General features: G+C 63.1%; 71 protein-coding genes. 42 read left to right on the top strand and 29 right to left on the bottom strand.

Features of this window, described 5'->3' with window-relative positions; all coding sequences use genetic code 11:
• Positions 1 to 2 precede the first annotated feature (2 nt).
• Both ACYQPG_RS30070 and ACYQPG_RS30065 read left to right on the top strand, forming a co-directional pair.
• Complete coding sequence (locus ACYQPG_RS30070; RefSeq protein ID WP_461232565.1) at positions 3 to 170, top strand: hypothetical protein; 168 nt, start codon at positions 3 to 5, stop codon at positions 168 to 170.
• Positions 171 to 682: 512 nt separating this feature from the next.
• The gene (locus ACYQPG_RS30065) at positions 683 to 1,618 is read left to right on the top strand and encodes an alpha/beta hydrolase (RefSeq protein WP_461232616.1); all 936 of its coding nucleotides are present in this window, start codon (positions 683 to 685) and stop codon (positions 1,616 to 1,618) included.
• 104 nt (positions 1,619 to 1,722) lie between these two features.
• Here ACYQPG_RS30065 and ACYQPG_RS30060 read toward each other — a convergent pair whose 3' ends face one another.
• Positions 1,723 to 1,923, bottom strand: coding sequence for a hypothetical protein (locus tag ACYQPG_RS30060; protein ID WP_461232564.1), 201 nt, complete (start codon positions 1,921 to 1,923; stop codon positions 1,723 to 1,725).
• Between the two features lie 388 nt (positions 1,924 to 2,311).
• The gene (locus ACYQPG_RS30055) at positions 2,312 to 2,692 is read right to left on the bottom strand and encodes a response regulator (protein ID WP_461232563.1); all 381 of its coding nucleotides are present in this window, start codon (positions 2,690 to 2,692) and stop codon (positions 2,312 to 2,314) included.
• A gap of 330 nt (positions 2,693 to 3,022) precedes the next feature.
• Between ACYQPG_RS30055 and ACYQPG_RS30050 the strand changes: the two genes are divergently transcribed.
• Entirely contained in the window at positions 3,023 to 3,199 is a 177-nt protein-coding gene (locus ACYQPG_RS30050; RefSeq protein ID WP_461232562.1) for a hypothetical protein, read from the top strand.
• A gap of 259 nt (positions 3,200 to 3,458) precedes the next feature.
• The gene (locus ACYQPG_RS30045; protein ID WP_461232561.1) at positions 3,459 to 4,379 is read left to right on the top strand and encodes a GGDEF domain-containing protein; all 921 of its coding nucleotides are present in this window, start codon (positions 3,459 to 3,461) and stop codon (positions 4,377 to 4,379) included.
• Between the two features lie 73 nt (positions 4,380 to 4,452).
• On the opposite strand, the gene ACYQPG_RS30040 is transcribed toward ACYQPG_RS30045, so the two are convergent.
• Positions 4,453 to 4,773 (bottom strand): hypothetical protein, encoded by a 321-nt coding sequence (locus ACYQPG_RS30040; RefSeq protein ID WP_461232560.1) that lies wholly within the window; start codon positions 4,771 to 4,773, stop codon positions 4,453 to 4,455.
• Positions 4,774 to 5,217: 444 nt separating this feature from the next.
• Between ACYQPG_RS30040 and ACYQPG_RS30035 the strand changes: the two genes are divergently transcribed.
• Both ACYQPG_RS30035 and ACYQPG_RS30030 read left to right on the top strand, forming a co-directional pair.
• A complete protein-coding gene (locus ACYQPG_RS30035; RefSeq protein ID WP_461232559.1) occupies positions 5,218 to 6,270 on the top strand; it encodes a hypothetical protein in 1,053 nt (350 codons plus the stop codon).
• A gap of 198 nt (positions 6,271 to 6,468) precedes the next feature.
• The gene (locus ACYQPG_RS30030; protein WP_461232558.1) at positions 6,469 to 7,263 is read left to right on the top strand and encodes a recombinase family protein; all 795 of its coding nucleotides are present in this window, start codon (positions 6,469 to 6,471) and stop codon (positions 7,261 to 7,263) included.
• A gap of 612 nt (positions 7,264 to 7,875) precedes the next feature.
• Here ACYQPG_RS30030 and ACYQPG_RS30025 read toward each other — a convergent pair.
• A complete protein-coding gene (locus ACYQPG_RS30025; RefSeq protein ID WP_461232557.1) occupies positions 7,876 to 8,337 on the bottom strand; it encodes a hypothetical protein in 462 nt (153 codons plus the stop codon).
• A 130-nt stretch (positions 8,338 to 8,467) separates the two neighbouring features.
• Positions 8,468 to 9,061, bottom strand: a complete 594-nt coding sequence (locus ACYQPG_RS30020; RefSeq protein WP_461232556.1) for a recombinase family protein — start codon at positions 9,059 to 9,061, stop codon at positions 8,468 to 8,470.
• Between the two features lie 299 nt (positions 9,062 to 9,360).
• On the opposite strand from ACYQPG_RS30020, the gene ACYQPG_RS30015 reads away from it, so the two are divergent.
• Together ACYQPG_RS30015 and ACYQPG_RS30010 are read left to right on the top strand one after the other, a co-directional pair.
• The gene (locus tag ACYQPG_RS30015) at positions 9,361 to 9,675 is read left to right on the top strand and encodes an AbrB/MazE/SpoVT family DNA-binding domain-containing protein (protein ID WP_461232555.1); all 315 of its coding nucleotides are present in this window, start codon (positions 9,361 to 9,363) and stop codon (positions 9,673 to 9,675) included.
• On the top strand, positions 9,665 to 10,057 hold the full coding sequence (locus ACYQPG_RS30010; protein ID WP_461232554.1) for a PIN domain-containing protein: 393 nt from the start codon (positions 9,665 to 9,667) through the stop codon (positions 10,055 to 10,057). Before ACYQPG_RS30015 ends, ACYQPG_RS30010 begins: the two co-directional genes overlap by 11 nt.
• Positions 10,058 to 10,342: 285 nt before the next feature.
• Here the strand turns inward: ACYQPG_RS30010 and ACYQPG_RS30005 are convergent, their stop codons facing one another.
• Both ACYQPG_RS30005 and ACYQPG_RS30000 read right to left on the bottom strand, forming a co-directional pair.
• Complete coding sequence (locus ACYQPG_RS30005; protein WP_461231964.1) at positions 10,343 to 11,152, bottom strand: IS5 family transposase; 810 nt, start codon at positions 11,150 to 11,152, stop codon at positions 10,343 to 10,345.
• 353 nt (positions 11,153 to 11,505) lie between these two features.
• Positions 11,506 to 13,476 carry a hybrid sensor histidine kinase/response regulator gene (locus ACYQPG_RS30000; RefSeq protein WP_461232553.1) on the bottom strand — a complete coding sequence of 657 codons (1,971 nt, stop codon included), beginning with the start codon at positions 13,474 to 13,476 and terminating at the stop codon, positions 11,506 to 11,508.
• Positions 13,477 to 13,989: 513 nt separating this feature from the next.
• Here ACYQPG_RS30000 and ACYQPG_RS29995 point away from each other — a divergent pair.
• From ACYQPG_RS29995 to ACYQPG_RS29965, 7 genes are all read left to right on the top strand, one after another.
• Positions 13,990 to 14,295 carry a hypothetical protein gene (locus ACYQPG_RS29995; RefSeq protein WP_461232552.1) on the top strand — a complete coding sequence of 102 codons (306 nt, stop codon included), beginning with the start codon at positions 13,990 to 13,992 and terminating at the stop codon, positions 14,293 to 14,295.
• Positions 14,296 to 14,394: 99 nt separating this feature from the next.
• Positions 14,395 to 15,897: a PAS domain S-box protein gene (locus ACYQPG_RS29990; protein WP_461232551.1), complete on the top strand. Its 1,503-nt coding sequence runs from the start codon at positions 14,395 to 14,397 to the stop codon at positions 15,895 to 15,897.
• Positions 15,898 to 16,259: 362 nt separating this feature from the next.
• Positions 16,260 to 16,520 carry a GlsB/YeaQ/YmgE family stress response membrane protein gene (locus ACYQPG_RS29985; protein ID WP_461232550.1) on the top strand — a complete coding sequence of 87 codons (261 nt, stop codon included), beginning with the start codon at positions 16,260 to 16,262 and terminating at the stop codon, positions 16,518 to 16,520.
• Positions 16,521 to 16,638: 118 nt separating this feature from the next.
• Entirely contained in the window at positions 16,639 to 17,145 is a 507-nt protein-coding gene (locus ACYQPG_RS29980) for a YsnF/AvaK domain-containing protein (RefSeq protein ID WP_461232549.1), read from the top strand.
• Positions 17,142 to 18,050, top strand: a complete 909-nt coding sequence (locus ACYQPG_RS29975) for a YsnF/AvaK domain-containing protein (RefSeq protein WP_461232548.1) — start codon at positions 17,142 to 17,144, stop codon at positions 18,048 to 18,050. Before ACYQPG_RS29980 ends, ACYQPG_RS29975 begins: the two co-directional genes overlap by 4 nt.
• Before the next feature lie 109 nt (positions 18,051 to 18,159).
• On the top strand, positions 18,160 to 18,546 hold the full coding sequence (locus ACYQPG_RS29970; protein WP_461232547.1) for a hypothetical protein: 387 nt from the start codon (positions 18,160 to 18,162) through the stop codon (positions 18,544 to 18,546).
• A 51-nt stretch (positions 18,547 to 18,597) separates the two neighbouring features.
• The gene (locus ACYQPG_RS29965) at positions 18,598 to 19,287 is read left to right on the top strand and encodes a hypothetical protein (protein WP_461232546.1); all 690 of its coding nucleotides are present in this window, start codon (positions 18,598 to 18,600) and stop codon (positions 19,285 to 19,287) included.
• 269 nt (positions 19,288 to 19,556) lie between these two features.
• Here the strand turns inward: ACYQPG_RS29965 and ACYQPG_RS29960 are convergent, their stop codons facing one another.
• On the bottom strand, positions 19,557 to 20,732 hold the full coding sequence (locus tag ACYQPG_RS29960; RefSeq protein WP_461232545.1) for a YihY/virulence factor BrkB family protein: 1,176 nt from the start codon (positions 20,730 to 20,732) through the stop codon (positions 19,557 to 19,559).
• 318 nt (positions 20,733 to 21,050) lie between these two features.
• Between ACYQPG_RS29960 and ACYQPG_RS29955 the strand changes: the two genes are divergently transcribed.
• Together ACYQPG_RS29955 and ACYQPG_RS29950 are read left to right on the top strand one after the other, a co-directional pair.
• Positions 21,051 to 21,482 carry a hypothetical protein gene (locus ACYQPG_RS29955; RefSeq protein ID WP_461232544.1) on the top strand — a complete coding sequence of 144 codons (432 nt, stop codon included), beginning with the start codon at positions 21,051 to 21,053 and terminating at the stop codon, positions 21,480 to 21,482.
• A gap of 125 nt (positions 21,483 to 21,607) precedes the next feature.
• Positions 21,608 to 22,078 (top strand): regulator, encoded by a 471-nt coding sequence (locus tag ACYQPG_RS29950; protein WP_461232543.1) that lies wholly within the window; start codon positions 21,608 to 21,610, stop codon positions 22,076 to 22,078.
• A 186-nt stretch (positions 22,079 to 22,264) separates the two neighbouring features.
• On the opposite strand, the gene ACYQPG_RS29945 is transcribed toward ACYQPG_RS29950, so the two are convergent.
• From ACYQPG_RS29945 to ACYQPG_RS29920, 6 genes are all read right to left on the bottom strand, one after another.
• Positions 22,265 to 22,561, bottom strand: a complete 297-nt coding sequence (locus ACYQPG_RS29945; protein WP_461232615.1) for a hypothetical protein — start codon at positions 22,559 to 22,561, stop codon at positions 22,265 to 22,267.
• Positions 22,562 to 23,281: 720 nt separating this feature from the next.
• Positions 23,282 to 23,509, bottom strand: a complete 228-nt coding sequence (locus ACYQPG_RS29940) for a hypothetical protein (RefSeq protein ID WP_461232614.1) — start codon at positions 23,507 to 23,509, stop codon at positions 23,282 to 23,284.
• Between the two features lie 475 nt (positions 23,510 to 23,984).
• Complete coding sequence (locus ACYQPG_RS29935; RefSeq protein WP_461232613.1) at positions 23,985 to 24,212, bottom strand: hypothetical protein; 228 nt, start codon at positions 24,210 to 24,212, stop codon at positions 23,985 to 23,987.
• A 141-nt stretch (positions 24,213 to 24,353) separates the two neighbouring features.
• On the bottom strand, positions 24,354 to 24,644 hold the full coding sequence (locus ACYQPG_RS29930; protein WP_461232612.1) for a helix-turn-helix transcriptional regulator: 291 nt from the start codon (positions 24,642 to 24,644) through the stop codon (positions 24,354 to 24,356).
• Between the two features lie 19 nt (positions 24,645 to 24,663).
• A complete protein-coding gene (locus ACYQPG_RS29925) occupies positions 24,664 to 25,041 on the bottom strand; it encodes a hypothetical protein (protein ID WP_461232611.1) in 378 nt (125 codons plus the stop codon).
• A 50-nt stretch (positions 25,042 to 25,091) separates the two neighbouring features.
• The gene (locus ACYQPG_RS29920) at positions 25,092 to 25,841 is read right to left on the bottom strand and encodes a hypothetical protein (RefSeq protein WP_461232610.1); all 750 of its coding nucleotides are present in this window, start codon (positions 25,839 to 25,841) and stop codon (positions 25,092 to 25,094) included.
• A 570-nt stretch (positions 25,842 to 26,411) separates the two neighbouring features.
• Between ACYQPG_RS29920 and ACYQPG_RS29915 the strand changes: the two genes are divergently transcribed.
• The 3 genes from ACYQPG_RS29915 (at position 26,412) to ACYQPG_RS29905 (ending at position 27,608) form a co-directional block, all read left to right on the top strand.
• Positions 26,412 to 26,609: a hypothetical protein gene (locus ACYQPG_RS29915; protein ID WP_461232609.1), complete on the top strand. Its 198-nt coding sequence runs from the start codon at positions 26,412 to 26,414 to the stop codon at positions 26,607 to 26,609.
• Between the two features lie 270 nt (positions 26,610 to 26,879).
• Positions 26,880 to 27,134: a hypothetical protein gene (locus ACYQPG_RS29910; RefSeq protein ID WP_461232608.1), complete on the top strand. Its 255-nt coding sequence runs from the start codon at positions 26,880 to 26,882 to the stop codon at positions 27,132 to 27,134.
• Positions 27,135 to 27,368: 234 nt separating this feature from the next.
• Positions 27,369 to 27,608, top strand: coding sequence for a DUF2188 domain-containing protein (locus ACYQPG_RS29905; RefSeq protein WP_461232607.1), 240 nt, complete (start codon positions 27,369 to 27,371; stop codon positions 27,606 to 27,608).
• Between the two features lie 107 nt (positions 27,609 to 27,715).
• Here the strand turns inward: ACYQPG_RS29905 and ACYQPG_RS29900 are convergent, their stop codons facing one another.
• The gene (locus ACYQPG_RS29900) at positions 27,716 to 28,111 is read right to left on the bottom strand and encodes a hypothetical protein (protein WP_461232606.1); all 396 of its coding nucleotides are present in this window, start codon (positions 28,109 to 28,111) and stop codon (positions 27,716 to 27,718) included.
• Positions 28,112 to 28,223: 112 nt separating this feature from the next.
• Between ACYQPG_RS29900 and ACYQPG_RS29895 the strand changes: the two genes are divergently transcribed.
• The 7 genes from ACYQPG_RS29895 to ACYQPG_RS29865 all read left to right on the top strand — a co-directional run bounded on the left by ACYQPG_RS29895 (position 28,224) and on the right by ACYQPG_RS29865 (position 30,672).
• Positions 28,224 to 28,469 (top strand): hypothetical protein, encoded by a 246-nt coding sequence (locus ACYQPG_RS29895; RefSeq protein ID WP_461232605.1) that lies wholly within the window; start codon positions 28,224 to 28,226, stop codon positions 28,467 to 28,469.
• Between the two features lie 220 nt (positions 28,470 to 28,689).
• Positions 28,690 to 28,863 (top strand): hypothetical protein, encoded by a 174-nt coding sequence (locus ACYQPG_RS29890; protein ID WP_461232604.1) that lies wholly within the window; start codon positions 28,690 to 28,692, stop codon positions 28,861 to 28,863.
• Positions 28,860 to 29,114 carry a hypothetical protein gene (locus ACYQPG_RS29885; protein WP_461232603.1) on the top strand — a complete coding sequence of 85 codons (255 nt, stop codon included), beginning with the start codon at positions 28,860 to 28,862 and terminating at the stop codon, positions 29,112 to 29,114. The genes ACYQPG_RS29890 and ACYQPG_RS29885 overlap by 4 nt, the downstream gene beginning before the upstream one ends.
• A 234-nt stretch (positions 29,115 to 29,348) precedes the next feature.
• Positions 29,349 to 29,675: a hypothetical protein gene (locus ACYQPG_RS29880; protein ID WP_461232602.1), complete on the top strand. Its 327-nt coding sequence runs from the start codon at positions 29,349 to 29,351 to the stop codon at positions 29,673 to 29,675.
• Entirely contained in the window at positions 29,672 to 30,070 is a 399-nt protein-coding gene (locus tag ACYQPG_RS29875; RefSeq protein ID WP_461232601.1) for a hypothetical protein, read from the top strand. The genes ACYQPG_RS29880 and ACYQPG_RS29875 overlap by 4 nt, the downstream gene beginning before the upstream one ends.
• Positions 30,067 to 30,324, top strand: coding sequence for a hypothetical protein (locus ACYQPG_RS29870; RefSeq protein ID WP_461232600.1), 258 nt, complete (start codon positions 30,067 to 30,069; stop codon positions 30,322 to 30,324). The genes ACYQPG_RS29875 and ACYQPG_RS29870 overlap by 4 nt, the downstream gene beginning before the upstream one ends.
• A gap of 96 nt (positions 30,325 to 30,420) precedes the next feature.
• Positions 30,421 to 30,672 (top strand): 3',5'-cyclic-nucleotide phosphodiesterase, encoded by a 252-nt coding sequence (locus ACYQPG_RS29865; protein WP_461232599.1) that lies wholly within the window; start codon positions 30,421 to 30,423, stop codon positions 30,670 to 30,672.
• Positions 30,673 to 31,137: 465 nt separating this feature from the next.
• On the opposite strand, the gene ACYQPG_RS29860 is transcribed toward ACYQPG_RS29865, so the two are convergent.
• Positions 31,138 to 31,335: a hypothetical protein gene (locus ACYQPG_RS29860; protein ID WP_461232598.1), complete on the bottom strand. Its 198-nt coding sequence runs from the start codon at positions 31,333 to 31,335 to the stop codon at positions 31,138 to 31,140.
• 453 nt (positions 31,336 to 31,788) lie between these two features.
• On the opposite strand from ACYQPG_RS29860, the gene ACYQPG_RS29855 reads away from it, so the two are divergent.
• Both ACYQPG_RS29855 and ACYQPG_RS29850 read left to right on the top strand, forming a co-directional pair.
• Positions 31,789 to 31,989 (top strand): hypothetical protein, encoded by a 201-nt coding sequence (locus ACYQPG_RS29855; RefSeq protein ID WP_461232597.1) that lies wholly within the window; start codon positions 31,789 to 31,791, stop codon positions 31,987 to 31,989.
• A 1,814-nt stretch (positions 31,990 to 33,803) separates the two neighbouring features.
• Entirely contained in the window at positions 33,804 to 34,151 is a 348-nt protein-coding gene (locus tag ACYQPG_RS29850; protein ID WP_461231258.1) for a DUF6522 family protein, read from the top strand.
• 161 nt (positions 34,152 to 34,312) lie between these two features.
• Here the strand turns inward: ACYQPG_RS29850 and ACYQPG_RS29845 are convergent, their stop codons facing one another.
• Positions 34,313 to 34,570: a hypothetical protein gene (locus ACYQPG_RS29845; protein WP_461231259.1), complete on the bottom strand. Its 258-nt coding sequence runs from the start codon at positions 34,568 to 34,570 to the stop codon at positions 34,313 to 34,315.
• A gap of 111 nt (positions 34,571 to 34,681) precedes the next feature.
• Between ACYQPG_RS29845 and ACYQPG_RS29840 the strand changes: the two genes are divergently transcribed.
• The gene (locus tag ACYQPG_RS29840; RefSeq protein WP_461231260.1) at positions 34,682 to 34,888 is read left to right on the top strand and encodes a hypothetical protein; all 207 of its coding nucleotides are present in this window, start codon (positions 34,682 to 34,684) and stop codon (positions 34,886 to 34,888) included.
• Positions 34,889 to 34,926: 38 nt separating this feature from the next.
• Here ACYQPG_RS29840 and ACYQPG_RS29835 read toward each other — a convergent pair whose 3' ends face one another.
• Positions 34,927 to 35,145, bottom strand: coding sequence for a hypothetical protein (locus ACYQPG_RS29835; RefSeq protein WP_461232596.1), 219 nt, complete (start codon positions 35,143 to 35,145; stop codon positions 34,927 to 34,929).
• Positions 35,146 to 35,299: 154 nt separating this feature from the next.
• Here ACYQPG_RS29835 and ACYQPG_RS29830 point away from each other — a divergent pair, with 154 nt between their 5' ends.
• The gene (locus ACYQPG_RS29830) at positions 35,300 to 35,443 is read left to right on the top strand and encodes a hypothetical protein (protein ID WP_461232595.1); all 144 of its coding nucleotides are present in this window, start codon (positions 35,300 to 35,302) and stop codon (positions 35,441 to 35,443) included.
• Between the two features lie 231 nt (positions 35,444 to 35,674).
• A complete protein-coding gene (locus ACYQPG_RS29825; protein WP_461232594.1) occupies positions 35,675 to 35,935 on the top strand; it encodes a hypothetical protein in 261 nt (86 codons plus the stop codon).
• 589 nt (positions 35,936 to 36,524) lie between these two features.
• Here the strand turns inward: ACYQPG_RS29825 and ACYQPG_RS29820 are convergent.
• Positions 36,525 to 37,250 (bottom strand): sigma-70 family RNA polymerase sigma factor, encoded by a 726-nt coding sequence (locus ACYQPG_RS29820; protein ID WP_461232593.1) that lies wholly within the window; start codon positions 37,248 to 37,250, stop codon positions 36,525 to 36,527.
• Positions 37,251 to 37,546: 296 nt separating this feature from the next.
• Between ACYQPG_RS29820 and ACYQPG_RS29815 the strand changes: the two genes are divergently transcribed.
• Positions 37,547 to 37,795, top strand: a complete 249-nt coding sequence (locus ACYQPG_RS29815) for a hypothetical protein (RefSeq protein WP_461232592.1) — start codon at positions 37,547 to 37,549, stop codon at positions 37,793 to 37,795.
• A gap of 624 nt (positions 37,796 to 38,419) precedes the next feature.
• Here the strand turns inward: ACYQPG_RS29815 and ACYQPG_RS29810 are convergent.
• The 4 genes from ACYQPG_RS29810 to ACYQPG_RS29795 form a co-directional block, all read right to left on the bottom strand.
• Positions 38,420 to 38,731 carry a hypothetical protein gene (locus ACYQPG_RS29810; protein WP_461232591.1) on the bottom strand — a complete coding sequence of 104 codons (312 nt, stop codon included), beginning with the start codon at positions 38,729 to 38,731 and terminating at the stop codon, positions 38,420 to 38,422.
• 40 nt (positions 38,732 to 38,771) lie between these two features.
• Positions 38,772 to 39,332: a chemotaxis protein CheB gene (locus ACYQPG_RS29805; RefSeq protein ID WP_461232590.1), complete on the bottom strand. Its 561-nt coding sequence runs from the start codon at positions 39,330 to 39,332 to the stop codon at positions 38,772 to 38,774.
• Positions 39,333 to 39,417: 85 nt separating this feature from the next.
• Complete coding sequence (locus ACYQPG_RS29800) at positions 39,418 to 39,672, bottom strand: DUF6894 family protein (RefSeq protein WP_461232589.1); 255 nt, start codon at positions 39,670 to 39,672, stop codon at positions 39,418 to 39,420.
• Positions 39,672 to 40,385: a Crp/Fnr family transcriptional regulator gene (locus tag ACYQPG_RS29795; protein WP_461232588.1), complete on the bottom strand. Its 714-nt coding sequence runs from the start codon at positions 40,383 to 40,385 to the stop codon at positions 39,672 to 39,674. The genes ACYQPG_RS29800 and ACYQPG_RS29795 overlap by 1 nt, the downstream gene beginning before the upstream one ends.
• Positions 40,386 to 40,661: 276 nt before the next feature.
• On the opposite strand from ACYQPG_RS29795, the gene ACYQPG_RS29790 reads away from it, so the two are divergent.
• The 3 genes from ACYQPG_RS29790 (at position 40,662) to ACYQPG_RS29780 (ending at position 42,063) form a co-directional block, all read left to right on the top strand.
• Positions 40,662 to 41,405: a Crp/Fnr family transcriptional regulator gene (locus ACYQPG_RS29790; RefSeq protein WP_461232587.1), complete on the top strand. Its 744-nt coding sequence runs from the start codon at positions 40,662 to 40,664 to the stop codon at positions 41,403 to 41,405.
• A gap of 59 nt (positions 41,406 to 41,464) precedes the next feature.
• Positions 41,465 to 41,662 carry a hypothetical protein gene (locus tag ACYQPG_RS29785; RefSeq protein WP_461232586.1) on the top strand — a complete coding sequence of 66 codons (198 nt, stop codon included), beginning with the start codon at positions 41,465 to 41,467 and terminating at the stop codon, positions 41,660 to 41,662.
• Between the two features lie 131 nt (positions 41,663 to 41,793).
• Complete coding sequence (locus ACYQPG_RS29780) at positions 41,794 to 42,063, top strand: DUF6894 family protein (protein ID WP_461232585.1); 270 nt, start codon at positions 41,794 to 41,796, stop codon at positions 42,061 to 42,063.
• A gap of 49 nt (positions 42,064 to 42,112) precedes the next feature.
• Here ACYQPG_RS29780 and ACYQPG_RS29775 read toward each other — a convergent pair whose 3' ends face one another.
• Both ACYQPG_RS29775 and ACYQPG_RS29770 read right to left on the bottom strand, forming a co-directional pair.
• The gene (locus tag ACYQPG_RS29775; RefSeq protein WP_461232584.1) at positions 42,113 to 42,298 is read right to left on the bottom strand and encodes a hypothetical protein; all 186 of its coding nucleotides are present in this window, start codon (positions 42,296 to 42,298) and stop codon (positions 42,113 to 42,115) included.
• A 4-nt stretch (positions 42,299 to 42,302) separates the two neighbouring features.
• Positions 42,303 to 42,494 carry a hypothetical protein gene (locus ACYQPG_RS29770; protein WP_461232583.1) on the bottom strand — a complete coding sequence of 64 codons (192 nt, stop codon included), beginning with the start codon at positions 42,492 to 42,494 and terminating at the stop codon, positions 42,303 to 42,305.
• A 1,792-nt stretch (positions 42,495 to 44,286) separates the two neighbouring features.
• Here ACYQPG_RS29770 and ACYQPG_RS29765 point away from each other — a divergent pair.
• The 4 genes from ACYQPG_RS29765 to ACYQPG_RS29750 all read left to right on the top strand — a co-directional run bounded on the left by ACYQPG_RS29765 (position 44,287) and on the right by ACYQPG_RS29750 (position 46,866).
• Positions 44,287 to 44,439 (top strand): hypothetical protein, encoded by a 153-nt coding sequence (locus ACYQPG_RS29765; RefSeq protein WP_461232582.1) that lies wholly within the window; start codon positions 44,287 to 44,289, stop codon positions 44,437 to 44,439.
• Complete coding sequence (locus ACYQPG_RS29760) at positions 44,436 to 45,104, top strand: recombinase family protein (RefSeq protein WP_461232581.1); 669 nt, start codon at positions 44,436 to 44,438, stop codon at positions 45,102 to 45,104. The genes ACYQPG_RS29765 and ACYQPG_RS29760 overlap by 4 nt, the downstream gene beginning before the upstream one ends.
• A 201-nt stretch (positions 45,105 to 45,305) precedes the next feature.
• The gene (locus ACYQPG_RS29755) at positions 45,306 to 45,992 is read left to right on the top strand and encodes a ParA family protein (RefSeq protein ID WP_461232580.1); all 687 of its coding nucleotides are present in this window, start codon (positions 45,306 to 45,308) and stop codon (positions 45,990 to 45,992) included.
• 526 nt (positions 45,993 to 46,518) lie between these two features.
• Positions 46,519 to 46,866 (top strand): hypothetical protein, encoded by a 348-nt coding sequence (locus ACYQPG_RS29750; protein ID WP_461232579.1) that lies wholly within the window; start codon positions 46,519 to 46,521, stop codon positions 46,864 to 46,866.
• 54 nt (positions 46,867 to 46,920) lie between these two features.
• Here the strand turns inward: ACYQPG_RS29750 and ACYQPG_RS29745 are convergent, their stop codons facing one another.
• Positions 46,921 to 47,145, bottom strand: a complete 225-nt coding sequence (locus ACYQPG_RS29745; protein WP_461232578.1) for a hypothetical protein — start codon at positions 47,143 to 47,145, stop codon at positions 46,921 to 46,923.
• Between the two features lie 290 nt (positions 47,146 to 47,435).
• Positions 47,436 to 47,996, bottom strand: coding sequence for a tellurite resistance TerB family protein (locus ACYQPG_RS29740; RefSeq protein WP_461232577.1), 561 nt, complete (start codon positions 47,994 to 47,996; stop codon positions 47,436 to 47,438).
• A 100-nt stretch (positions 47,997 to 48,096) separates the two neighbouring features.
• Between ACYQPG_RS29740 and ACYQPG_RS29735 the strand changes: the two genes are divergently transcribed.
• A complete protein-coding gene (locus ACYQPG_RS29735) occupies positions 48,097 to 48,414 on the top strand; it encodes a hypothetical protein (protein ID WP_461232576.1) in 318 nt (105 codons plus the stop codon).
• A gap of 20 nt (positions 48,415 to 48,434) precedes the next feature.
• Here the strand turns inward: ACYQPG_RS29735 and ACYQPG_RS29730 are convergent, their stop codons facing one another.
• Together ACYQPG_RS29730 and ctrA are read right to left on the bottom strand one after the other, a co-directional pair.
• Positions 48,435 to 48,953: a Ros/MucR family transcriptional regulator gene (locus ACYQPG_RS29730; RefSeq protein WP_461232575.1), complete on the bottom strand. Its 519-nt coding sequence runs from the start codon at positions 48,951 to 48,953 to the stop codon at positions 48,435 to 48,437.
• Between the two features lie 94 nt (positions 48,954 to 49,047).
• Positions 49,048 to 49,749, bottom strand: coding sequence for a response regulator transcription factor CtrA (gene ctrA / locus ACYQPG_RS29725; RefSeq protein ID WP_461232574.1), 702 nt, complete (start codon positions 49,747 to 49,749; stop codon positions 49,048 to 49,050).
• 778 nt (positions 49,750 to 50,527) lie between these two features.
• On the opposite strand from ctrA, the gene ACYQPG_RS29720 reads away from it, so the two are divergent.
• On the top strand, positions 50,528 to 50,752 hold the full coding sequence (locus ACYQPG_RS29720; protein WP_461232573.1) for a hypothetical protein: 225 nt from the start codon (positions 50,528 to 50,530) through the stop codon (positions 50,750 to 50,752).
• Positions 50,753 to 50,899: the final 147 nt, after the last annotated feature.

Genomic DNA, 50,899 nt, shown 5'->3' with positions numbered 1-50,899 from the left:
CAATGACCGCCCTGCTCATCTCCGCTCTTGTCGCCGCCGTTGCCGCCAACGTCGCACTGGTCACCTTCGTGGCTGACCGTCTGAGCCCGACGAGCAGCTCCCCGGTCACCGCTGGTAGGGTCCTGGCCAGCAACGAGAACCTTCTTGCCGTGACGAAGATCGCCGCCTGATCCCGTTACCTCTTGCTGCTCTGCGAAAAGATTAGCCCCGCCCGGCCATGCGCCTGGCGGGGTTTTCCATGTCCGCCCGCTGCGGAATGGGTCAGAGCTGCTTGACGGTCTTGGATGTATCTCGGTGCCGGTACCAGTCCCAGACCAAGAAGGCAGGGAACGGGAGCATGATGGAGAAGAAGACCCAGTCAAACATCTGAGGCATGGCGTGGCCCTCTCTCAACTGCGCCGCACCCACGGATAGCAGCGCCCCTGTCCGAGCAACCTTGCTCGTCATCGATGGATCCGTTTCGAATACGAACGCGTCCGGCAAGATGTCGGGTCTGTTTCGGTGACGATTGAACGTGGGATGTTCGGCCGCTGCTTTGTCCGCGGTTCACCAATGTCTGCCAAAGGGAACCGCGGCTCACCCGAGTGTGAACGTCGCGATCGGGCCTTATTGCAACGCAGCTTCGACCGCTGCGTTGATGCTGCGTTGCAGCACGCGATTTCAATTGCTGGGAGCGGCGGATATGCGCCGGAGGGTCTTCCTTGTTGGTGTAGCCGGTCTGCTTGCAGTCCGATCAAACGCCAGCTTTGCCAACGCGGCTCCGAGCGATCAGCCGATCGTTCCTCTTTGGCCCAATAATCCACCGGGCGGGGGTGGTCCCTCGGGGCCGGTGATGGTCGATGACCACGGGGCCGTCAGCAACATCGCCGTGCCGAGCTTGGAAGTGTTCGTCCCCGACCGGCCGAACGGTGCAGCGATGCTCGTGGCCGGTGGCGGGGGGTACAAGCGCATTGAGGTCGAGCGGGAAGCCCGTTCGGCTGCCCGATGGCTCGCTGCTCGCGGCATCACCGCTTTCGTGCTCACCTATCGTTTGCCGGGTGAGGGCTGGAACGACGGTCCGCTGGCCCCGTTGCAAGATGCCCAGCGTGCCTTGCGCGTGATCCGAGCGGGGGCACGGCGCTACGGGATCAACCCAGACCGCCTGGGCGGGCTCGGCTTCTCGGCTGGCGGTCATCTCGTGGGTCTCGCTGCCACACGCTCCGCCTTCGCGTCGTACGCACCGATCGATGCCGCGGACGCGCTCTCGGCCCGCCCGGCCGAAGTGGCACTGATTTACCCGGTCATCACGCTGGAACCGCCCTACGACCATACCTCGACGCGAGCGCAACTCGTCGGGCGTCATCCCGGTCCAGCGGCGAGCGCGGAGTGGTCGGTCGAGGATCATGTTCGATCGCACTGTCCGCCGGTCTTCCTTGTGCAAGCGGAAGACGACCAGGTTTCCAACGCGGCGAACAGCCGGATCATGGCGGCGGCGTGCGAGCGCGCGGGGGTGCCGGTGGATCTGCACGTGGTGGCGGACGGCGGACATGGGTTCGGCATGGGTCGCCCCGACACAGCGAGTGCGGCGTGGCCTAACTGGTACGAAGCGTGGCTGAAAGCTAACGGTGCTTTGGGCTAAAGCTTCAATCGGGAACCGGATCGGCTTGATCCCGACGACGACGGTCGCCCAAACAAAAAAGGCCAGCCCGAAGGCTGGCCCTGACGATCTGATTGGGTCCGGGCTTACTCGGCCGCGGTCATCTCGGTCGTGAAATGGCCACACCAATCCTCGGTGGCCACGACTGGCCACAAGCCCTTGGACTCTGGCGTCGGCTGAGTGACCGGCGGGTTGAAGCGGCACAAACCGGCATCAGCCTGCACCTGGGCGCCGTTGCCATGGTGATCGTCAAAGAACTTGCAGCTCTGGCACGTGGCGCTGGCCATCGGTGGCTCCTGTATCTGGTTAGCGGTCCGGGACCGCTGTCACTTACGAATTAGAACAAATCCAATCTGTTGGTCAACCAGCACCACCTGGGGTGGTTCCATCTTCCTCCTCGACGCCCCCGACATGTCCCAACGACGCGGTGATTTGAGCTAGTTAACCCGGACGGATCCTTGCCGTCGGCATCGATCCCGGATGGTCCTTGACCCGCCAGGAAACCCTCAAGCCCTCTCGCGGTGCACGATCAACACACGCAGCACTACCCCGGCCGAGCTTCCCGGCCATCCGAAACGGATTGGTCGCAGCGGTACCTCCACCAAGGCTCGGCCTGGCAATGGCAATCTCCATCCCGTGGCTCTCCCTGGTTCGCTCCCCTGGGGCATGCGAGCCCTAGCGCCGACTGGCTTGCTCAAAAGCTGTGAGGATCTCGGCCGCGAAGTAAGGCTTGGGTACGAACCTACCGTGGTCCGGCACGTCCTCGTCGCTGAGCCAGCACCGCCCGGACGTGATCACCAAGCGGATGTGCGGCCAGTACTCCGCGACGCGATTTGCCAAGCCGAAACCGTTCAAAGACCCCGGCATCTCGATGTCGGTGAACAGCACATCGATGTCGTCGCGGCTCTGCAAAATGATCCAAGCCGCATCGCCGGTGGGTGCTTCGATGACCTGAAATCCAGCGTCTTCGAGCATATCGACCGCCATCATGCGCACGAGGCTCTCGTCCTCCACGATCAACACTGTGAACGGGACGGGCATGTGTGCGTCGGCCATGAAAGACCTAACGGCATCTCGGCCGGACAGTTGCGGCCCTCCTCCTAAAGCGGCATGCGGCCACCGCGCGCGGGCGGGCGGCTCTGGGGGATAGACCGACACTGCCGTGCACGAGTGGCGGCGGCCTCACCATCTCGTTCGACACGGTGATTGAACCCGACAGCTGGGCGGTGATCGACAGTCGCGCAGCCGGGTCGCATCCGACCGAGTCCGATTTCCCCATCGCTTGTGGACCGAACCACCCCGCCGGTCAGCCGACGGCACCTCAGGGTTGCAATAGGTTAATGAACGGTTAAGCTCGCTACTTAAGTACGAACAAAGGGGCGGAGCATGAAACAGTCGGACTCGCATCGCGACATCATGCCAGCGGAGCAGTCGCTCCCTGCCGTTTCAGTCCATCAAGCTCACGAGCCTGAAATCCAGCAGGAGCGGATGCGGCGGCTCCACAACGCACGCGCGAGCCAGCGTGCCGCCCGGCACCACCGGATCAACGGAGTGGCGCTGTGACCATCCTGGATCCGATCACCGGCAAGCTCGTGACGATCGAAATCCCCAAGCCACGCCCCCAGCGTCCGCGATAGTCGCGAGCGGGAGCGTCTCGGTTCGACAAGCGGTGCCCCGGCGTGCTCGCTGGGGATGCCTCCTCATGGGCACCACCGGTAAGTTTTCCGAGCCGAGCCTTCGTTAAGACCTCGTATCTAATATAGCGCCCTGATCAGGGTGTCGCTGCTTGGCCATGCCCCGTCACGAGCGGTCGCAAAGCGGTATGAGCGAACGGGTCAAGACGAATAACCTCGCCGACCGCCTCGATGCATGGTCAGTTTGGACGGCTTGGACGGTGCTCGCGGCTGGTGGCCTGGCGTTGATCAGCGCCGACCACCTCTTCCCGGCCGTGGGTATGGGGCCCCTGTTCATCCCGTTGATTGCACTCGCCGGATGGCGGCTCGGCCTGCGCGCGAGCTGCTTCGTCACCGTCCTTGCGTGTTTGCTGAACATCTTTCCTCACCACGTCCATGAGGTCGGCCTCAACCCGGACGTGGCCATCGCTCGGGGGATTATCCGTTTCAGCGCGTACGGCTTCACCGTCGCGGTCATTCACGCGTTGCGGCGCGCCTACGACCGCGAGCGCGTCCGTGCCACGCACGATACGCTGACGAACGCTCTGAACCGGGCGGCGTTCGAGCGAGAGCTGGAAACCTTGCTCGACGGTCGTGAGCCTGGCGAAAGGGCGGTCGCGCTGGTCATGGTCGATGTGGACGACTTCAAGCGCATCAACGACACGCATGGGCATGGCGCCGGCGACCATGTGCTGCGCGAACTGACAGCGGCCGCAACGAGCGCTCTCCACGAGCGGGGACGCCTCTATCGGCTCGGCGGCGACGAATTTGCTGCTCTGATGCCGATCGCATCCACTGCGGCGGGCCGGCCGGCGATCGAGCGCTTCTACCAGGATCTCTCAGCCGCACTGGGGCGATCGCGGTATCCGACGACGGTCAGCATGGGCGGTCTGGTCTTCCAACCCAACCCATCGTTGGATCGGGCGGCCCTCATGCACGAAGCCGATGGCCACATGTACGCGGGTAAGGCGGCAGGCAAAGGCAGGGTCCGCATCGCGGCGCTCCGGCCGGTAGCTATCGCCAACACCGATCCAGTGCCGACTGGTGCGGAGCTGGTTCCGGCCGTGTGAACCGCTGTGGCACTCATGGAAGCGGCCATACGCTTCGGTCAGCCTTGGCTGCTTTCGTCCTGGCGAACCTCGCTCAATCGGCATTCTCCGAGGTCTGCGACGAACTTGAGCGCATTTCAGCGCTCGTACGACCGGACGCGTCCTTGGGCTCGTTGATCCGGTCCCAATACTCCGGGCGTGGACGAACCTGGAGCGCTGCGATGCTCTCGCCACGGCTCAACCGATCCACCAGCTCCTGCGCACGCTCGCGCGTTGGGCGATACACCGGCATCCAGTCCACGAGGTAGATCGACCACGCCCCGTCCACGAACTCCTCGACCGCCCACGATGGGCAATTCGGGTAATCCGGGTGGGTACGATCCGTAGCGCGGAACTTTGGGCCTGGCGTTGTCATGGGCTCCTGGCGATCGGCGTGAACGTGCGTAGCTGCGCCATTCACGAAGGGTGCTCATCGATCGCGGATGAACGATCCACGGAGTGGCGTGGCCATACATCTTCAAATTGAGAGCCCGGGAATTAAGGGCGGTAGCGCGAAATACCGGGACCTCAGCGGGTGCTGCCCCGATTTCGAATGCACCCTCGACGACCCGTCAGCGCGGGCATCCCTGGTTGCCGATGCGCTGGTTGGATGAATTTGACCCGCACTCAAATGCATGAGGCCTTGGTATTCGCCTATGAAAATGACATTCGTGCATCAAAGTGCTTATTAACCAAGTATCCGCGCCTGTTGCGTTAACCAGATCGTAAGAGAGGTTAATTCTTCGTTGACGCAATGCTCGGCCACGTGCGCAATTACGCATGCGGGGTGTCACCCGCGTGCGTAGCGTCGGGGTTCAGTATGCGTCGGCTTGTGGTGCGGTTGCGCTCGATCAGCCCGGCCCTGGCGCTGGCCCCGATCGTCGCCCTGATGGGTACCGTGCCGGCCAGTGCTCACGTGAAATGGTTCTGCGCCTTCGATGTCGCCGGTCAGCCACGCGGTCTGGACCAAGTGCTGTGCGTCAATTTCGAGTGGCTCACCGGCCTGGCTCTTGTGTGCCTGATGGCCGGCTGCATGACTGAGGGCACCCCGCTCGGTACTGCACTCCTGAACGCCCTGGATCGCGTCACCACCCGGATCCGGACCGACACCGAGCTGCTGGTGCGAGCGACCCTCGGCTTCTTCCTCGTGTCCCTGTGGGGCCTCGGTGGCACCATCCTGACCCCCGAGTTGAAGACCGACGCGGCCTGGATCCCATGGCTGCAGCTGGCCATGGCCACCTGCCTGATCTGGCGTCGGACCATGCCAGTCACCGCCGCCGGCATCGTCTTCCTATTCGGCTTCGGCACGTGGCAGTACGGCCTGTTCCACATGGCCGATTATCCGGTGTTCCTTGGTGTGGCCGCCTACCTGGTGCTCAGCAGCCTCGGCATCACCCCTTTCGGGATCCGACCGCTGGACGTGGTGCGTTACACCGCCGCCGTGACCCTGATGTGGGCGAGCGTCGAGAAGTGGGCCTACCCGGAGTGGACCGCTCCGCTGCTCGTCGCCAAGCCGCAAATGACCATGGGTGCCACACCTGAGCTGTTCATGAAGTCGGCCGGCGTGATCGAATTCACCCTGGCATTCTCGCTGATCTGGACCCCACTGGTCCGCCGCGTGGCGGCGCTGATCCTGACCGGGATCTTCGTGTCGGCGGTGTTCGAATTCGGCAAGATCGACGCGATCGGGCATTCGGGCATCATCGTGGTGCTGCTTGGGATCGCGGCTGATGACGCTCAACGGGCGGTACGCATCCGCGACGTGGCCCTGGCGCCGGCTTGGTACGGAGGCGCCCTGGCGGCCTCACTGGCGCTCTATTACGTCAGCCACGCCGCCCTGTTCGGCGGCTTCAGCGCGCTGCCCGTGATCTGAGGCAGGGTCGAGTCGACGCCCTTCTTTCACTGGAAGCGGAAGCGTCTGCTTAGCACGAGCTCAGCAGCAGATACCGATTTTGAGAAGATCCAGGTTCTGCTGGCTACAAAGGGCTTGAAGGTTCGCGCTTCCCGCGTACCGACCTCTTAGCCCCTCGCATGGCTATGAAGGTCTATAAGCCATCGTATAGCCCCTTACATGTCCCGCTTCCCTCAACCCCCCTCTCAATCCCACCTGCGGCGTGATGATCAACGCCCGCTTAAACCGGCCATCGCCTATACCCGCGTCTCTACCAAGAAACAAAGCGTGGATGGATACGGCCACGAATTTCAAACTGTCACCATTAAGTCCTTCGCACTGCGGCAACGCTACAAGATCCTTGCAGCGTTCAGCGATGACGAGACCGGCATGGGTGAGACGAGCATCGCCGATAGGAAAGGCGTGGCCGACGCCATGCAGCTCTCACGAGAGAAAGACTGGCCCATCCTGGTCGATGAGTTCAGCCGCTTTTCCCGCAACACGCGCACCTTTGAGAACTTAGTGGTGCGCCAACACCTCAAACTTGTCAGCTGCCGCCTCGGGGTGAAGGCCTCCTACGCTGTCATCATGAGCATCGCCGCGCGCGTCGAGCGCGAGGGTGAGCTCATCTCGCAGAACACCAAGCGGGCTCTGCAGAAGCTCAAGGAGCAGGGCGTACTGCTCGGAAACCGTACCAACTTGGACGAAGCCCAGAGGAAAGGTGCCGCAACCACCAAGGCCCGTGCCCTACAGCGGGCACGCGCGTTGGATCCAGTCGTACGAGGGCTCCGCGAGGAGGGACGGACGACCGCGCGTGCGATCGCGGAAGGTTTGAATATGAAAGGTCTGCGCACACCCTTCGGTAAGGCCTGGACAGTCGGCAACGTGCGCCACCTCCTGAAACAGCTCGCCATGCTCCACGTGCCCCAAGAGGAACTTAGGAGCCTTGAAGATCCGGACTGGGGCACCTGGTAAAGGCTCTGGCGGGATGTGGAAGTCCTAGGAAAACCAAATGGCGCCTTGGGCTATACCTTATGGGCTCACCACGGATCCGGCCGCATCCTTGGGAGACGTTCGGTATCTTCACCTCGTTCAAGCGTTGGGTCCTTAGCCCAGGCTACCTTGAGCATGCTTCACCCTAGATCCTGCGGCAGCTGAATTTTAGGTTTGAACAAAGACACCCTCAGAACGCACCCTAAAACTTGAATGCGATTGATGTCGGATGTCCCTTAAATGTCCCGCTGATGTCCCCTCCTTGTCCGCCGAAATCACAATTTTGGCTTGAACCGGACAAAACCGATCTGGACTTATCGACATCGCACGTACGGGAAACGTCAGCAGCGAAAGAAAATACAGCTGATGAGATGTGCAGGAGCTCGGTTTTGCCGAGCGCAAAACAATTTGCATACGATCCCAGCGGCACTCCCCTTGGGCAGCCGCGGGCAAGGCTTCCTGAAGACCCTACAGTTTACGTGATAAGAAACGAAGCTCACGTCGGATCGGCATCGCGGGCCAGTTCTCTATCATGGCTTCATTGGTCGGCGCTGACATGCAGCGTTTTAGAGGCGCCACGGACGGCCATCAGACTCAGGCCCTCGCGAACATGTCGAGCTGTCCCGCTGCCTTACAAGCGCGCCCTCGGACACTGGGGGCGGAAAGAGAGCGCTTCGGGACAGAGAAAACTGGCAGACTGATGCCTGGCTTGCCATAGAGCACTGCGCCAACGATCTGGCAGCCATCACCCCAATGAAACACGTTGGCAGTGTGAGGTCCGGCTCGCAGGATCTCCTGCATCAGCGTCTCGTCCCCGCCCAGGCTCGATACCGTCCCGAGCAGGCAAGCGAGCCCCGCCACCTCGATATCGAGCGCACGAAACTCCGCCGCTCGCTGCCGCCAGACCTGATGCACGGCCCCAGCGCTAGTGTGGGGGAACGGGTTGGGAGCCGATTGTGTCGCGGCGTCGGCGATGAAGGCCGCGATCGCGTGTCGCTCCGCGATGTCGGTAGCTGCCAGCAAGGAAGCGGCGAGCTGACGGCGGCTGATCGGCATCTGGTTCCTGTTCACATGACCCGGCTCTCGCGGACCGTTTGGACACCACTGGCTTAGTCGGAGGGGCCGAGCTTTGGCAGAGCACACAGACCACGCTCGATCCGTGCACGACCTATTGCGGGCAGTGCCGTCACCGGTGCTCGGCTCCACGTATCGCCGCCTCGACCCGTCGGATCGTCGCGCGGCTCACCTTGAGTTCCCGCGCGACCGCCGAGGCACCCTGGCCGTCGCGCAGGAGCTGTTCAGCCAGCTGTCGCCGCTCGGGGGTGAGGCTTGCCGGTCTTCCGATCGCTTTACCCTCAGCCCGTGCCCGAGCGAGGCCCGCCTGAGTGCGTTCGATCAGCAGATCGCGCTCGAATTCGGCGACCGCGTTGATCACCCCCATCGTCAACTTGCCGGTCGAACTGGTGAGATCGACGCCACCGAGCGCCAAGCAATGAACGCGCACGCCGATCTCGGCCAATCGTGCGACCGTACCGCCGACATCCATCGCGTTCCGACCCAACCGGTCGAGCTTGGTCACGACGAGGACATCACCGGTCTCGAGCCGATCGAGCAGGCGGACGAAGCCGCGGCGCTGCGAGGTCGCAACGCTGCCCGACACCGTCTCGGTGATCACGCGCTGCGGCTCCACCTGGAAGCCCGCGGCCGCGATCTCCTGATGCTGATTGTCGGTCGTCTGGCCGAGGGTGGACACACGCAGGTAGGCGAAGGTGCGGGGCATGGCCAAAATCTGGTCGAAAGCGGTGGCCGAAACTAAATGCTGGCCGAAAATACCGCAAGCCTATGTTTCGGCCATATCAGCCACCCCTGGCCGAAACCGTTCGTTTTCGGCCAGGGCGCGAGCGCTATCAGCGGCGCCTTGGATGCATGAAAGCCAAATCCATGCCAATTGCCATGAACCGTAAAAATGGCAGACGGCACTCAAATGCCGTGTTACTCTATCCATGCCTGATCAGAGCTGGACGCCGCTCCGATCAGCCAGGCACATCGCTCCAATCGAGCTGAATGGATGATAAGGCCATGAATGCGACACTCTCCAAGATCGATGCTGGCGGCCGGTTGATCATCCCAGCCCAAGCTCGCAAAGCGCTGCATCTGGAGTACGGCGGCCCGGTCGTGCTGACTTTGGTCGACGGCGAACTCCGAGTCCGATCCGTGGCCGCCGCCATGGCAGAATTGCAAACCCAGACGTCATCTTTCTTGGCTGACGACACCGCTTCGGTGAATGCCTTTCTCACGTCCCGACGCGCAGACGCTGCCAGAGACGAAGGAAAGCCGGCGGACACGCAAGAGCAGGTAGCGGCGTCTACGAAGGGGCTCGATCGTGGCGCGTAGCGTTCTGGATGCCTCGGCTCTGCTCGCCTATCTCCGCCGGGAACCTGGTTGGGAGCATGTGCTACAAGCTTTCACCGGTACCGCCACGATGACCACCGTGAATTTTGGCGAGGTCGCCGGATGGTTGGTCCGCAATGGAGCCGATGAGACTGCCGTGCGAGCATTGCGGAATGGCCTCGTGTTTCCCCTCACGCCCGTCGACGACGATCTTTGTATTCGTGCAGCCTTGTTAGAACCGCTGACCCGGTCGAAAGGGCTCGGGATCGGAGATCGGCTCTGTCTCGCGCTAGCCGCCCGCTCGAACGCTGCCGCGGTCACTGCGGACGCCGCCTGGCAGGAGATCGCAACCGATGTCGGCGTCGAGGTCCAGCTCATCCGCTGAGATTTGCCGATCAAACAAACATGACGTTTGCCCGACATTAGAATTATCGACGCGTTTTACCGACAGTGGTAGTGCTGTTTGGCTAACTCGCACCCCACCTCGCTAGTTCGTCGAGAAAACGATCGAATGCCCGACATTGGCAGCGCATGCAGCTGACGCAGGGCTACAGGTCAGACGCGACGGGTCGGTCAAAGAGCGGTCCGTGGTCTATTTCGTATTGTCTACGTGCTGACGGTCCGGTTTGAATGGTCATCCGGCACTTAGAGCCTGTTTGAGCGTCTTATCTTAAGCCGGATTGTTGAGGGCATTAGCGGCCATGAGGCTGGCGGCGCAGACGAGGCGCCCTGTCGCGACATCAAGGCGACCGGCGCGCTCACGGTGCAGGCCGCCCCAATGGCTGAGCCAGCCGAAGGTTCGCTCCACGACCCAGCGCCGCTCCAGGACGACGAAGCCCTTCTGATCCGGGTCTTTCTCGACGACGCGATGGCGCATGCCGTGGATGTTGCACCATTCCCGGCAGCGTTCGGCCGCGAAGGCGCCGTCGAGGATGGCCAAGCGTAGACTGGACCACTGCTCCTTGCCATCATCAAGGGCTGGTAAGGTATCGCGATCCTGCACGTTGGCCGGCACGACGGCGAGCGCCAGAACATGGCCTTCGGCATCGACCAAGGCCACGCGTTTGCGCCCGACGACCTTCTTGGCGCCATCGTAGCCGCGCGGTCCGCGCACCCCGATGCATTTGACGCTCTGCGTGTCGATGATCGCCAGCCGTGGCTCCGACCGGCGTCCGCAACGCCGCCGCTGATGGCGGGTCAGAGACCGCAGCAGGCTCTCGAACAGGCCCTTGTCGATCCAGCGCCGGAACCAGCCGTAGACCGTGCGCCACGGCGGAAAGCCCGCAGGCAGCGACCGCCATCCTCCGCCCGTCCGCAAGTGCCAAGCTATCCCTGCCAGCGCGTGGCGCGCCGGTGTAGCCTCCGGACAGCCCGGCGGATCCGCGCGCTCCAGGAAACGGGCCACCTCGTCCAAGCCCGCTTGCAGCACCATGTTCTTCAGACGCGCCTCGTGACGCGTCCGATGTCGGTCCGTCCACATCTGCTCTCCACCCCGCCCCGCCAGGCGGAATTTGTGTTGCTACACGAGACAGATGGGGACGGCTGGCAGAGGCGCTCAAACAGGCTCTTAGTGGACCAAGCCGGGGCCGGTGCGGGAAAGGCATACCCAAACTGAACCATACGCATTGGCTGCTAAGGGTGGAAAGCGGACTCTGGTCTTTCGGCGGGAAGCGGACATTCCGCCTCCGACTAAATCTTGTCGGAGAAGCCACTCCTCGACTATCCCAAACCCGAGCGTTCTTCTGGCTTTTCCGTCTTGAGTATATGCCTCTGAAACGAATGTTTCATCGCAGACTTAAGCGGATCGTCTGGTCGATAGGAGACAGGCCGGCCTTATGCCAGCTTGGGGCGAAAAGGTACGACCAAGCCTTCCGGACGCAAGCTCGTTACGAGGGCCCGCGCGAGTTCGGACTGCTCGAACGGCTTGGTCAGTCGCGTGACCGGGACCAAGCCGTTCTCGGGCAGTTCGGCGTAGCCGCTGGCCAGGATGGCGACCATCTCGGGATGCTCGGCCCGGATCGACTCGATCAGTTGCGTCCCGCTCATGCCGGGCATCATCTGGTCCGTGATCACTAGGTCGATGGTGTCCTTCGACCGTCCCAGGATGCGCAGGGCCTGCTCGCCGGAGACCGCCTCGACGACCGTGTGCCCGAGATCCTCAAGCATCGCCGCCGTGTTCATTAGCACCAGGGCATCGTCGTCGACGATCAGGACCGTAACCGGGTCGAGCTGCGTGAGTTCGAGTTCGACCTGCTGATCGGGTCTTATCGTCTTGCTCATGTCAGCCTCGGGCAGCCAGAGCTCCGCCGTCGTGCCCTGGCCCTCGACGCTCTTGAGGATGAGGCGGCCGCCCGATTGCTCGGCGAAGCCATGCGCCATCGAGAGGCCAAGCCCGGTGCCCTTGCCGACGCCCTTGGTGGTGAAGAACGGCTCCGCCGCCTTTGCCAGGGTCTCCGCATTCATGCCTTCGCCGGTGTCGATCACGGACAGGCAGACGTATTTGCCCGGCTTGAGGCCACGAACGTCCTCGACCGAAGCGAATGCCTCGCGGGCGATCAGCGTGATCGTACCTCCTGCCGGGATGGCGTCGCGTGCGTTCACACAGAGGTTGAGCACGGCCAGTTCGAGCTGGTTGGCGTCGGCGAGGACGTGCGGAAGCTGCAATGGAAACTGCATGCTAACCGGTATGTTGGAGCCGATCGAGCGCTGCAGCATGTCCGCCATGCCGCGGATGAGGTCCGGCACGTCGACGGGAGTCGTGGACAGTTCCTGCCGACGTGCGAAGGCAAGCATGCGCTTGGTCAGGGTCGCGCCGCGATCGGCGGCTTCGATCGAGTTGTCAATCAGCTGCCGGAGCTTGGGGTCGGGCGGCAGGCGCTTGCGAGCGAGGTGCAGGTTGCCGAGAACCACCGCAAGCAAGTTGTTGAAGTCGTGGGCGACGCCTCCAGTGAGCTGCCCGATCGCCTCCATCTTCTGGGACTGGATGAAGCGGGCCCGGGTCTCTTCGAGCGTCCGTTGGGCGTCGCGTCGCTCGGTGACGTCGCGCGTGATCTTGGCAAAGCCGATGAGTTCGCCGTGGTCGCCCCGGATTGGGTCGATCACGACGTTGGCCCAAAAGCGCGAGCCGTCCTTGCGGACGCGCCAGCCCTCGGCCTCGAACCGGCCTTCCTTGGCGGCCGTTCCCAGCGCCGTTCCCGGTAGGCCGATCGCCCGATCCTCGTCGGTGTAGAACCGCGAGAAATGCTCGCCGATGATCTCTTCGTCGGAATAACCCTTGAAGCGCTGGGCACCCTTGTTCCAGCTGGTCACCCGGCCGATCGGATCAAGCATGTAGATGGCGTAGTCCTGAACGCCTTGGACGAGCATGCGAAAGCGCTGCTCGCTCTGCTGCAAAGCGGCCTTCGTGGCCCGCTGTTCGGTGAGGTCGCGGGTCACCTTGGCGAAACCGAGCAGCGTGCCGTCCTCGGTGCGGATCGGGTCGATGAGCACGTGCGCCCACATCAGGGAGCCATCCTTGCGGACGCGCCAGCCCTCTTGCTCGAAGCGACCCTCGGTCTGAGCAATCGTCAGAGCCCGCGCCGGAAGGTTAGTCGCCTTGTCCTCGTCCGTGTAGAACCGGGAGAAGTGCTCCCCGATGATCTCTTGGTCGGCGTAGCCCTTGAAGCGCTGCGCGCCCTTGTTCCAGCTTACGACGACACCCGTCGGGTCGAGCATGTAGATCGCGTAGTCGACGATGCCCTCGACGAGGATCTGGTAGCGGTCCTCGCGGGTGAGCTTCGGCGTGGCGGCCTTCTCAATATCCATGGGTCGGTCTAGAGCCCACTTGGGCCGGGTCCCCGGCTTCGAGGAACGCGTGAAGACAAGGGCTGTCGAAACGGCCCGGGGGACGATGTGGCAGCCTTCGCTAGAACCTAGCACGCCCGGCTTGGGCTGTCGTTTCCTTCAATCATGCGATTGCCCGAGCACCGACCTTCATGTTGCACCAACGTGCTCCATTCGTAGGAGGTCCGCTTCTCCGCTTTCTAAACAGCCCGCAAGCGGAAGTTCCCGGCTTCCGCAACGGGTCGAAAGCGGCTGCTGGCTTTTGCACCACGTTCTGTAAGCCACCCTTACGCGAACTCATGCAGAAGGTGGATTTTTGCCTGTCTGCTTTCGAGAGGCGAAGTCAGATAATTGGACGTTGGTGCCAGCAGAGATGACCTACCGTTTCGCGCTACGACAGTTCCTGAAGAGATCCTGGTCAACGTACCGAAGCGGACGTTCATGATCGATTAACCGTTTCAGCGCTGCACTGGCGGTCGTCCTGAGGGGCTAGCTATGCGGCACATCCAAGTCGAACCAGGTCTGCGCCTGCGCTTTGCCGGCCGCGATGAGGCCTTCAACGAAGGGGTCGAGATCGGGTTGCTGTCTGCCAATATGGCGGCAAGCGTCGGCGAGTTTACGGCGACGCTGGCCAGCACGACCCTTACCCAGGCCCGCGCTCTGGCCAGAGGCCTGAACTACCGTGTCCACGTGGTCGAGGATGATGGGACCTGGGCGCGGGTGATGTTCCTGATTGGCAGCCGACGCCCAAAGCTACGGCTGGTCGAGACTGAAGAACCGCAGCGCTTCACGGCGACGTAGCATTCTAGCTTCGTCAGATCGCCCTGACGTTTCCGCACGCCGCCATCCCCCTTCGCACAAGGCATCTTGTCAAGCGTTGCCCTCCGGACGGAGGTGCGCGTGGCAGACATCGCGGTAGACCAAGCTCAACTGCGCCAGATAGTGGCCGGCATGAGCGAGGGGGTAATCCTGATCTGCTCGGATCAGACGATCACCTACGCCAACCCGGCTGCGTTGGCGATGCACGGCGTAGCGGCACTAAACGACCTCGGCGAGACGGTGAGCGAGTACCGCCGCAACTTCAAGGTTCACTACCGTAACCATCATGATATCGGCCCCGTGCAGCACCCGCTCGATCGGGTCCTGGCCGGCGAACGCTTCCACGATGCCGTCGTCGAGGTGCGCCAAGCGCGCAACCCTGAGCGGGTATGGATGCACCGCATCCGCAACATCGTCACCCTGGACGCTGAGGGAAGGCCGAATGCACTCGCGTTGATCCTGCAGGATGTGAGCGACCGCTACGAAGCCGAGGCCCGGTTCGAGGCCATGTTCCGCGCCAATCCTGCCCCGGCCATCATCTGCCGCCTGGCTGATCTGCGCTTCATCCGGGTCAATCAGGGTTTCCTCGACCTGACCGGTTACGCGCGCGACGACGTCCTCGGCCGCTCCTTCAGCCAGATCGATCTGCTCACGGGCGCCGAGCACAGGGTCCAAGCGATCGAGCATCTGCACGCCGGTAAAACCATCCCCCAGATGGAGGCCTGCCTGCACGTCCCAAAGGACGCGGACAAGTACGTGATCGTGGCCGGTCACCCGATCGTCATGCCGGGTGGAGCGACATGCATGCTGTTCACCTTCGCCGATCTTGAAGATCGCTGCAAAGCCGAAGCCGAGTTGCGTGCGAGTGAGGAGCGGTTCACGAAGGCGTTCTCACTCAATCCGATCCCCACGATGCTTCTGAGCGCGGACGAGCACGTCCCATCGAGCGCGAACGAAGCCTTCGAGCAGTTGTTCGGAGCGCCGGAAAACCGGGATGCAGCGGCGACACTCTGGATGGATGGGGAGGAGCGGGAGCGCTTCCGATCAGAGCTCGACCGACACGGCCAAGTCCGCGGCTTCGAGGCTCGGCTGCGCACGCGTGACGGCGAGGAATGCTCCTGCTCACTCACAGCGGTGACGGTGACCATCGATGGTGGTCCGTACGTGCTGTGCGTCGTCCAGGACATCGCCGAACGGAAGCGCAACGAGGCGGAGTTGGTCCAGGCCATCGAGGCGGTGATGGGCGATGCAACCTGGTTCAGTCGCGGTGTGATCGAGAAGCTCGCCCTGTTGCGCAACCCATCCAGGGGCGGCGTCGAACCGATCTCCATCGAGGCACTCACCGCACGTGAGCGGGACATGCTCACCCGCATCTGCGTCGGGGCGACCGATGCCGCGATCGCCGCCGACCTTGGGCTCTCGGCGAACACCGTCCGCAACCACGTGACCCGACTCTACCGCAAGATCGGCGTCAACCGACGCAGCGCCGTCGTGGTCTGGGCGCGCGAGCGCGGGATCGGCGCCGAGCCGCTGCTCGGCAAGCCAAAGACACGCAAATTGGTGCAAAAACACCAAGCTGATTAGTGCAGTGCCACCGCATGTAAATCTGCGGAACTTTGCGTATTCCGCTGCCTTGTTAGGTCATCGGCACGCTCATCACGAGCATCTCGTCCATGAACTCCAGTGTTCAAGCGAGGTGGGGTGAAATGAACCGTGCCAAGAAGCATCTCCCATCCGAGCAAGTTCGGGCTCTGATCAAGCAGGCGATCGGCATCATTACCGGTGATCCACGGATCGTGGCGGAGGCTACGGCCGAGATCGCCGAGATCCAGGACGCTTGTCCCTCCGAGAAGCCGGGGCGAGGCGGTCATCGACGTCACACGAAAGCACCGCCCTCTCGCGGTCCCTAGCACTTCCCCCGCCGCATATGCTCACGGAGACGTTCGATGTCGCTACTCGCCTGGATCGTGCTCGGCCTCGTGGCCGGCTTCATCGGCAGCAAGGTGGTCAACAACACAGGACAGGGTTTGCTCGTCGATATCCTGCTCGGCGTCGTAGGAGCGGTGGTCGGCGGCTTCTTGTTCAACCAGTTCGGTGAGCCCGGCGTCTCGGGGCTGAACCTCTACAGCCTGCTCGTCGCCGTCGTCGGCGCCATCGTCGTGCTGTGGCTCTACCACGCGCTCGTGGGGCGTCGCCGGGTCGTCTGACCCCGCGGATCCACCGATCCCGGATGCCGCTGTGCCTGCCTCGCAGCGCCGACCAGGACGAGCTGACGATGCGTCAGAGATCCAATGCCATCCTGGCTACGCTGACGAGGCACCGGTCATGAGCACGAACGAGCCCGATACGCCCAAGCAACCGCTGCCTGGCTGGCAGGATGAGGCCACAGCGCAGATCACGGCCAGCGAAACGCGAACGATCCCGGTGATCGAGGAGACCGCCCGCATCGAGAAGCGGACCGTCGAGACCGGTCGGGTTCGGGTCAGGACGGAGACCGAGACACAGGATTGCATCCTGCACGAGAGCCTGCGCACCGACAGCGTCGCGGTCACCCGAGAGCCGGTGAACCGGACCCTCGCCGAGGGCGAAGCTGTGCCGGTCACCCGCAGCGAGGGCGGCGTGACGATCATCCCGATCCTGGAAGAGATCCTTGTCGTCGAGAAGCGCCTCGTCCTGAAGGAAGAGGTGCACATCCGCCAGACCTCCGCGGGTGAAGACGTCGAGGTCCCGGTGACGCTGCGCAAGCAGCGCGCCGTGGTCGAACGCGTGAGCCCGGAAGGCCACGCCACCGAGCAGACTGATCCCCCTTCAGCTCAGGAGACAACATCATGACGCAGACGATCACCGCACTGTTCGATCGCCCGGCCGAAGCGCAGGCCGCTCAGGCCAAGCTCATCGCCGCCGGTATCCCGCAATCGGCGATCAAGCTGGTGCAGGGTGCCCAGACGGGACGCACCGGCGGCTCGTACGACTACCACAAGGACGAGGGTGGGTTCTGGGGCTCGCTGAAGGACTTCTTCATGCCCGAGGAGGATCGCTACGCCTACAGCGAGGGTCTGAGCCGCGGCGGTACATTGCTCACCGCGAGCGTCGAACCGGCGCAAACCGAAACGGCCTATGACATCCTGGAGCAGCACGGCTCGATCGATCTCGACCAGCGCGAGAGCACGTGGCGCAAGGAAGGCTGGAGCGGCTACTCAGCTGGCACGACGGGGACGGCGGCCAGCTCGACCACCGGCACGACGGCTACTGGAACAGCAGCCACGGGCGCTGCAGCACTCAAGGGTGCCAGCACGACGACAGGTGAGAAGGACTACATCCCGGTCGTGGAGGAGCGGCTCAACGTCGGCAAGCGCGTGGCCGAGAGCGGCCGGGTGCGGGTTCGCTCCTTCGTGGTCGAAAAGCCGGTCGAGGAGCAGGTAACGCTACGCGACGAGACCGTGCACGTCGATCGGCGCGCGGTCGATCGGCCGGTGACGGCGGCCGACGAGGCATTGTTCGAGACCAAGACCATCGAGGCGACGGAGCTGCGTGAGCAGGCGGTGGTGTCGAAGGATGCCCGCGTCGTCGAGGAGGTCGGCATCCGCAAGGACGCCGGGCAGCGCACCGAGACCGTGACCGACAAGGTCCGCCGGACCGAAGTCGAGGTCGAGGACGAGCGCGGCAACGTCAGCCGCACCGGCACGACCGGCACCACGACGACCGGGACCACGCCCGGCACCCGCAAGCCAATCTAATCCGCCTGAACGGCGCTGCTCGGGGCTTTGATGCCCCGGGCAGCTGTCCCGTACCGTGATCCGAACTCGGATCCACCCCCGCACCGCAATCAGAAAAACAGGCCCCGCCATGTCCCTGAACCGATCGATCCTCGTACTGTTGCCGCTACTCGCGGCGGCGCCCGCGCTGGCGCAGACGACCGTCACCGGCCAGCCGGCAACGGGTGGTGCCTCCAGCGCGACTTCCGGCGGGCAGAACGCCGTGACGCGGCCGAACACCGACCATGCTCGGGACGGTAAGCCCGCGAGCACCGGCACGGTAGCGAACGTCAAGCTGGAGAAGGGTGCCAACAGCTTCACCGAGGGTGAGGCTCGCCGGCGCCTTGAGAAGGCCGGCTACCACGAGGTCAAGGACCTCAAGAAGGACGGTGACGGCATCTGGCACGCTAGCGCGATGCTTGACGGCAAGGCTGCCAACGTCGGCCTCGACTTCAAGGGCAACGTCGCAGTCCAGTAGCCGCCGTCTCACTGTCCTCCCGCTCGACCCTCTCGGAGTGCTCCCATGCCCATGCAAACCCTCTCGGCCCTGTTCGACCGCTACGACGACGCTGCGGCGGCCGTGACCAAGCTGGAGGCGGTCGGCGTTCCGCACTCCGATATCAGCCTCGTCGGCAACAAGACGGAGACGACCGCCGACGGAGCGGGCGATACGGCCGATCATGCCGCCACGGGCGCGGGTACCGGCGCAACGCTCGGCACGATCTTGGGCGGGGGCGCGGGTCTCCTCGCGGGCCTCGGGTTGATGGCGATCCCGGGCGTCGGCCCGGTCGTAGCCGCGGGCTGGCTGGTCGCGACACTCACAGGCGCGGGCATCGGCGCCGCGGCGGGCGGTTTGACCGGCTCATTGACCGGCGCAGGCGTCAGCGAGAGCGATGCGCACGCCTACGCCGAGGGCGTGCGTCGGGGTGGCTCACTGCTGACCGTGAGGGCGGACGAAGCCCACGCCGCCGAAGCTGCGCGCATCCTGGAGGAGCACGGTGCGATCGATCTCGACGACCGCGCGCAGGGTTGGGAAAGCGAGGGCTGGAGCGGCCAGACGACCAGCGAGGAGCGAGGCGACACCTCGACCTTGATCGGCTCAGACGCGGCCGCAGGCTCGGCCGTGCGCGAGAACGATGCGGTCAGCGCTCCCGCGGTCAGCACGGATACGCGGATGTCCGGTGCTCGCCGGGTGCGTGTCTACAATCACCCGGTGTGATCCCCGGGATCCGCTTGTCGGCCCGGCCTCATCATCGACCCGTACAATCAACCCGGCTCCACCGCCACCTCTGGAGCACCGCCCATGGGCCTACTCGATAGCGCCATCGGCAGCGTGGTCGGTGGCGACGCGGCAGCAGCAGGGCGGCGGCGTCAATCCCCTCGTCGGCGTCCTGATGAGCGTTCTCGCCGCGCGGTCCGGGGACGCCAGCTTCGGCGGCCTGCTCGGTAACGCGGGTGGTGGTGTGGGAGGAGCTGGGACGGTAGCGCCTACTCTGCTGCGGCGCCGACGCTGTCGGCCATTTTCGCTCCTCGTGTGCCGAGGGGCTGCGGCTGACCCACCGTCGTGTCTTCAGCCGTCTGATGCTCCATCTCAGCGTTCACCTGAGCACCCAGCAATACGATGATCGTCGAGATCCAAATCCAGGTCATGAACCCGATCGCCGCTCCCAGCGAGCCGTAGGTCTTGTTGTAGCTACCGAAATTGGCGACGTACCACGAGAACAGCAGCGAACCGCCGAGCCACATCACTGCCGCTACGGCACTCCCCCCTGTGACCCAGTGCCAGCGTGGCGCATCCCGGCTTGGACCGTAGCGATAGAGGACCGCCAAGCCGCCGAGCACGGCGAGCAGGAGTACAGGCCAGCGCAGCAGGGCCAGCCACCATGCATCTTTACCGACACCGATGAACTCGAACACGACAGGCAGCACCACGACGGCGCCGAGGGCGAGGATAAGGAACGCCAGTGCGCCCGCCGTGAAGGCGAGGGAGACGAGGTTCAGGACGAAGAAGTTACGCTTCTCGCGTTCGTTGTAGACGAGATTGAGCGCATCGAAGATGTGCTTCATGCCACCGTTGGCACTCCACACAGACAGGGCGACACTGACGAGAAGGCTGAGCCCGAGCGTGGCATCGCCCTTCTCATCTAGCAGCTTGACCTGATCGCCGAGGATGTCGAGCGCGCCCTGAGGCATGATGCCTTGCAGACTGGCGAGTTGGTCATTGATGGTGGAGGCGTCCGCCACGAGCCCGTAGACCGACACCAAGGCGGCGACGGCTGGGAAGATTGCGAGCAGCGCGAAGAAGGTGACGCCGGCCGACACCAGCATGATCCGGTTCTCGCCGATGTCCCGGTAGGTGCGCAGCGCAATGTCCTTCCAGCCCTTAGCCGGGATCTCAGTCGGGCGCGTGGCTTGCCGTCCGCGATTGGCCTGCGCGCGCGCCACCTCGTGGGCGTCACGACCGATGTGAGAGGGAGAGGTCTGGCGTGCCGCTTCATCCCCGCTGCCCGAACCTGCTTTGGGGGTGGTGGATCCCGAACGAACCGTGCGCCGTGGCAAGACCACAATGCCGAGAAGCGCAGTGGTTAACGCTAAGGTCCAGGCGAGGGAGTTTCCCCGTTCAACGGAGCCTGGCTGCGTGCGGTCTGGATGGGGGGACGTCATCTGAAACTTCCGCGCGCCAAGCTGCGCTGTGGCAGCACGCGCGATAACGGCGGATCGCTTCGAACGTTGCAACTAGAAGCTTCAGGGCACAATCCTCTGGGCTATCTGGCGAGATCTGACTACCCCTGGTGCGGATTGAGGCCAGCACTGAAGTGCGCGAAGGGCGTCGGCCTCATGGACCTTGCGGACTACCTTGACCGGCAGATAGAGGCCGCTCGCAAGGAGTGCCGGCAGCTCTACGAGTAGCTTGCCCGAGCGACACCGAACGCTCGCCTAAAGCTACGCTTCCTTCACACCTGGTGGCACAGTGCCGCCGTCATGCCGATCCGGCCCAAGCACCGCTTCTTTTACCCGATCGACTGGCGCGAGCTGTCGATGGCGATCCGGTTCGGCCGAGCGCAGGGCCGTTGTGAGAGCTGCGGGCGGCCGCACGGGCAGATAGTCTACCACCTCGGGGACGGGCGCTGGTGGGACGATGTAGCCGGCCGCTGGCGCAATGGCTGGGGCCGTAGGGTCCGGGTCAGGTCTGGCGTTGATATCCTCGGCCGCGCCCGCCAAACCTATGTCGTCCTGGCAGCCGCTCACCGGGATCACGACACGGCCAACAATGCGGATGCCAACCTCGCGGCTTTCTGCCAGCGCTGCCACATGATCCACGACCGGCCAGAGCATCAGCGAAGGCGTTGGGCCACGCTGTTCCGGCGGAAGGCGATGGGCGATCTTTTCGGTGGTCCGTATTCTCCTAGGTAGCAGCGCTGGATCAGCAGGGTTTGACCCAGCGATGCAGAAGGACCAATGCTCCGTATTTGAGAGAGCTCACAAGCGAAAAACTTCCGCTCATCGCTCACTCCAGAAAATAAAATGGAGGAAATTACGTGGATCTGCATAGCTTCGATCAGAGCAACATCACGTGGCGCACTCTCGATTGGCTTGATCATATCGCCTTCTTCGTCTACAAGGTCGATGAAGAAAACCGGATCGTCGACGTCCTCTTCAAATTCGCAGCTAATCAGCGAGTGATGCTGCACCGGCACCACTGCCCCTACGTCACCCTGGTGATGCAGGGTGAGTTGCGGTTCTACCGTCCGAATGGCGAGCTGAAGGAGATCCGGCCCACCGGCAGCTTCGTCTCTGGCCCCGCTCACGGCGAGCCTCACGAGGAGGGCGGCGGCGATCAGGATGCGATCGTCTTCTTCAGCAACCGCAACATCGACGACGCGCTGTACGAGTTCCTCGACAAGAACGGGAACACGACCCAGGTGCTCGGGATCGCCGACTTCAAGGCGCAGCTTGAGGCCCAGATTACGGACGGAACAGCTGCGAAGGTTGCTGGTCGCCTCGCCTGATTGGAGCAGCCGCGCAGGCTCATAATGCTGCGAGGCTACCGGCAGATCGATTGGCTAGTGCTTAGGTAAAGCCTCGGGCAACTTGTGAACCAGCTAGTCCAACGACCAGAAATCCAACTCCAATTGCGGTTGAGTTCCAGGCCATAGAGAAACCCGCAGGCCTGTTAGCCCGCGGGTTCAGATGTATTAGCAATTGTCGTCGCTGGGCTTCACCGGCTGGCCCTCAGGGGCTTTCTTCTCGCCCTTGTCCGCCATCGTACCCGCTCCGGCATTATTCATCGCCCCGACGGCACCGGGGGACTCTCCTTTAGCGCCAGGCGTCACCTTGGCGGTCGAGCCACCTTCGACATTCGAGCTGGTATCTTTGGTTGTGGGACCGTTAGCGCTGGTGGTCGTGCCGACCTTGCATGGGGCCGCGAAGGACGTCGTCGCTGTCAGCGCGAGGATAACGGCGGCACCAGTCAGCGTAGCAATGCGTGGCATGTTTCCTCCTGATTTGGTTCGGGAGGAAGACGCCGCATCGCAGGATGGTTCCGCGCCATGGATCCCTTGAAGATCAGGGCCGTGAGCCGGCGCCTGCGGTGTCCAGTTCCCCCGCCGCACCGACCCTCACGCGACTGCCCGGCCGAGGCTTCACGGGCGGTCTACGGGGAACTGGCCCGGAGAGCGCCTGTCGTCACGTGCTTGCCCGCCGCACGCCTTGCGGTGTCGCGAACGCCTCGGGCGCGCGGACGGGAAGAGCGAACGCCGTATCAGGAAATGCTGATCCTGTCCCTGATCGGAATGCCTGGCTGGCTCGCGCCAGATCCTCTTTCAGATCGTAGGTCGCGCCACGCTACCCGAGCCTGCGCTCAAGATGGCAGTGCAGGCAGCACGCCAGCTAAATATCTAACCAAGCAACTTGGTCTTGGAAGGGTCACGCTGTCGTAGCAGGATGAGGCATGCAAATTCCCGCGCTGCCTGATCATACCGTAGCCGTAACTGCTTGCCGTAGCGACAAAGATCGCTTCCGGTGGCTGGTGACGACCGAGGGGTTCCACCCCTGTCGATCTACCAGCTCGTATTCATCTGCCGCTATCGCGCTCGCAGCAGGAATATCCCACGCGCACCTATTGGCAGAGCCGCATCCTATTAGGTCGCGGATCAACGAAGGGACTTGGATATCGTAGCCGCTCTTAAACCAATGCGGGTATCGAGGCCGGGTTAATCCCGCGGGGCGCCGACCAAGTCACGAACTCCGAGGCGATCGAAGTGAATGCGCTGCGCCGGGCACCAAGTCCCGGCGCCATCGGTCTCGAACTCGGTCGAGAATTCGCCCTCCGACGCATTGATGGCTTGCTGCAGCTTCTGCTTCCCAAACCGATCCAGCCCTTTGTTGAACAGAGCCTGTTCGATGTCCTGCACTCTCGCGCGATCGACGGCATAAAACATCGGGCACTCGCGCCCGACGACATTGACGCGAACGATCGCGCTGGCGGTTCGGAGGAGATTGAGATGCTGCCGAGACGAGGCTACCCCTGACCGGCTGCCTTGCGCCGCTGCGGCAGTCCCCGCTGTAACCACGAAAGCGAGAGTGAAAAGGGCGCCACGTACCAGCTTGGAATAATGCTCTCGATGACGAGACATTGGGGAAGCACCTGGTGGTACCGCCGAGCGTAAATGCCGGCTTGGCACATACGGAAGGTGGCGTGTGTGTGGGCGCAGGGCCAGGGGGAGGGATCAGGCACCCCTCTTGCAGCCCCTCGTTTGCGCCCTCCCCGGTGCGATCCAGCACAAGATGGTTTGCGATGGTGGTCTCGGCCCGCATGCGGACGGTGAACGACTGGACGGATGAGGGATACCGCGGCCTGCACATCCCGAGATGCACGTCATGCCGAACGATGACGTGGCGGACCTGGGATCAGCTTCAGGCCAAGGGCGCGGAAGAGGTTCTGGTGGTCGCCCAGCGTTTTAATTGTGGGAAATGCGACCAGGTGCCAGCTGGGCTCTCGGTCATAGTGGGCACCGGCCGGTAGCGCGACCGCTCGGCCTCGTCCCGCCACGCATCGCGCTCCGTCCGCATGGCATCGAAGAGTGCGTACATGTTGCCGGCGCCGATCGCGGTCTCGACCAGCATGTCTTGAGAGGCTGCCAATTGCTCGCGTAGCTAGGCATTTTTGGCTGCCAGCGCCAGCAGGAGAGCGGTCACGACATCGCTCATCCAAGCTCCTGCTCTACCTGGGAGCTGGGGCGTGTAGCTGGACCGGCGTCGGGCCAGAATGATGCCCGTGAGTAGCTACAGGATAACCACCCTCTTTTTCGGATCGTCCCAGTCCTTCCACCCGGTGCTTTCCTCCGGGCCGCTCAGCACGTCGAAGGCGGCATCCAGCTTGCGCAGATCGTAGATGGTCCGAGGGCCGATCCGGAACGGCTTGGGCATCTTCCCTTCGTGGATGAGCTTGTCGAACGTGGGGGCGCTGACCCCGACGTAGCGAGCAGCTTCCTGTCGGTTCAACCCGCGTCGGGGCACTACCTCGACCATGACCGGGGCTACGGCATCGGCGTCCTTGGGGCGGCGCTTTGGCATTGCCGGCCTCCCCTCCCTGCTAATTCAACCGCATCGTCCGGCGGACGTCCGAAGGCGCCTCCAGCGTCTTCCGAAAATTATCGACGATCCCCCACGCCATGTCGTCGTCGAACCTGAACCGCATGGGCGGCATCAGCGGCAGCTCCACGGTCAGGACGGCGCGACCCTGGTCGTCGCTGCCGGTGCTGAGCGCCACGGGCTCTGCGTCGATCATCGGCGGCTGCATCAAGGGGTCGCCATCCGGGTCGGCTTTCTGACTTGCGAGGGCCTGAGAGGCCGTGAAGAGCAACGTCTGCGTCCCCTCCTGGTCCATCTCCGCTTCTTGAACTTCGCCGGACTCCTGCCTGACCAGCAGCATGAACCGGCCATCGCGGTACGCCACCTGCGCCTTCACCATCTCGGCCTCCGTTCGTCAAACCGTCCGGCTGCATGATGCCACGGCATGGCTCAGCCCGCTCCACCACCCGCGCTCATTCTCGATCGGCCTGATCGGTTGAGGTCGACCGCTGCCTCCCGGCAGCCTTTCTTTGCTTCCGCGTCCACAATCCTTGTCTGTGGATCTCCCTTATCCGTGGGGTGCAGATTTTTGCACCCTATCCCTCCGAGAAGCGCCGGGGCCGCGGACCGCCCTCCCCGTCGCAGCCACTGCAGCCACTCGCGGCTGATGATGCGCACCACGTTCGGGTCGTTCTTCCGTCCCTGATGGCGGCGCTCCTGGATAGTCAGCAGGCCGTCGCCCTCGGCCAACCGGATCGCGGCCTGTGCCAGCCGCCGACTCACCCCGGCGCGGGCGGCGATGGCGTCGATGCAGAGTCCGCAGGCGCCGTTGCGGGCCACCTCGTCCCCAACGATCCGCAGGACCGAGAGCTGCCCGGTGGTGAACCTATTAACGAGCGCAGGTGGCATCGGGCCCGAGCACGCTAGCCTGCGTCGGCGCTCGATGGCCACGGATCGCTCAGGAGCCCGCTGGAGGCGCTTGGCTGGAAACAGCGTCACACGGCCGAGGGGAATGCCGACGGGCGCCACGGCCTCTCTTATCGCATTCCTGCGGGCATGCAGCGTCTCGGCCAAGCCCTGGGCGTCGGCATCGGCGACGGTCTCGGCGGCGTGGGCCTGCCAGATCTTGCGCGACAGGTCGTCGAGCTGCGCCAGAGTCCGCGCGCCCTCGATCGCCGACCGCATGGTGGCATGAAACATCGAACCCGGTCCCTCACGGGCCGCGGCAGGGTCCAGGCAAAGCCTTCCCGTTGACGGAAACAGGTTCCGTCTTGACACCCCGGGGGGTCTCATGGCTTGTGGGGAGCATTCGAAGGCGGCCCCACCAGGCCTCAGGTTTTTCAGCAGCCTCTTCCTTGCCGGGAAGGGGCTGTTGGCTTTTCAGGGTCTATCTCGCGGCGACGGTCTCCTGAATTGCCGGCTCTCGACTCGCCGAGGCGTGTCAGACCGGAACAGCCCATGTCGTCTGGGCGGCACGGTTAAGTCAACGTTGGGACCCGAGTCGGCAGCTGACGCATTCTCGATGGTGCACCCAGAGTACCATTGAGCATGATCGCACCGACCCAATCGGACATCGGTCGCACGGTCGCCTATCGTGACCGCCCGAACACGGACGCCGAACTGGGCGTCGTAACCTCGTTCGATAGGTTCTTCGTGTTCGTCCGCTATGGCGCTGACGCGCACAGCCGAGCGACCAAGGCCAGTCACCTCGAATGGGCCCGGTTGGCCTCGCCCGGCGCGTCATGCGGTTGGCCACGTTGAGGAGCCATCGTGACCGAATTGGAGAAGGTTGAGCGCGAGATCGCCACCCTGGAGGAGAGCGTCCGGTCATCGACACGCGCACTCGAAGACCCGGACCTGTCCGCGGAAGGGGCAAGGCGCGAACGAGCGAGCATCGAGCTCTACCAGCGGCACCTCGACGACCTGGTCATGAAGCATGACGATCTGCAGGCTCTGATGGGCGACTGAGCGCAGCTGTTCCAGACAAGTCGGCGGGACGCAACGCTTCGTTGACCGCTCAGATGTAGGCCTTCTTCAGCGACCGGGCTCAGCGCCTGAACGCCGGCAGAGCAGTGTGGCCCATCCCCCCGGTGCCATACCTCCTCGTCAGCGTCGTCGCGTGAAGGCCCGCCCCCGTCGACCTGTCGAGGGCGGGCCTTCTGCGTTTACAAGGATCCCGAATTCCTATGGCAGGCCGTCGATCTGGCCCCGCCAAGCTTGCGGGCGTATCAGCCCGGCATGACCAAGCGCATCAAGCTACCCCCGCAGGAGCGGGGCTCCGTCCTATTCGACGTCGTCTTCGAGGACGGCAGCCGCGCCTCGAACCGGCGCGTGCCGATGGAGATCCTGGGCGGCCTGGACGGTGATCAGCCGGCCCGTGATCTCATCGAGCAGCAGGAGGCCGAGATCGCCGAGAAGGCTGGCCGGCCGCCGCGAGTGATCCAGAGCCTGATGCGATCAGCCAAGCCGGAGCCGAAGCCGATCCGGGGGTAACACGCGTCGCTCGCACCTGATCGACGGCCTCCAAATCCTCGACCATCAGCAGGTTGCCGATCGCCTCGTAGGTTGTAAGCCAGCAGATGCCGGACAGAACCAGCCCGGATCCGTCCCTTTTCGGAGACGAAGAAAACGGGGGTGACGGTGTCCACCCGAGGCTCAGACTTGCGTCTCGCAGGAGCGGAAGAGCAGAGTGCCGCGCTCCGCCTCATGTAGAAGCGAGGGTTCGTCATGGCACACGTCACATACCAGGTTGTCGAGCACGACGGAGGTTGGGCCTACAAAGTCGGTGATGTGTTTTCCGAAGCATTCCCAACTCGGAAAGAGGCGCATACGGCCGCAGATCGTGCGGCAGCGGAGCAGCGCGCGCCCGACAATGACACTGTGATCAGCTATGAAGATGAAAAATACCAGTGGCACGACGAGGCCGCTGCGGGGAGTGATCGCCCCCAAACGACTGTAGAGGACTAAGCTTGGCACGTTAATGATCGCGCCTGCATCTTAACAGCTGCTAAATTAAGATACCTGACCAGATACAGGCGCGCCAGCAGACCATGTTGAGATTAAAGATGCCTGCATCAGGCACGTTCCAACAGATCGATCAACAGCGTGCCCGCTGCTGCAAGCACGTTCCCGCGCCCTTTCCACGGTAGGACAACAGGCTCGACCTCCTGCTCTGTCAGCATAACCTCGGGCGCCTCCGCCTCAAGGTCCTGATCATTCCCGCGCATCCAGACCACCTGGCTGCCGGTATGGTTCTCGGGCGCCGCCAGAGACGGCTCAGCGTCGGCGCCGTCCTCAAGGTTGGTATCGTCGTCCATGCGGTCGAGCACGGCGATGATCCGGTCCGCCGCGTCGAGGGCGACCTGGGTCGCCTCCTCCAGGCTGGCACGGAGGGCGCCGCCGGCCAGCGGCTCCAAGGCCACGGCAATCACCGGTTTCGGACGCGGGGTGAAGGTGAGCACGTCGCCCATGATGTCAGGTCTCGGATCGCGGTGAGGGGAAGGCCCGGCAGGCATCGACCGGGGCGGTACGCACGGCTACGGAAGGGGAGGAGCGCCGGTCAGCGCCACGCTCGCTGATCGCGTGTTCGACGCGCAGATGATGGGTCGGACGGTTCCAGCGGACCACGCCGTCGCCTTAGCGAAGGCTGCACGCCTCCTGCAGGATCAGGGCGTAGAGTGGCCGCCGATGCTGACGCACGTGATGCACGAGCTGGCAGACAAGGATGGCCGGTCGGTGCCCAAGCCGGAAGCCGGGCCGCTGGACGGTATCGACATGCACGGTCTGACCAACTTCTTTGCGGGCTTCAGCAAAAAGGATCAGTCGTGACCGCCGGCCTGGAGTTCATCCCGGAGAACGGCGGCGGGGCTGGGGTCCGCGTCCGCAAGGACCTAACGTGACCGCCTCCCCCGAACGACTGTCTGAGGTTTTGCGCCTCTGCACCACTCTCGCGGACCGTGCGCTCGACGCACAGATCATGGGTCGGCTGGTGCCCGTCGAGCAGGCTGCCGCGCTGGCGAGAGACGCGCGCCTACTCTAAGACCACGGCGTGGAGTGGCCGCCTCTGCTGACGCAGGCGCTTCACGAACTAGCAGGAAAGATCGGACGAGGCGTTGCGCACGGCGAGGCGGAGCAGGGCGCCGTGGAAACACTTCCCGACGCCGACCTGCACGGCCTGACGCGTTTTTTTGCCGGCTTCCGCAGCGACAAGGGACAGCAGTGACCTATACCGTCGAGCAACTGGCACCTGGCAGCTACGATGTACTGCTCGATGGCATCGTGATGGCCGGGCTGGTACGCAGTGTCGATCGCGGCGGTCCAAGCGACATGTGGCAGATCGAGTTGCTCGAAGAGATGCCGGCGGCCCAAAGGCCGGCACCGTTCACATCCCAGTGGCGCACCTTCGAGTCGCGACTGGCCGCGCTGGAGTGGCTCGGCATCCAAGAGAGCGATGCAGCTGAGCATGTCAGATGAGTGCGATCATAGGCCGGCTACTGGCAATTGGCGTGGCGGTCGTGCTCGTGAGCGTCGAACGCACGCTTGAGGCTGCGGGTTTGGATTATGCGTTTGAAGACTGTGCCATTGCGGCTGTCACTGCAGCTGCCGTTGTAGTAGTCGCCGATCTCCGGCCATGACTGCGGGTCTAGAATTCATCCCCAAGAACAGCGGCGGGGCCGGGATCCAGTTTCGGGAACGGAAGGATCAGGCGTGACCGTCGAGCCTTCTTCCCACAAACGCCTTTCTGAGGTCCGCCGTCTCACGGAAGCTCTGATCGACCAGGTGCTTGAAGCCCAGATCCTAGGCCGTCCGGTTCCTGAGGCGCAGGGCACGGCGCTGATCAAAGCCGCCTTCTTCCTGCGCGAGTGCAATCTGCCCTGGTGGCCGATGCTTGCCCAGGCGCTGCATGGCTTGGGCCGGGGCACTGACGAGGCGGTGCTAGAGGCGCAAGCCGAGGATGGGGCGCTGAAGGACATCGATCAGCAAGGGCTGACACGCTTTCTCGCCGAGCTTTGGAGAGAGAAGGGCCAGCCATGACCACGGACCTCGACATCGGGCCGGGGTGGGTAACGAGCGAAGAAACGGCGCTCGTACTTCCACAGACTCTGCAATTCGAGGCGCTCGTGTTTCAACGCGATATGCGGGAGTTCGGTGGGCAACTGAAAGAGCCAAGCCAAGTCGCACCCGAGGTACTGGCTGAGCGCTTTTGCAAAAACGCGGTCTCAGTGGCGCGACAGCAATCGCAATATGCGCGGACCCACTACTTGGAAGAGGTACGCACACTAGTTCGAGCGGACTTCAACATCTGCGATATGTCCGATCCTACGCATAGGACGTTCCTTGGCCGCCTGCATACCCTGTTGAGCGAAGCTATCAGCATAGCTAGTCACGCCGAGATCGGTATTCAGCTCCGGGAGCGTAAGGAGCCGTGACACGCATCAGCGATAGCAAGCTGCCGGCACCTCGGCGCCCCAGGGCAATGCCGCACTGGCTGGTGTTCGTGATCAGCGTCCTGGCCCTGAGCGTGCCCGTCGCGGGCCTGCTGTTCATGGTGTGGCTGGCCCTCATGCGGCCGACCGACCTTATCATCAGCATCGTCGAGCTAGCCTACATCGCGGTCGGGACCGTCCTGATCGCCACCGGCGTGGCGTCCTACGTTCATCGAGAGCGACAGGCGCGCTCATGAGCAACAAGACTCAAATCTCGGTTCGGGGCTGGAAGGGATAGAAGACCGAGCCAGGCCGTTAGCGCGTGGACGAACTCCCTTAGCCAGGTATCCAGTATGCGCAGCCTGATCCTTGCCTTCAGCCTCATCGTCGTAGCGATCCCCGTTCTCGCGGCTCCTGATGCATCTGCATCAAAGCGTGGCAACAAGGATCTGAAGACCTACTGTTCGGGCGATGCCGTCACCTTCTGCAGCGGCACTGATCCGGACAGCCCGGAGATGGACGCCTGCTTCAAGACGAACATGGACAAGATCTCGGAGAACTGCCGGCGAGCAATCACGGCCTATAAGGGCGGGGGCGGGAAATAAGAAAGCGAGTCGTGAAGCTCCTCACCGAGCACTTGAAGGTGAAGGGCTACCTGAAGTGAGACTGGCGACGCTCGGGATGGCGCTGGCTGTCTTTGCGGTGGCAGCGGCCTCTGTGAAGTTTCTCAACGATGCCGGCGTCCAAGACGCTCTCGTCCTGGTCATAGCAGCCGGGATCCTTGCCAGTGGCGCGGTGACTCTTCTGAGTTAAGCGACGAGCGATCCCGAGGCGGATCACGACTTTCGTCAGCGGGTAATTCGCATCGCCCGCAAGCAGGATCGCCCTACCATTGTGATCGCCGCCAGGGGCATGTTCGATATCCCGGGCCGCAAGTACGATCGGTTCGGAACTGGCGTGCCGCTGAGAGTTCTTGAGCCGAAGGGGGGCAGCGCGGCGGGATCAAAGCGCTGATCCGTTGCTTCGTGGAAAACGTGCTGAAGGCGAGGCGGCCTTAATCGCCGCGCGACCTAACCGACGTTCTCGTTGCTCGCATCAGCGGTTAGGGGTGTGACCTCACGAGCAATCTGCTCGCCGACCAGTTGCAGCAGCACGCGAGCAGCCAGTTGCATCTCGCTTGTGCCGTGCTTCTTCACTGCCTCATAAGCAGCGATACAGGCGTCCAGCATCGCCTCGGGGCCCGCATCCTCAGTCATCATTCCCGTCATCAGTACGTCGATTGGACGACTATTGCGGCAGCTTGGAAGCATTACAACCGTTGGTTTTACGGGCGCGCCATGCGGTTGAAGATTGCATAACACGGTTGCGGACCGGTACACGGTTTGCAATGCCAGCGTGAATTAACCCTGCCCGTTGTGGTGCTGATGGAGAGCATAGGAATGCCGAACGACCCTCGGCCAACAACCTATGCAACTGAGGTTCAGAAGCAGCTGCAGCGGGTAGCGGCAGCGTTAGAAGTGCCCGTCGAGGCCTTTCAAGGGAAGACAGCTCTTAAGTCTGACGCCGCTGATGCCGCTGAACTGCTCCGCCTCTGGCAAGCGATCCGCGACCCTGGAAATCGGCAGAGCCTCTTGCTCACCGCTCGCGGGTTCATCGAGCGCGAGGCTGATGCATGCCTGGCAGCAGAGTAGGACGGCCTCGGCCTAGTGTAGTAGCCCGCCATGGCTCAGACCCTCACCGGCTGGATCCTGATCACCGCCGTCGTTCTCGCGGGCGCGGGCAGTGGCTACTCAGCCGCGAGGATTGTCACGACGGTCCGGGATGGCAGAGAGATCGAACTACGTGACGTCGTGATGGCCGCAATCTTCGGCGTTCTGCTGATAACCTCGGGGCTGCTGCTTCTCACGGCTGAGGGGACCTGATCGCCGCGATGCTCCCAGCTGACTTAGGAGCCGGTATCCGGCGGCAGCCTATGCGCAGGGCCTTAGCGATCCGGTCCCGCGCCGCCGCCAAGCGATGGCGGCATGGCAGACCACCAAACTGAATGGGCTGTGCTGGTTCGATGCTTCTGTCATAGCACCGCTTCAATTCAGTCTTGGTGCGCGAAAAATTTATCAGGATATTTTTGCAGTCCTCAGCGTCAGAACTTGACCAGCTCGACTTCAAGAACCGCCGAAAGCCAATTTCGAGGTAACGACAATGAATGACGTGAGTTCGGCATCGCTGCTGAAGAGTACCTCATCCACCCGACCATCGCTGGCCCTCGTCGTAGCGTCGGTCATATCCGCCGTGGCGATTTGGGCGCCGATCTATGATATTGCGGGCCGGCTGATCTTGTTCTGGTGAGATCTATCATTTATCTGGTCAGGTTCGTCGCCATGAGAGAAATAAACACCCACTAGATATCCCGATTGATGAGCAACTAGATAAGCAAACACTAATAATACTTGCAACGGCTCGAAACCAACAATCATTACAAATATAATTATCGAGCATAGAAACACTACGATCGACGATATTATGATCGCTCGTGCATTGAAGAGCCATCCGAGTGCGATCCCAGCAATAAATAGCAAAGCTGCGATTATCATGGCGATGCCTGAAAGTTATATAAAGATAATTTTATGCGTACGTTTTCAGCTCTAATTCTGATTTTTCGGTGGGGCGGGATATCGGCGGATGGTATTTTTCCCGCCTTTGAGTTGCATCATATATGGTTTGCAACCGTGGATGTAAATGGCTTCAAAGCCAAAATGCTATCGTTCAATCCGGTTTGATCGATTTTGTTTTTACCAGTCGCGTAGATAGATTTTGAATTGCAGAAACAGCACTTAAACGAAGCTTGGGTGCAAAAAAAGCCCGCGCCGGCGAGCCGGGCGGGTGGAGGTAAGGAGTCTCCTGGTGCGTTACGCCGGGCGACGGGCCAGACCGTATCAGGGCTGCGACCATAGGGATGCCCGCAACGATGACAGATTGGACCGCCTAAACGCTCACTTTGCCTTCGCCATCTGCCGCCCGTGGATCTGCACCACATCGCGGAATGGGCGTCACTCACACCTGCCAGCTGCAAGCCACCATCGCGTGGGCTCATACCGTCGCCTACTGCGCGTTGCGTAGGTAGTGGATAGCTAGGATGGGTCGGAGCAACACGCAGTCGATCAGCGTTCACACGGCGCACATCAGCGGATCAGGAGGCCGCAATGCCAGCGTGGGCGGTTCATCAGTGGCAGGCACGACGTGATGGGATAGGGCGCGCGGTGATCATCTTCGGCGTGTTCGCCAACCTCGTGTGGATCGGCGCCGGAGTGTTCGCGCTCGGCATGGGGATCAACAGCGTCCTCGGGCTCCTGGGGTGACACGATCCGTTTGAGGTGGCTTCCGGTGAGGATCGGCTGTGAGCCTCATCCAAGCCGATACTAAGGGAATAGCCCGGTCCACCAAGCAAGCACGAGCGCGATGAGGCCGACCGCTACCGCGGCGATGAAGCTGGACACCCCGGCGACGGGTTCATGAATGGACTGCCTGCTTGCTCCAGTCAGGGCACCACAATGGGCGCAGATCCTGGCAGATCGGCTGATCTGTCTGCCGCAGGTTCGGCACGTCGAGAACAGCACCGGACCACCCTGCTGTCTAAACAACGAGAGGGAGAGGTAGTGCGCAAGGCAGGGAAATCTGCCCCCTACGTGCGTATGGACTGCTGTTTGCACGGACCTCCACGGATGCGGAGGGCTATCGCGTGCGTCTCGATCTCGACAGGCAGGGTGGCTGGCTGATCAAACCCCCGGAACTCGCTCGCCGGCTCGGTATGACGGAGTGGGCACTGCAAAGGCAGGCCGCTCTGGATCGCATCGATAGCCGTCTTGATCGGGGATATGGCCGCGATAAAGGCCGATCACGGGTGACAATCACCGTCGGCAAGTTCGGCTGGCAGGGCATCTTTGGCCCCGATGGCCAGTTGCTCACCGACTTCCACTGGGAGCCTCAGCCGAGCGCTATGGCCATCAACCGGCGCAGGGTCCGGCAGGACGTCGAGGTCGTCCCAGACCGCGACAAAGAGAGCGCCTCCAACCTGAAGACCGCCTAACCTCTCATTCTGGGATCGTCCTGTAGCTAGCCGTTTAGGCACGGCTAACTGCGCCTCGTCATCCTACATCTCGGCCGCGTAGCGTAATGGCCCCTCGCCGTGAGGAACGGCATGACGCCCCGCCAGCCCGGAAAATATGGGCGGCGGGGCAGCACTGGCCGTCAGGCAAGCGCTTGAGGATGTGGCGAAAGCATGCCGTTGAAGCGCGCCGGCAGGAGGGGGCAGCCGTTGTGCCCCTTGCGATGCGTGAACTTCCGACGGCCGCCCTCGGCGTATGAGCCCGACAGCACCACTGCCCCATGGCAGGATGGGCAGCGCTTCGGCGACATCACGTAGACGCCTTTTGCCTCGGCAACGTTGATCGAACGCCAAGCGCCTTCGATCTTCGCTTCACAGATCTGAGGGTCGGGCGTCGTCATGACTAGGGAAGTGCCATGCCAGTTCCATCGCCGCCAGCCCGGAATTGGCTCGCCTACGGCGGTCGATGCAAACAACTAGCATCGTCGGAATAGGGCTGGCATAGCGTGCCGATGGCCGAGAACGTCCCCCATCCCTACTCCATCGAGGTCTCACCGCTTCCCAAGCCGGAGGGCCATTTCCAATGGGCCATCCGCCGAAGCGGCAAGCTTATCGAACGGTCCGATCGCGCGCACCGCAGCGAGGGGAAAGCGTATGAGAGCGCCATGGAGGCCATTGAGCGGTCTTTGAAGCCGGGAGCTGATGGCGGGCGTCGTTGAGCGCTCGTGCATGCTTTTCGGGCCAAAAGGCCGATCCATCACACCAGCCGTAGCTCCCCCGGCTTGAGCCCGATGCGCTTTACCAATGCACGCGACAGGCTACCGACGATTTCCAGCTTCGACTTAGCCGGGGCGTTCAAAGCCACGGCTTCCAACGCCGCATCCGGCGTTTCCGCTAGCACCGCGTAGACACGTACTGCCTCGCGCTTCTGCGACACGGCCACGAGGTAGGCATGGCGCTTCGGCAGGTGCGGCATCGATCCGGGGTACGAGCAGCGGACCAGCGCGTCACTGGGGAATGCCTGTCTGGGCCACAGATATCTGCATCACAGTCCCGCCGCGATCGGCGCGCCTCCTGAAGACAATGGCGGGGGCGGTCCGCCAAGTATCACGCCGCCAGGAGTCCCCCGCATGCGGAACACCCTGTTGGCCGTGTTGGCCGTCGTCGTCGTCATGGCCGCCCACGCCGTCGCCAAGCTGGTGCTGCTACCGTTCCGGGTGCTGCGCAGCCTGTTTCGGCACAAGACCTCGCCGGTACGGCTCACCACCCACTAGCCCACCTGCACCATCCCGCTTCCGGGGCGGATCGCGTACTTGGGCCAGCTGCGTAGTCACAGCATAGGCCGGCCAACCTGGGGCCGTGCAGCGGGGCCAGGCACGCATGTCTGCCCCACTCACGCAGATGTGGCCGGTGCCCCGAGCCCCCCATTAAGACGTCCGCCCCTACCTCGGCTCCACCGCAGGTGCGGTACGTGTGCCTACACCGGCACGTCAGGATCACCATCCATGAGGAAGTCGCTCGTGATCGCCGTGGCCATGGCCGTGTGCGCGGGCCCCGCGCTCGCCCAGGCCGAACAGCTGGCTCGGGGCTGCGATCAGGATCCCGAGACGACGGGCGCACTGCCCACCGACCCACGCAGCCTCTACATGCCGGGGGAGCGGCCCTTTAGGGTCGACCCAGATCCACCAGAGGTGAGCTGGCAGGACGAGGCGCAGGAGAACTCCGAGCAGCGCAGGCGCGATCTGTTGGATTGTGGGGTGGACTGACGCCCCAGCAGCGCGGGCTCAACTTCGATGCCAGCTCGCATCAGCGCCAACCTGGGACAGTCCCTGGTCCGTCTGGGTGAAGGCTGCTCAACCCTGCCGCGCCACTATGGCTATGGGCTACGTCGCGTACTGGCCCACCGCTGGTGAGATCGGATGCTTCCCCGCCAGCCCGTGATCAGATCGGGCGGCGGGCCCGAGCCGGCTCTCAGGTAAGGGCCTGGGGATGCGGCGCGGGCGTGCCTTTGAAGCGCGCTGGCAGGAGAGGACAACCATCGTGTCCCTTGCGATGGGTGAACTTCCGCTGGCCGCCCTCGGCATATGAGCCCGAGACCATCATTGCCCCGTGGCAGGATGAGCAGCGCTTCGGCGACATCGCGTAGACGCCCTTCGCTTCCGCGAGGTTGATCGAACGCCAGGAGCCTTCGATCTTGGCTTCACAAGTCTGGAGGTCGGGCGAGGGCATCCCGCCGACGTGCCATGCCGAGGCGATCCCCGCTAGCCCTTGAGCGGATAGAGGGAAAGGTCGCGTTGGTTCTTCGCCAGTTGATGGAAAGCGGCTTGCACTTTTCCCTCGACCTGGAGCTCACCGTTACAGGGCTGCAGTGCTCTCGAATATCTCAAGGCGCTCCGCCAGCGTCGTTCGTGCTCGGCTGACGCGGCTCTTCACCGTGCCAATCTGGCAACCGATTACCTCGGCGGCGGCTTCATAGGTCATGCCCTGCGCCGCCACCAGCATGATCGCCTCCCGCTGAGTAGGCGGCAGCTTACCGAGGTAGACCTGGAGTGTACGTAGGTCGGCAGAGTGCTCCTGGGCTGCGGGCGCGATCATCTGCGCCGCGATCTTGCCCTCAGCGTCCTCGACCTCGCGCTTACGCTTGCGGATCTCAGTGTAGAAATGGTTGCGTAGGATCGTGCACAGCCACGCCATGAAGTTGGTGCCCGGCTCAAACCGGCGTTGGTTTGCCCAGGCTTTCATCACCGTCTCCTGCACCAGATCATCCGCACGGTTGGCGTCAACGGCCAACGACGTGGCGAAGGCGCGAAGCCCCGGCAGTGCGGCGATCAGAGCGGTCCGGAACTCCGCAGAGATTGAGGCATCCCAAGCCGTCAGGACATCGCCGAGATCGGCGATGAGCTGCAGAAGCCGGGCTGGCTGCTCCTCAACGAGAACGGCATCGTAGAAGCTGCGGAGTTCACGGCCTAGGTGCTCGCGCGCAAAGGCAGGTATCTCGACATCCGCTGGCCGGGCAGGGCGGCTTTCATCCGCCTCATCGAGCTGAGCCCTAGGAGCCTCACCTTCGTTCGCCAAAACCATGCTGGCCTGCGTCCTTTCGACAAAATCCGCGCGGGTAAACGCGGACCGGGCGGTCTTGCAGCAGCCTCATGAACGCGGCCTAACAGGCCCTTTGCCCGATCATCGAAACACTGCCTTGTGTACACGCAGAGCCACAATCAGCAGTTGACCGCGATCTCGTTATTTACCACCCCAAATTGGCACATAGGTGGGTGGCGGCCTGACGGATATGTGAGCCGAGGCTGCACACTCAGTTAACCTCGTTCAGAGCACAGCCATCGTGAAGCGCCTAAGGCAGCGTCATGGCAGATCGGCTCATGACCCTCGACCTGTTCGATACCCTCGACATCGTCGACGACGACGTAGCGGCCGTCGTGGATGCCTACATGGCTGATCCGAGAGCCGGCTCGGTGGCATTCGGCGATCGCTATCGGATAGATCCAGCGGTGGCTGTGGCCGCGCACCCATTCGCGAACACACTGATCGGCCAGCCCTGGGCCAGCGCGGAGCTTCGTCGAGCTGCCGTCCGGGCCGCTATCATGCTCGCGCAGCCGCAGCGGGTGTAGCCGTCGCGTGCGGTCAGCTAGGCAGCTACGAAGCAATCTGCCCCTATCGCCCGCTCAGCCAATGAGATGTGACTTCTCGAAGCGCCGCATCGCCGTTCGCTTCTGACGCTCCCTCCGAGCCGAAGGACTGAGGCGATTGACGCACGACCACATCGTCCCGCGTGACCGACCAGTCGAACCGGCCCGGCTCCTTCAAGGATGGGGTGACCCGCAGCTTGTGAGGGTTCGGCTTGAAGGTGATCATACTCCGCATGTGGAGGCACCCTGTTCCATCTACGAGTGGAGTGAGCGGCGGGGCCGAGCGACCTCCGGTGTGATCTCGATGGCCTAGCGGCGACGGTGCTGCGGCAGCATGATTGGCTATGCCCGCGCCATCATCCTTCACCTGTGAAGTCCTGTCCGACGGGAAGTGGGTGGCCATGCCGGTCGACGAGGTTCAAGCCCGCCACCGTGATGCAGTTAAACGCTGCCCGGCCTGTGGTGGACGGATAATGATCATGGGCGGCTACACGCCGATGAGGCGCACGTCGCTATCGCACTTTCGCATCCACGATGGCTGCCCACTGACCCCGCAGCACTTCAAGGGGGAGGCAAGGCCCCACCCGGAAGCGATCAGGTAGCTCATCAGCGTTCAACCGCGTCGATATCATCCTCGTAGACGGAGTCGGACTGGCAAGCGTGCCACTGTTTCTTCTCGTCTGCCTGCCCCTTGCGCCCCCAGCAATAGCCGGCCTGAGCCAGACGGCCGCTCAAACGATCGCGCAGCCGACACTGCTCCTGGGCAACAGCTGAGTCCCCCGAGCCTTCGCAGATCCTCGTGGCCTTCGCCTCGGCCGCCAGCAACTCCGGAACAGTTGGAGGCTGCTGCTGCGCGATTGCCCCTCCGGCGCCAGCCACAGAAGCGAAGACGGCGAATACGAAGTGGTGGTAGCGCATCCGCCCACGATAGACGCTGGAGCGCGGGCGTCGAGCCGCTTCAGAAGCTGGCGCAATGTGCAGCCACCCGCTCTGCGAGGCGCTCGGCGGTGAGGGGAGCTTCAGGGTGATCGAGCTTCAGCGCCGCTAAGGGCATTTCGGGAAACTTGGCCTCGTCCAGGTTCTGCACCAAGCCCAGGCCACCGCGCGCCGTGATGGCGAGAATGCCCGCAGCTCCATCGCTGTTCGCCCCGCTGAGCACGACCCCGACGACGCGCTCGCCATAGGTTTCGGCGGCTGAGATGAATAGGGGATCGGCGGCCGGACGCGCGAATTGCACCTTGGCTCCCTGATCCAGCCAAATCGCGCCAGCGCGCAGCCGCATGTGGTGGTCGGGCGGCGCGACGTAGATCCGACCGCGTTCGACGACCTCGCCGTGCTGGGCGAAGGCTGATGGGAGCCTGCCGTGCCAAGCGAGGATGTCGGGGAGGACGCTCTGGTTCGCCCCGATGTGCTGGACGACGAACACGGAGGCGCGGCAGGTAGGCGGCAGCGCAGTGACGATCTGCAGGAGCGGACCGAGGCCACCAGCGGAGGTGGCGATGACAATGATGACGCCCATTTCACGGTGACAATCACCGCGGCAGGTTCCGGTTCGCGGTTGGATCGGGCAGTGAGGTTGAACCGATCCAATACGGATCGCGCGCTCAGTCCCCGTCCTCTAGCTCAGCAACCGTGTCGCTGAACGGCACCGTGAGCACCGGGTGCCCCGCCTCGTCCACGATCTCGAAGGCACAGGTGAACCAGTCCCGCACGATGCTCGTCCGCGTCCGTGCGATTAGATCCCGTGCCGCCTCCAACGCCCGCTCCCGCGCCGCGTCTAAGTTGGGCAACTCATCACCTTCGGGATCGATCGCGAGCTTGTCCCGGCCATAGCGCAGGTTGAGGAAGTAGCGCGGCATCAGGCGCCCTCGATCAGCCGGGCGTATTCGGCTTCGGGCGCGCCGTAGCTGCCGTCGGCCACGGTCTCCAGAAGCTCTCGGTCCAGCACCGTGATCCGCCCGCGCCTTGCCCGGATGCAGCGACCACCTTCCAGGTTCTGCAACGCCAGCGTCACGCCCGAGCGATGCACGCCGAGCATCATCGATAGGAACTCGTGCTTGACCCGCAAATCATCCCCATCCACTCGGTCCTGGCACATCAACAGCCAGCGGGCGAGGCGGGTTTCTATGTTGTAGGTGGCGTTGACGTAGGCCGTCTGGCGCGTCTGCACGAACTCCGCCTGGACGTACCGCAGCAGAAGCCGACGCAGCGAGCGGCTCGTATCGAAAGCCTCGTACAGGACACCCGCGTCGATGCGGTGCCCATCGCCGGACAATTGCATGAACTGGTCGTGCGGGACGCGGTCGCTGCTGGTTAGCACCGGTATTGCGCCGGTCAGACCTTCACGACCGACGATACCGACCTCGACCTTGCCCATCGAGCCCTCAACGGTGATCGATGCGATGCCGCTCTCGATGAAGTGAAGGTGCTTCACTGGCTGATTGGGTGCGATCAGCGACTGCTGCACAGGCAATTCCACGAAGTGCAAGTGCGGTACGAGCCGATCGAAATCATCAACGGCGAGCGCCTTCAGCAGGCGATTACGCATGTTGGATTGCTGGAGTTGAGACACGGCTCTTCCCTGGTCGGGGCAAGAGCACGGTGGCGTCTCCTAGCCGCCTGCGCCTCGGAAAGCGTGCAGACGATGTACGCGAGCTAGTGCTGCGCTTTGGCAGCCGCAATGCCGCCCAGCGCTGGGTGTGATGTCCGGCATAACGGCGAATGCCGGTTATCGCACCGGAAAGCGCGACTGGCTTGCCCACAACTTGGACGGTGTTAGTTGCGGTCCCGACCCAGAACACGATCGACACGGTAAGCCGACTGGCTTGCGAAAGGGGCGCGCCAGATCATGACAGACAGTAGGTTAGACGCCACGGACAATTCGTTCCTGCGCAAGCTGGAGGGGTTCGGGCCGCTTCCGCCGGAGGACAGAGCCGCGCTGCTAATGGTCAGCGTGCACACTCAATCTGTCCCTGCCGGTACGGATCTGGCGCGCGAGGGCGATCCGGCCGAGTGTGTGTTCCTGATCCTGGAGGGCATGGCTTGCCGCTACAAGCTTCGGGCGACCGGCGCCCGGCAGATCATGGCCTACCTCGTGCCGGGCGACATGGGCGACCTCGACGCGGCGCTCTTGAAGGGCCTGGATCACTCGATCGGCACATTGTCGGACTGCAAGGTGGTGCGGATCTCGCCCGAGACGATCCAAGATCTGCTGCAACGTCCGGCAGTCGCATCCGCACTGCGGAAGGCCACGCTGGTGGACGAGGCGACTGCACGGGAATGGCTGGTCAACGTCGGCCGCCGAGAGGCGATCGAGCGGATTGCTCACCTGTTCTGCGAGGTCCTCGCGCGCCTACAGGTGGTCGGCCGGGCGCAGGAGAACGCCTACGCGTGGCCGCTCACGCAGGTAGACTTGGCCGACACCACGGGGCTCACGCCCGTTCATGTGAACCGGACGCTTCGGGAACTCAGGCAGGAGGGGCTGATTGAAATAACAAAGAAGCAGATGAAGATCCTCGACCTGCCGAGGCTCAAGCAGATTGCGGAGTTCCGGTCCAACTATCTGCACCTGGGAGATCGAGCCGCCGCATGAACCTCCGTCTTCAGCCAATCCGTGTCGCCACTGGTAGCCCCGATACAGCGGGACAGTTGGTGCTGAGGGGCGACTTCCTCGTGGCGGTCTTGGTGATGCTCTCAGATGAGCACGATGACGACGTGGGCAAGTGGTTTCTGGAAGCAGGCTTCGGGCGGTTGAGTACCACGACCCCGCCCACGTTCGCGGATCTCGACGCAGCACAGAGTTGGATCTTGGAGCGGCTCACTGTCGCTGAACCGGCCCTGCGAACCTGATGCGCTGTGTGCTGTCAGAAGGTCACGAGGCGAACCCTCTCGCTGCTGGGCAGCATCGTTAAGGGCGAATTAACCATACCGTCCGCCAAGTTGTCGCAGGGGGAACACCGCGACAGCTTTCGGAAATGCACATGCCTCGCTTCTTCATCGACACCGACGACAGCGCCCACGCCATCATTGACGAGGATGGTGCTGAGTATCGGGATCTGGCGAGCGCCGAGGAGATGGCGATGCGCACCCTGCCCGAGATGGCCCAGGCGAGGCACCCTGCGCGCAACTGGCGTGAGATCTCTGCCACGGTGCGGGACGAGGCGGGCGTTATCCGCTTCCGAGCGTCATTGGCGCTTACCGTCGAGCGCGTGCGTCTTGATCGGAACGCACCGGAGAAAGCCGCCGCCTAATCGGCCCGAGGGCTCGATTGCCGAGTGCCCCTCTTCGCCAGGATAACGGCTACTGAACCTGTTCAGCCCGATCCATCAGGCCCAGCCGCAAAGCTAGAACGATGACGGCAGCGTCCGTGAGGGTCTCTCGATCCACCAACCAAAGCGGATAGTCATTGCTCCAGGGCTCAACGATGTAACCGCATGCGCGCAGTGCCTGAACGGCTTCAACCAGCACATCATCAACGACAGCCATACTGCTACGCGGACGCCACGATCATCCGGCGACGCGCCTCAGCAAGGCGCTCGTCGTGCAGATGCTCGGGCATGTCGGCGATCACCTTCTCGACGATCTTGCGCGTTGTTAACTCGTCCAGGCCGAGGCCGCGGGCGAACCCATCGAGCCCCCGCATCATTTGCCTGACCGCAAGCCGATCAACTGGTTCGCTCATCCCTTCATCGGATGCGCCAGCAGGATCGCGGCGTGTACCATTTGTGCTTCCACGCGGCCTTGTCGGCGTCTTAGGACTCGTAGTTGATGTCCGGGTGAACGACTGCTCACGGAAGGGCTAGGCCAACGTGCGGTTGATCTCCGTCTTGGCCGGCTTGAACGCCTCGGCTGACGATCACCGTGCGCTGACGCATGCTGATGACCAGTGCCCGTCAGAGGTGACGAGCCCACGGTCATCGGCACACAGCGCGTCGGGGCGCTGAGGCGGGAGCGGCACAGGACGCCGCTCGTCGCCGGAGCGAGCCCCCTCCCGTTCAGAGCTGCCAAGCCCCAGAGCAGCCACCCTTACCCGATGAGCTGCGTGCTGTGCCCGTGCTGCGAGCAGGGCATGCCTTCTTTGAGTTTGAAGGAGCGCTAGGCGCCTCTGATGCCGGATCATGCGCAAGCGTGCATACCGTGCGTACCGCCGCGCCCGAGCCGTCATGCGTGCGTGGTTTGGCTTAGATCGGACCGCACGAGCGCGCTCCCCTTCGTATTCACGCAAAGCGGCGCTCTGAACCGATGCCGGCCGGCTGGTGGACGTGGAGGGGGCCATCTCGAGTCGCTGCTGGGCTGCGGCCGCCTCGCGCTGCGCTCGCACATGCAACGGCGTGGCGTGGGCGATCTCCGGAGGCGCTGGAGGCGCACCACACCCGGCGCAGATCGAGGCAGAGAGCCGCTTCCAGCTCTTCTCGTCGCGGTCTAGGATGTTCTTGAGGCGAGCCTCGTAGGGCGTCACTTGGTTCTCAGCCTGCCGTCCACCTTGCGTTGCGGTCAGAGAGGCAGCTTGAGCCGCGTCTGCCATGATCAGGCTAGCCGCCATGATCGTGCGCACGAGAACGCGCATAGATGCCCCCGCTAAAACCATGCGGTCCCGGACAAGACCGCTCGGCTCTTACGGCGAGGCTCGTAATACCGTTCCAAACATAATGGCAGTTAGCATTCGAGATGACGTTCAGGACGAGGAGCGCGTTGCCAAGCTGAACTGGATCGGTTCCGGCCTGCGCCTGTACCGCGTCCGCGCGTGAACCCGTCGTGGCGTAAAGGCTCGTTCGCGTATGAGGCGCCGCTTGATGAACTGGTCCGGAAGCCCCGTCTTGCGGATCTGCGGGAGATGCCCCGAGCGGGCGCTATTCAGAGTGTGACCAACGGCCGGCATGATCGTCGTGGAGGGTTTATCGTCTCGCACCGGCAGATCACTGGCAGAAACAGGGACTTCACGGGGTAAATCGACCCACCGTTTAGGCGGTGACTCCTCATGTTCGAGGTCCAGGATCGAAGCGCTCTCGGTTGTACCCATCTGCCAAACGTCGGGGGAAGCGGGTACGTGCTTCGGCAGCAGAGCGGTGTAGACACCGACCCAAAGCGCCACAGCGGCGAAGACTGAACCGGCAAGAACCAGAGGGTTGGTCATCGCGGCAGGAACCGCCGTAGCCCTACTCCGTTCCTGCAAAGTTGCAGCTTTGTAGGCTTATCCGCAAAAGCTACGTGGCTGCCGGGCGGCCATATCATCACGGCTCGCCCGGCCTTGCGCACCTTCCGACCGCGCCGCGGCGGATAATCCTGAAATGGGTGCGAGCTTGGCTGCGGGGTAACTGCTGTGTGTCTCCTGGGTCCTCGTGGGCGGGTGTTTCATCTGGTTGAACGTCCGTTCGACCGCACGTGACACCCTGCCAGAGGGGCTTCAGCACGCCATGAAGACAGCTGTCTGCCCGCGCTGCGGCCTCACGGATTTTGGGACAGACGAGCAGGGGGTGTCTGACACCGGTGCATGGGCCGAGGAGTTCGTGCGCCGGTGCGAGCACGTGCATGAGCGTCGGCACCTGAGTGATCTGCGGACCCATACCTGCCCGCACTGGGCTAAGGCCATGCAGGACGCCGCCGAGGCCCAGGAGCCACGCCGGTGAGCGCCGGTGCCTTTGTCTCTTACCTGCGGGTCTCGACGGAACGACAGGGCCGATCCGGACTCGGGCTGGAAGCACAGCGCCGAGCTGTGGCTGACTTCCTCGCAGGCGGCGCATGGCGGCACGTCGCCGAGCTCGTGGAGGTGGAGAGCGGATCCCGGGACAACCGCCCTCGCCTCTTGGAGGCCATCGCGCTCTGCCGGCTCCACGGGGCGACGCTGGTAATCGCCAAGCTCGACAGGCTGTCGCGTGATGCTGCCTTCCTCCTGAACCTACAGAAGGCCGGTGTGCGCTTCGTAGCGGCCGACATGCCGGAGGCGAACGAGCTTGTGGTCGGCATCATGGTGGTAGTCGCTCAGGCCGAGCGTAAGATGATCTCGACCCGGACCAAGGCCGCGCTGGCGGCCGCCAAGGCGCGCGGTGTGCGGTTGGGCAAACCGGAGAACCTGTCGAACCGGGAAACCGGTCAGGTGCGCAGCAGGGCGCGCCAGACCAAAAGGGCTGGGGAACGGGCCCTAGACCTCGCCCCGGTCATCGCCACCGCACGGCTGGAGGGTGCCGTATCGCTGCGCCAGATCGCGGCGGCGCTGAACGCTCGCGGGATCCCGGCAGCCCGGGGCGGGGCCTGGTCAGCTGTTCAAATTCAGAGGGTTCTAACAAAGACCTGAGATTGCCGAGTGCCACGTAGATTGTTCGTCCTTTGAGCTACTAAGTAGCTATCAGCTATCCAAAAATACTAGGAAGCTAGCGAATAGCGTTTGGCTACTAGATAGCCATCGGCTAGCTATCGCCTAGCATGAGGTATCTGTTAGCTACCTGTTAAGCTACGCATGACGTGTTGCGTAGAGGCACACAAGCTCGGAGGAACCATGCCCGTCATCGCCTTTGCTAACCCGAAGGGAGGGTCCGGAAAATCAACCAGCGCCCTGCTGTTGGCGACCGAACTGGCCACCAAGGGGGCATCTGTCACCATCATCGATGCCGATCCGGAGCGCTGGATCAGCCAGTGGGCGAAGCTGCCGGGCAAGCCTGAGAACGTCACTATCATCAGCGATGTGACCGAGGAGAGTGTGGTCGACACCATTGACGCTGCCGAGCGCGACGCGGCGTTCGTCATTGTCGATCTGGAGGGAACAGCTAGCTTGTTGGTAGCCAACACAATCGGCATGGCCGATCTGGTGGTGATCCCAACGCAGGGATCCAGCATGGATGCGAAGGGCGCGGCCAAGACCATCCGCCTTATCCGCAACTCGGAGAAGCTGTCTCGCCGACGTATCGCCCACGCGGTCTTGCTCACGCGTACCGGAGCAGCCGTCACCTCCCGTGCTCTGCGCAACGTGCAGGAGCAACTACAGGCCGGCGGCATCGCCATGTTCGAGACGGCGATCGTGGAACGGGCCGCCTTCAAGGACCTGTTCGATTTCGGGGGTACGCTGGCGGGGCTTGTGGCGGCGCAGACGGGCAATCTCGAAAAAGCGATCCAGAACGCTCGCGAGTTCGCGGGGGAGGTGGTGTCGAAGCTCAAAACGGCTGCGAACGAAAGGTCGGCAGCGTGATGGCCGGCAGGGAACGTGCTTCGCTCGGGTTCGGCGATGAGCTCGACGATATTGACCCCTCAGCCTGGGCCAAGCCGAAGCCACGGGACGACAAGCCTACAGCTGAGGCAACGAGGCAGGCGGCTGAAGCTACCGGTTTCCGAAGCCGAGAACCTGTTAAAAGCGAGCCAATCACGGCGACGCCCCGGCAACAGCGCCGACGCAGGACAGGTCGCACGGCTCAGCTAAATCTCAAGCTGAAGCCTGAGACGATCGAGACTTTTATCCGGGTAGCGGATGCGAACGGGTGGGGCCTAGGCGAGGCGTTCGAGCGCGCTGTTGAGTTGCTGGAGCAAAGCACCGCCAAAAAATGATAGCTGATAGCTACCAGCTTGCTCAAGCTGATGATCTGGCTCGGATCACGGACCAGTCCGGCCACCGGAATCCCGGGACGGTGGTCGGGTTCATCCAGCGGGCAAACGCCTTCAAGGGGCACAGTGGGAGCGGGTTCCTATGAGTATGAACGGCCTGGAGTGACATTACTCTGGTGAACACTGATAATATGGCGTCATTGGCGCTGGATATCAGTCATAGAGGTCTTGCCATGCTAGACAGTCCCACTCTTGAAAGCGCCGCGCATATCATCGCTGAAAACGTTGTCTCGGCCGTCGAACGCGAGTGCAATGATCCTGGCTTCGATGACCTGGCACGGGAGACCGTCGTAGCCCGCTTGCTGCGCGAAATCCTGTTCGCAATGCCAACCCGGTCCAGCAAGACTCTGGCTGCTGCCTGTAATCGTGCGCTCGACAACACAGCCGGTGTGATGGGACTCTCCAGTCCGCGGGTCGAGGCGGTCGATCCCAACGATGGGTCGGTGACAATGCGGGGTGCTTGAGGGCGACGCGTTCCACCGGGCCAAACTCGGCTCGGCAGAAGTTCGTCAGCTCAATTAGCGGGCCAGCGACCCAGTCACCTCGGGGAGGGGCTGGGACAGCTCAACCGCGGGGACAACGCGCGGCGTGGTCGTCATTTCGGAAGCTGAGTGGACGGTGGCCGTCACGCGAGCCTGCTCGCGGTAGAGCGGCGGCGTCAGGTTAACGCGCTCGTCCGCCAGCGCGGTACCGATCATCGGAACGGCGGCAAGGGCGGCAAGAACGAAGGTGCGAACGGTCATGGTATTGGTCCCTCTGGCGGTTCGGGGTTGATCCCCGCTTCGAGAGGGAATGTGCGCTGCACCGCACCATCATTCAAACAGATACGGTCAATAACACGTATCGACGAAGTCAATCATGACGCGCCTCGTGATCGTGCGGCTTGAACCGCCAGCCTACCCTATCCCCACGCCGCCTAAGCGGCCTGGCAGCATTACCGGCGCAGCTCGCTGCGGCCCAGGCCGACCCGCGCTGAAGCTGGGCCATGAGGCGCCGCCGCTTACCGTAGCGATTGTCGGGGATGCCTTCGTTGTCAGGCCTCCAGTTCGTTATCGAGCCGGACCATGGCCTCGGCCGGAACATCCAGTGCCTCAGCCAACATCTTAAGGAACTGCCGCTCCTGTAGAGTGTCTGGTTCAATCGCCAGGCGAGCGGCCGCGTAGATGCGAGCCGCCTGCTGTGGACTGCTCACCCCCGCCGCGAGCTCATCCACGTCTGCCGGATCGGCCAATTCTTTATCCAGCCATGCAAGACCAGCAGGGCCGATCTTGGCAGCAGAGAGGGCACCATAGAGACGCTCTCGCTCTCCCGCATCCATCAGCCCATCAGCCATCGTGGCAGCCACCATGGCGCGGAGCATCGTTCGGGCCTCGTCCTCGCCGACCTCAGAATAATCGAACGGTGTGCGGGGAGTCGTAGGCGATTTTGCTTCCGGGGACGGAGGTGTCGTGTCCGATACAGGGGCGCGACCTGGAAGCGCCTTCAGCGCGAGACCGACGATTAGCGCGATGCCGCCCAGTGCAGCTGTCGCCGCAATGGTGCTACCCTGCCGATCGCGTACCAGCGCGTCGACCATCTGCTTCGATTCAGCCACGGAGGCCTCCCGCTACCGGACGGAATTCATCCTGCAACGGTTTGAGCGCCACGGTGGTTCATGGGGCCATCGGCGAGACGGGAAGCTACTGGGTAAGCTGATGCTGACGAAGCGATCTCAGGAAGGCGTCGAGATAGTGGGTCCATCAGGGGCGGATCAGGCACGCTCTATGGGGGAGGCCGCCGCTACAGCCTTTGAGGAGAGCGGCGGCCGGCTCAGCGACATGAACCGGGACGCGCTCGCTCGCGATCTTGCAGGGATCCTCGAACCACTCCTGGGCACGTGTACCAACGCGGAGTGGATCGAGGCCATCAATGCCCGACTAGATCGGTTGGAAGGCGAAACCGATAAGCCAGGCCCCCGACTTGAACGGTTCACGCCCAACGGCGCCGTCGAGATGACGGCACCGATCCCGTAACCCTTTCAACTACCAGTGCTCTACGCCTCAGCAGTGTCCTTAGCCTTCCGCGGCCGCCCGGCACGCTTCGGCCCGTCAGAGACGGTCTCAGCAGGCTCGGCAGCCTTCGCGGCAGCCTTCTTGCGCTGCTGGCCGAGACCGAAGCTGTGGGCGAGCTTGGAGCGCTGCTCGGAGTAGCTGGCGGCCGTCGAGGGGTAGTCGCGCGGCAGACCGTAGCGCTCCCGGTACTGCTCGATCGTCATACCGGCGCCGCTGAGGTGCCGCTTTAGGGTCTTGTACGGCTTGCCGTCGACGAAACTGATCAGCGCGTCGGGGGTGATCGACTTCCGGATCTGCGAGGGGGTGGGCTTGTCGACCGCCGGGGCCTCGGGTGCGCTGCCCTGACCGAGCCCAGTTAGCGCGCCGTGAATGCTGGCGAGCAGGTCCAGCATGTCACCCGGTCGGACAGAATTTTTCGACACGTAGGCCGAGGCAAGGTCGGCTGTCAGTTCGACAAAGTTGACGGCCTGAGGCTCGATGATCTCTGCGTTTTCGTCCACGGTGTACCTACTTGTGCAAAGCAGAACACTTGTGCCTGCGCGTACGAGAAATCAATCCGGATTTAGAGATGTCCGAAAAGTTTCGAAGACAGATTTAGCCAGCCATAGCTTGCATCTCGCTCGTGCCGTCACGCATCACGTAGCCGCGACCCCAGACGGTCTCAATGTAGTTCTTGCCCTGGCTGGCGTTGGCGAGCTTCTTGCGCAGCTTGCAGATGAACACGTCGATGATCTTCAGCTCGGGCTCGTCCATGCCGCCGTAGAGATGGTTGAGGAACATCTCCTTGGTGAGCGTCGTGCCCTTCCGCAGCGAGAGGAGTTCCAGCATCTGGTACTCCTTGCCGGTGAGGTGCACCCGGGCGCCGCCGACCTCGACGGTCTTCTGGTCGAGGTTCACAATCAGGTCGTCGATGGTGATCACCGACTGGGCGTGGCCCTTCGAGCGGCGCACGATGGCGTGGATGCGGGCGATCAACTCGTCCTTGTGGAACGGCTTGGTCAGGTAGTCGTCGGCCCCGAAGCCCAGACCCTTCACCTTGTCCTCGATGCTGGCCATGCCGGACAGGACGAGGATGGGGGTCTGAATTTTGGCCACGCGCAGGTTGCGCAGCACCTCGTAGCCCGACATGTCGGGCAAGTTCAGGTCGAGGAGGATGATGTCGTAATCGTAGAGCTTGCCGAGGTCGACACCCTCCTCACCCAGATCGGTGGTATAGGTGATGAAGCTTTCAGACTTGAGCATCAGCTCAATGCTTTGCGCGACGGTGGCATCGTCTTCGATCAGCAAAACACGCATGACACCATCTCGAACTATAGGCCCTCATACTTCCGCAAAGATACTGAAACGTTAACGGACGTCGTTGCCGTTCAGTGCGTGGTGACGAACCCGGCCCCGCCCATTCGTCGGGTGTCAGCTCTAGGCTGGCGAGCTACAGCACGCCGTTGCTAAAACAGCGCTAGGCGCCCCGATATTGGAATTAGAATATTGCCCTCAAATCGTGTGAGAAGGCCCAGGACGGCCCAGGCTTGAATTTGGCCATCCAGCACTTGCCAAGCCGCCGAAGGCCGCCGGCGGGTGAATTTGGACGCTGGTACGTGCGCGCACCCGAGTCAGCAGCCTCGCTACTGGGTCGCTTCGGGCGGCGGCGTGTAGTCGTAATGGGCGCCGAAGTGCTGAACCGCCGCCTTTGCGGCCTAGCGGATGTCGAACTCTGGCGGCGCCTCCCTTCCAATCATGGTTAACAATACGTCAACTACTGGTCCTTAGGCTGTCACCTGTGACGCACGGGCCTGGGCCCGCTGTCGGCCAAGACGCGTCTGGGCTTACACGATGATCGAAGCCGCCTTCCTTGCCGCGCTGGCAGCCGCCCTAGGGGCCGCCGCAGTCGGCGCAGTCAGCGGGTCTGGGGCAGAATGATCACCGCGGCATTCCTTTTGACGCCTGCTGCATTGGTTGGTCTGAGCGCGTCCGTGGTGACGTTGATCAACAATGCGCGCATGCGGCAGCGCCGGGCAGCCTTGCTTCGTGAGGCGCTGGGGCGCCAATGAGCACGGATCGGGGGCAGGGCGGTCGCGTGAGTGAGCCACCCGCCCACCTTTTTCCGGCCCCGTGGCAGGCCGTCGAGTTTGAAAACGCCTACTGCATCCAGGACGCCAACGGCTTCCCCGTGGCCTACGTCTACTTCGCGGACGATGCTCAGCAGCAAGTCGGCACCGACCGCATGTCGCGCAGCGAGGCGCGGCGCATGGCGGTTCGGATTGCAGCCTTGCCTGAATTACGGAAGGCGCTGCGCGACTAGGGTCGATCCGGCCGGCTTTCGGTGGCTTCGCGAGCAGCGCGAGCCGTGGCGATCAGTTCGGCGGCGGTCATTTTGCCGTCCGTGGCAGAGCTTGGGCCTACAGCAAACAGCAGCAGGCCGCGTGGTATCGTCCGAACCGGTTTTGGC

Source organism: Methylobacterium sp. CM6246, assembly GCF_054818005.1.
The sequence above is the reverse complement of the archived record's forward strand: the minus strand, read 5'-3'. Positions and strand labels throughout refer to the sequence as shown.

What these genes read in the sequence shown, in the direction of transcription:
- ACYQPG_RS29910 (WP_461232608.1), top strand. Translation starts at nt 26,880, where the DNA reads ATGACCAAGCGCATCAAGCTACCCCCGCAGGAGCGGGGCTCCGTCCTA.
- ACYQPG_RS30070 (WP_461232565.1), top strand. Translation starts at nt 3, where the DNA reads ATGACCGCCCTGCTCATCTCCGCTCTTGTCGCCGCCGTTGCCGCCAAC.
- ACYQPG_RS29770 (WP_461232583.1), bottom strand. Translation starts at nt 42,494, where the DNA reads ATGAGCGAACCAGTTGATCGGCTTGCGGTCAGGCAAATGATGCGGGGG.
- ACYQPG_RS29800 (WP_461232589.1), bottom strand. Translation starts at nt 39,672, where the DNA reads ATGCCGCGCTACTTCCTCAACCTGCGCTATGGCCGGGACAAGCTCGCG.
- ACYQPG_RS29830 (WP_461232595.1), top strand. Translation starts at nt 35,300, where the DNA reads ATGCGGAACACCCTGTTGGCCGTGTTGGCCGTCGTCGTCGTCATGGCC.
- ACYQPG_RS29805 (WP_461232590.1), bottom strand. Translation starts at nt 39,332, where the DNA reads ATGGGCGTCATCATTGTCATCGCCACCTCCGCTGGTGGCCTCGGTCCG.
- ACYQPG_RS29960 (WP_461232545.1), bottom strand. Translation starts at nt 20,732, where the DNA reads ATGACGTCCCCCCATCCAGACCGCACGCAGCCAGGCTCCGTTGAACGG.
- ACYQPG_RS29945 (WP_461232615.1), bottom strand. Translation starts at nt 22,561, where the DNA reads ATGCCACGCATTGCTACGCTGACTGGTGCCGCCGTTATCCTCGCGCTG.
- ACYQPG_RS29920 (WP_461232610.1), bottom strand. Translation starts at nt 25,841, where the DNA reads ATGTTTCATGCCACCATGCGGTCGGCGATCGAGGGCGCGCGGACTCTG.
- ACYQPG_RS29825 (WP_461232594.1), top strand. Translation starts at nt 35,675, where the DNA reads ATGAGGAAGTCGCTCGTGATCGCCGTGGCCATGGCCGTGTGCGCGGGC.
- ACYQPG_RS29820 (WP_461232593.1), bottom strand. Translation starts at nt 37,250, where the DNA reads ATGGTTTTGGCGAACGAAGGTGAGGCTCCTAGGGCTCAGCTCGATGAG.
- ACYQPG_RS29755 (WP_461232580.1), top strand. Translation starts at nt 45,306, where the DNA reads ATGCCCGTCATCGCCTTTGCTAACCCGAAGGGAGGGTCCGGAAAATCA.
- ACYQPG_RS29970 (WP_461232547.1), top strand. Translation starts at nt 18,160, where the DNA reads ATGTCCCTGAACCGATCGATCCTCGTACTGTTGCCGCTACTCGCGGCG.
- ACYQPG_RS30025 (WP_461232557.1), bottom strand. Translation starts at nt 8,337, where the DNA reads ATGCCGATCAGCCGCCGTCAGCTCGCCGCTTCCTTGCTGGCAGCTACC.
- ACYQPG_RS30055 (WP_461232563.1), bottom strand. Translation starts at nt 2,692, where the DNA reads ATGGCCGACGCACACATGCCCGTCCCGTTCACAGTGTTGATCGTGGAG.
- ACYQPG_RS29925 (WP_461232611.1), bottom strand. Translation starts at nt 25,041, where the DNA reads ATGGTGAAGGCGCAGGTGGCGTACCGCGATGGCCGGTTCATGCTGCTG.
- ACYQPG_RS29815 (WP_461232592.1), top strand. Translation starts at nt 37,547, where the DNA reads ATGACCCTCGACCTGTTCGATACCCTCGACATCGTCGACGACGACGTA.
- ACYQPG_RS29840 (WP_461231260.1), top strand. Translation starts at nt 34,682, where the DNA reads ATGGCCGAGAACGTCCCCCATCCCTACTCCATCGAGGTCTCACCGCTT.
- ACYQPG_RS29810 (WP_461232591.1), bottom strand. Translation starts at nt 38,731, where the DNA reads ATGCGCTACCACCACTTCGTATTCGCCGTCTTCGCTTCTGTGGCTGGC.
- ACYQPG_RS29955 (WP_461232544.1), top strand. Translation starts at nt 21,051, where the DNA reads ATGCCGATCCGGCCCAAGCACCGCTTCTTTTACCCGATCGACTGGCGC.
- ACYQPG_RS30065 (WP_461232616.1), top strand. Translation starts at nt 683, where the DNA reads ATGCGCCGGAGGGTCTTCCTTGTTGGTGTAGCCGGTCTGCTTGCAGTC.
- ACYQPG_RS29975 (WP_461232548.1), top strand. Translation starts at nt 17,142, where the DNA reads ATGACGCAGACGATCACCGCACTGTTCGATCGCCCGGCCGAAGCGCAG.
- ACYQPG_RS29735 (WP_461232576.1), top strand. Translation starts at nt 48,097, where the DNA reads ATGCTGACGAAGCGATCTCAGGAAGGCGTCGAGATAGTGGGTCCATCA.
- ACYQPG_RS29980 (WP_461232549.1), top strand. Translation starts at nt 16,639, where the DNA reads ATGAGCACGAACGAGCCCGATACGCCCAAGCAACCGCTGCCTGGCTGG.
- ACYQPG_RS30045 (WP_461232561.1), top strand. Translation starts at nt 3,459, where the DNA reads ATGAGCGAACGGGTCAAGACGAATAACCTCGCCGACCGCCTCGATGCA.
- ACYQPG_RS29905 (WP_461232607.1), top strand. Translation starts at nt 27,369, where the DNA reads ATGGCACACGTCACATACCAGGTTGTCGAGCACGACGGAGGTTGGGCC.
- ACYQPG_RS29930 (WP_461232612.1), bottom strand. Translation starts at nt 24,644, where the DNA reads ATGCCAAAGCGCCGCCCCAAGGACGCCGATGCCGTAGCCCCGGTCATG.
- ACYQPG_RS29835 (WP_461232596.1), bottom strand. Translation starts at nt 35,145, where the DNA reads ATGCCGCACCTGCCGAAGCGCCATGCCTACCTCGTGGCCGTGTCGCAG.
- ACYQPG_RS30060 (WP_461232564.1), bottom strand. Translation starts at nt 1,923, where the DNA reads ATGGCCAGCGCCACGTGCCAGAGCTGCAAGTTCTTTGACGATCACCAT.
- ACYQPG_RS30050 (WP_461232562.1), top strand. Translation starts at nt 3,023, where the DNA reads ATGAAACAGTCGGACTCGCATCGCGACATCATGCCAGCGGAGCAGTCG.
- ACYQPG_RS29790 (WP_461232587.1), top strand. Translation starts at nt 40,662, where the DNA reads ATGACAGACAGTAGGTTAGACGCCACGGACAATTCGTTCCTGCGCAAG.
- ACYQPG_RS30035 (WP_461232559.1), top strand. Translation starts at nt 5,218, where the DNA reads ATGCGTCGGCTTGTGGTGCGGTTGCGCTCGATCAGCCCGGCCCTGGCG.
- ACYQPG_RS29875 (WP_461232601.1), top strand. Translation starts at nt 29,672, where the DNA reads ATGACCACGGACCTCGACATCGGGCCGGGGTGGGTAACGAGCGAAGAA.
- ACYQPG_RS29775 (WP_461232584.1), bottom strand. Translation starts at nt 42,298, where the DNA reads ATGGCTGTCGTTGATGATGTGCTGGTTGAAGCCGTTCAGGCACTGCGC.
- ACYQPG_RS29965 (WP_461232546.1), top strand. Translation starts at nt 18,598, where the DNA reads ATGCAAACCCTCTCGGCCCTGTTCGACCGCTACGACGACGCTGCGGCG.
- ACYQPG_RS30015 (WP_461232555.1), top strand. Translation starts at nt 9,361, where the DNA reads ATGAATGCGACACTCTCCAAGATCGATGCTGGCGGCCGGTTGATCATC.
- ACYQPG_RS29900 (WP_461232606.1), bottom strand. Translation starts at nt 28,111, where the DNA reads ATGGGCGACGTGCTCACCTTCACCCCGCGTCCGAAACCGGTGATTGCC.
- ACYQPG_RS30030 (WP_461232558.1), top strand. Translation starts at nt 6,469, where the DNA reads ATGTCCCGCTTCCCTCAACCCCCCTCTCAATCCCACCTGCGGCGTGAT.
- ctrA (WP_461232574.1), bottom strand. Translation starts at nt 49,749, where the DNA reads ATGCGTGTTTTGCTGATCGAAGACGATGCCACCGTCGCGCAAAGCATT.
- ACYQPG_RS29855 (WP_461232597.1), top strand. Translation starts at nt 31,789, where the DNA reads ATGGCTCAGACCCTCACCGGCTGGATCCTGATCACCGCCGTCGTTCTC.
- ACYQPG_RS29745 (WP_461232578.1), bottom strand. Translation starts at nt 47,145, where the DNA reads ATGACCGTTCGCACCTTCGTTCTTGCCGCCCTTGCCGCCGTTCCGATG.
- ACYQPG_RS29865 (WP_461232599.1), top strand. Translation starts at nt 30,421, where the DNA reads ATGCGCAGCCTGATCCTTGCCTTCAGCCTCATCGTCGTAGCGATCCCC.
- ACYQPG_RS29845 (WP_461231259.1), bottom strand. Translation starts at nt 34,570, where the DNA reads ATGACGACGCCCGACCCTCAGATCTGTGAAGCGAAGATCGAAGGCGCT.
- ACYQPG_RS30000 (WP_461232553.1), bottom strand. Translation starts at nt 13,476, where the DNA reads ATGGATATTGAGAAGGCCGCCACGCCGAAGCTCACCCGCGAGGACCGC.
- ACYQPG_RS30040 (WP_461232560.1), bottom strand. Translation starts at nt 4,773, where the DNA reads ATGACAACGCCAGGCCCAAAGTTCCGCGCTACGGATCGTACCCACCCG.
- ACYQPG_RS29985 (WP_461232550.1), top strand. Translation starts at nt 16,260, where the DNA reads ATGTCGCTACTCGCCTGGATCGTGCTCGGCCTCGTGGCCGGCTTCATC.
- ACYQPG_RS30020 (WP_461232556.1), bottom strand. Translation starts at nt 9,061, where the DNA reads ATGCCCCGCACCTTCGCCTACCTGCGTGTGTCCACCCTCGGCCAGACG.
- ACYQPG_RS29780 (WP_461232585.1), top strand. Translation starts at nt 41,794, where the DNA reads ATGCCTCGCTTCTTCATCGACACCGACGACAGCGCCCACGCCATCATT.
- ACYQPG_RS29995 (WP_461232552.1), top strand. Translation starts at nt 13,990, where the DNA reads ATGCGGCACATCCAAGTCGAACCAGGTCTGCGCCTGCGCTTTGCCGGC.
- ACYQPG_RS29940 (WP_461232614.1), bottom strand. Translation starts at nt 23,509, where the DNA reads ATGTTTTATGCCGTCGATCGCGCGAGAGTGCAGGACATCGAACAGGCT.
- ACYQPG_RS30005 (WP_461231964.1), bottom strand. Translation starts at nt 11,152, where the DNA reads ATGTGGACGGACCGACATCGGACGCGTCACGAGGCGCGTCTGAAGAAC.
- ACYQPG_RS29860 (WP_461232598.1), bottom strand. Translation starts at nt 31,335, where the DNA reads ATGACGGGAATGATGACTGAGGATGCGGGCCCCGAGGCGATGCTGGAC.